At 63.9% G+C, this 55322-nt stretch carries 56 protein-coding genes and 2 tRNA genes (1 of these 58 running past the window's edge); 28 read left to right on the top strand and 30 right to left on the bottom strand.

All coding sequences use genetic code 11. The features are described from left to right. Positions 1-73: 73 nt before the first annotated feature. From PXK07_RS13965 to rimK, 3 genes are all read right to left on the bottom strand, one after another. Positions 74-355, bottom strand: coding sequence for an NfeD family protein (locus tag PXK07_RS13965; protein ID WP_274848949.1), 282 nt, complete (start codon positions 353-355; stop codon positions 74-76). Then, a complete protein-coding gene (locus tag PXK07_RS13970) occupies positions 355-1245 on the bottom strand; it encodes an SPFH domain-containing protein (protein WP_274848950.1) in 891 nt (296 codons plus the stop codon). Before PXK07_RS13970 ends, PXK07_RS13965 begins: the two co-directional genes overlap by 1 nt. Positions 1246-1325: 80 nt before the next feature. Then, on the bottom strand, positions 1326-2738 hold the full coding sequence (gene rimK, locus PXK07_RS13975; RefSeq protein ID WP_274848951.1) for a 30S ribosomal protein S6--L-glutamate ligase: 1413 nt from the start codon (positions 2736-2738) through the stop codon (positions 1326-1328). 70 nt (positions 2739-2808) lie between these two features. On the opposite strand from rimK, the gene tgt reads away from it, so the two are divergent. The 3 genes from tgt (at position 2809) to lon (ending at position 7461) form a co-directional block, all read left to right on the top strand. Continuing rightward, the gene (tgt, locus tag PXK07_RS13980; RefSeq protein WP_274848952.1) at positions 2809-3939 is read left to right on the top strand and encodes a tRNA guanosine(34) transglycosylase Tgt; all 1131 of its coding nucleotides are present in this window, start codon (positions 2809-2811) and stop codon (positions 3937-3939) included. An 89-nt stretch (positions 3940-4028) separates the two neighbouring features. Then, a complete protein-coding gene (locus PXK07_RS13985) occupies positions 4029-4622 on the top strand; it encodes a hypothetical protein (protein WP_274848953.1) in 594 nt (197 codons plus the stop codon). A 427-nt stretch (positions 4623-5049) separates the two neighbouring features. Next, positions 5050-7461, top strand: a complete 2412-nt coding sequence (lon, locus tag PXK07_RS13990; RefSeq protein ID WP_274848954.1) for an endopeptidase La — start codon at positions 5050-5052, stop codon at positions 7459-7461. 69 nt (positions 7462-7530) lie between these two features. Here the strand turns inward: lon and PXK07_RS13995 are convergent, their stop codons facing one another. Beyond that, a complete protein-coding gene (locus tag PXK07_RS13995; protein ID WP_274848955.1) occupies positions 7531-8070 on the bottom strand; it encodes a GNAT family N-acetyltransferase in 540 nt (179 codons plus the stop codon). A gap of 17 nt (positions 8071-8087) precedes the next feature. Then, positions 8088-8345: a YjhX family toxin gene (locus tag PXK07_RS14000; protein ID WP_274848956.1), complete on the bottom strand. Its 258-nt coding sequence runs from the start codon at positions 8343-8345 to the stop codon at positions 8088-8090. 344 nt (positions 8346-8689) lie between these two features. Between PXK07_RS14000 and PXK07_RS14005 the strand changes: the two genes are divergently transcribed. Then, positions 8690-8764 (top strand) — tRNA-Val (locus tag PXK07_RS14005). A gap of 208 nt (positions 8765-8972) precedes the next feature. Here the strand turns inward: PXK07_RS14005 and PXK07_RS14010 are convergent. Beyond that, positions 8973-9545: a thermonuclease family protein gene (locus PXK07_RS14010; protein ID WP_274848957.1), complete on the bottom strand. Its 573-nt coding sequence runs from the start codon at positions 9543-9545 to the stop codon at positions 8973-8975. Positions 9546-9662: 117 nt separating this feature from the next. Further along, the gene (locus PXK07_RS14015; protein WP_274848958.1) at positions 9663-9938 is read right to left on the bottom strand and encodes a DUF6455 family protein; all 276 of its coding nucleotides are present in this window, start codon (positions 9936-9938) and stop codon (positions 9663-9665) included. A gap of 785 nt (positions 9939-10723) precedes the next feature. On the opposite strand from PXK07_RS14015, the gene PXK07_RS14020 reads away from it, so the two are divergent. Genes PXK07_RS14020 through PXK07_RS14035 form a run of 4 tightly spaced genes read left to right on the top strand, consistent with a single transcriptional unit; the run spans position 10724 to position 15607 of the window. Beyond that, positions 10724-13522, top strand: a complete 2799-nt coding sequence (locus PXK07_RS14020; protein WP_274848959.1) for a [protein-PII] uridylyltransferase family protein — start codon at positions 10724-10726, stop codon at positions 13520-13522. Then, entirely contained in the window at positions 13506-13784 is a 279-nt protein-coding gene (locus PXK07_RS14025; RefSeq protein WP_274848960.1) for a hypothetical protein, read from the top strand. The genes PXK07_RS14020 and PXK07_RS14025 overlap by 17 nt, the downstream gene beginning before the upstream one ends. A gap of 52 nt (positions 13785-13836) precedes the next feature. Further along, positions 13837-15060: an RSP_2647 family RNA methyltransferase gene (locus PXK07_RS14030; protein ID WP_274848961.1), complete on the top strand. Its 1224-nt coding sequence runs from the start codon at positions 13837-13839 to the stop codon at positions 15058-15060. Positions 15061-15064: 4 nt separating this feature from the next. Beyond that, positions 15065-15607: an RSP_2648 family PIN domain-containing protein gene (locus PXK07_RS14035; protein ID WP_274848962.1), complete on the top strand. Its 543-nt coding sequence runs from the start codon at positions 15065-15067 to the stop codon at positions 15605-15607. 3 nt (positions 15608-15610) lie between these two features. Here the strand turns inward: PXK07_RS14035 and PXK07_RS14040 are convergent, their stop codons facing one another. The 7 genes from PXK07_RS14040 to PXK07_RS14070 all read right to left on the bottom strand — a co-directional run bounded on the left by PXK07_RS14040 (position 15611) and on the right by PXK07_RS14070 (position 21756). Beyond that, positions 15611-16603, bottom strand: a complete 993-nt coding sequence (locus tag PXK07_RS14040) for an LLM class flavin-dependent oxidoreductase (protein WP_274848963.1) — start codon at positions 16601-16603, stop codon at positions 15611-15613. Between the two features lie 87 nt (positions 16604-16690). Then, complete coding sequence (locus PXK07_RS14045; protein ID WP_274848964.1) at positions 16691-17377, bottom strand: M48 family metallopeptidase; 687 nt, start codon at positions 17375-17377, stop codon at positions 16691-16693. A gap of 80 nt (positions 17378-17457) precedes the next feature. Next, positions 17458-18642, bottom strand: a complete 1185-nt coding sequence (locus PXK07_RS14050; protein WP_274848965.1) for a vWA domain-containing protein — start codon at positions 18640-18642, stop codon at positions 17458-17460. Between the two features lie 20 nt (positions 18643-18662). Beyond that, on the bottom strand, positions 18663-18830 hold the full coding sequence (locus PXK07_RS14055; protein WP_274848966.1) for a hypothetical protein: 168 nt from the start codon (positions 18828-18830) through the stop codon (positions 18663-18665). Between the two features lie 66 nt (positions 18831-18896). Continuing rightward, positions 18897-20276, bottom strand: coding sequence for a DUF2927 domain-containing protein (locus PXK07_RS14060; protein WP_446728382.1), 1380 nt, complete (start codon positions 20274-20276; stop codon positions 18897-18899). A 1-nt stretch (position 20277) separates the two neighbouring features. Further along, entirely contained in the window at positions 20278-20733 is a 456-nt protein-coding gene (locus PXK07_RS14065) for a GNAT family N-acetyltransferase (protein WP_274848967.1), read from the bottom strand. Positions 20734-20916: 183 nt separating this feature from the next. Beyond that, positions 20917-21756 (bottom strand): AAA family ATPase, encoded by an 840-nt coding sequence (locus tag PXK07_RS14070; RefSeq protein ID WP_274848968.1) that lies wholly within the window; start codon positions 21754-21756, stop codon positions 20917-20919. Between the two features lie 208 nt (positions 21757-21964). Here PXK07_RS14070 and dksA point away from each other — a divergent pair, with 208 nt between their 5' ends. Together dksA and PXK07_RS14080 are read left to right on the top strand one after the other, a co-directional pair. Beyond that, positions 21965-22387: an RNA polymerase-binding protein DksA gene (gene dksA, locus PXK07_RS14075; RefSeq protein WP_274848969.1), complete on the top strand. Its 423-nt coding sequence runs from the start codon at positions 21965-21967 to the stop codon at positions 22385-22387. 92 nt (positions 22388-22479) lie between these two features. After that, positions 22480-23649 (top strand): FAD-dependent monooxygenase, encoded by a 1170-nt coding sequence (locus PXK07_RS14080; protein WP_274848970.1) that lies wholly within the window; start codon positions 22480-22482, stop codon positions 23647-23649. A gap of 7 nt (positions 23650-23656) precedes the next feature. Here PXK07_RS14080 and xth read toward each other — a convergent pair whose 3' ends face one another. Then, positions 23657-24463 (bottom strand): exodeoxyribonuclease III, encoded by an 807-nt coding sequence (xth, locus tag PXK07_RS14085; protein WP_274848971.1) that lies wholly within the window; start codon positions 24461-24463, stop codon positions 23657-23659. A gap of 378 nt (positions 24464-24841) precedes the next feature. Between xth and PXK07_RS14090 the strand changes: the two genes are divergently transcribed. The 3 genes from PXK07_RS14090 to PXK07_RS14100 all read left to right on the top strand — a co-directional run bounded on the left by PXK07_RS14090 (position 24842) and on the right by PXK07_RS14100 (position 27410). Beyond that, positions 24842-25189, top strand: a complete 348-nt coding sequence (locus tag PXK07_RS14090) for a DUF6749 family protein (RefSeq protein WP_274848972.1) — start codon at positions 24842-24844, stop codon at positions 25187-25189. A gap of 236 nt (positions 25190-25425) precedes the next feature. Next, the gene (locus tag PXK07_RS14095; RefSeq protein ID WP_274848973.1) at positions 25426-26445 is read left to right on the top strand and encodes a DUF6902 family protein; all 1020 of its coding nucleotides are present in this window, start codon (positions 25426-25428) and stop codon (positions 26443-26445) included. After that, complete coding sequence (locus PXK07_RS14100; protein WP_274848974.1) at positions 26442-27410, top strand: DMT family transporter; 969 nt, start codon at positions 26442-26444, stop codon at positions 27408-27410. The genes PXK07_RS14095 and PXK07_RS14100 overlap by 4 nt, the downstream gene beginning before the upstream one ends. Positions 27411-27471: 61 nt before the next feature. Here the strand turns inward: PXK07_RS14100 and PXK07_RS14105 are convergent, their stop codons facing one another. Further along, positions 27472-27795 carry a HesB/IscA family protein gene (locus PXK07_RS14105; protein WP_274848975.1) on the bottom strand — a complete coding sequence of 108 codons (324 nt, stop codon included), beginning with the start codon at positions 27793-27795 and terminating at the stop codon, positions 27472-27474. A 94-nt stretch (positions 27796-27889) separates the two neighbouring features. On the opposite strand from PXK07_RS14105, the gene PXK07_RS14110 reads away from it, so the two are divergent. The 7 genes from PXK07_RS14110 (at position 27890) to PXK07_RS14140 (ending at position 34986) form a co-directional block, all read left to right on the top strand. Beyond that, positions 27890-29044 (top strand): deoxyguanosinetriphosphate triphosphohydrolase, encoded by a 1155-nt coding sequence (locus PXK07_RS14110; RefSeq protein ID WP_274848976.1) that lies wholly within the window; start codon positions 27890-27892, stop codon positions 29042-29044. Between the two features lie 117 nt (positions 29045-29161). Next, positions 29162-30907, top strand: coding sequence for an arginine--tRNA ligase (argS, locus tag PXK07_RS14115; RefSeq protein WP_274848977.1), 1746 nt, complete (start codon positions 29162-29164; stop codon positions 30905-30907). A 93-nt stretch (positions 30908-31000) separates the two neighbouring features. Next, complete coding sequence (locus tag PXK07_RS14120) at positions 31001-32245, top strand: SPOR domain-containing protein (protein ID WP_274848978.1); 1245 nt, start codon at positions 31001-31003, stop codon at positions 32243-32245. Then, positions 32242-33252, top strand: a complete 1011-nt coding sequence (gene nagZ / locus PXK07_RS14125) for a beta-N-acetylhexosaminidase (RefSeq protein ID WP_274848979.1) — start codon at positions 32242-32244, stop codon at positions 33250-33252. Before PXK07_RS14120 ends, nagZ begins: the two co-directional genes overlap by 4 nt. Further along, complete coding sequence (locus tag PXK07_RS14130) at positions 33245-34042, top strand: segregation and condensation protein A (RefSeq protein ID WP_274848980.1); 798 nt, start codon at positions 33245-33247, stop codon at positions 34040-34042. Before nagZ ends, PXK07_RS14130 begins: the two co-directional genes overlap by 8 nt. Continuing rightward, entirely contained in the window at positions 34042-34722 is a 681-nt protein-coding gene (gene scpB / locus PXK07_RS14135) for an SMC-Scp complex subunit ScpB (protein ID WP_274848981.1), read from the top strand. The genes PXK07_RS14130 and scpB overlap by 1 nt, the downstream gene beginning before the upstream one ends. Before the next feature lie 63 nt (positions 34723-34785). Next, complete coding sequence (locus PXK07_RS14140) at positions 34786-34986, top strand: hypothetical protein (protein ID WP_274848982.1); 201 nt, start codon at positions 34786-34788, stop codon at positions 34984-34986. A gap of 13 nt (positions 34987-34999) precedes the next feature. Here PXK07_RS14140 and PXK07_RS14145 read toward each other — a convergent pair whose 3' ends face one another. The 8 genes from PXK07_RS14145 to PXK07_RS14180 all read right to left on the bottom strand — a co-directional run bounded on the left by PXK07_RS14145 (position 35000) and on the right by PXK07_RS14180 (position 41226). Continuing rightward, a complete protein-coding gene (locus PXK07_RS14145; RefSeq protein ID WP_274848983.1) occupies positions 35000-36079 on the bottom strand; it encodes a 2'-deoxycytidine 5'-triphosphate deaminase in 1080 nt (359 codons plus the stop codon). Positions 36080-36193: 114 nt separating this feature from the next. Next, positions 36194-36270 (bottom strand) — tRNA-Pro (locus PXK07_RS14150). A 71-nt stretch (positions 36271-36341) separates the two neighbouring features. Continuing rightward, entirely contained in the window at positions 36342-37640 is a 1299-nt protein-coding gene (locus PXK07_RS14155) for a MerR family transcriptional regulator (RefSeq protein ID WP_274848984.1), read from the bottom strand. Positions 37641-37684: 44 nt separating this feature from the next. After that, complete coding sequence (gene ihfA / locus PXK07_RS14160; RefSeq protein ID WP_274848985.1) at positions 37685-37987, bottom strand: integration host factor subunit alpha; 303 nt, start codon at positions 37985-37987, stop codon at positions 37685-37687. Between the two features lie 92 nt (positions 37988-38079). Beyond that, positions 38080-39051, bottom strand: a complete 972-nt coding sequence (locus PXK07_RS14165; RefSeq protein WP_274848986.1) for a beta-ketoacyl-ACP synthase III — start codon at positions 39049-39051, stop codon at positions 38080-38082. A 21-nt stretch (positions 39052-39072) separates the two neighbouring features. Continuing rightward, positions 39073-40179: a phosphate acyltransferase PlsX gene (plsX, locus tag PXK07_RS14170; RefSeq protein WP_274848987.1), complete on the bottom strand. Its 1107-nt coding sequence runs from the start codon at positions 40177-40179 to the stop codon at positions 39073-39075. A gap of 39 nt (positions 40180-40218) precedes the next feature. Further along, complete coding sequence (rpmF, locus tag PXK07_RS14175; RefSeq protein WP_274848988.1) at positions 40219-40425, bottom strand: 50S ribosomal protein L32; 207 nt, start codon at positions 40423-40425, stop codon at positions 40219-40221. Between the two features lie 264 nt (positions 40426-40689). Next, on the bottom strand, positions 40690-41226 hold the full coding sequence (locus PXK07_RS14180; RefSeq protein WP_274848989.1) for a YceD family protein: 537 nt from the start codon (positions 41224-41226) through the stop codon (positions 40690-40692). A gap of 155 nt (positions 41227-41381) precedes the next feature. On the opposite strand from PXK07_RS14180, the gene PXK07_RS14185 reads away from it, so the two are divergent. From PXK07_RS14185 to PXK07_RS14195, 3 genes are all read left to right on the top strand, one after another. Further along, complete coding sequence (locus tag PXK07_RS14185; RefSeq protein ID WP_274848990.1) at positions 41382-41852, top strand: outer membrane protein assembly factor BamE; 471 nt, start codon at positions 41382-41384, stop codon at positions 41850-41852. A gap of 181 nt (positions 41853-42033) precedes the next feature. Then, entirely contained in the window at positions 42034-42780 is a 747-nt protein-coding gene (locus PXK07_RS14190) for a GNAT family N-acetyltransferase (protein WP_274848991.1), read from the top strand. Between the two features lie 61 nt (positions 42781-42841). After that, the gene (locus tag PXK07_RS14195) at positions 42842-44653 is read left to right on the top strand and encodes an ABC-F family ATP-binding cassette domain-containing protein (protein ID WP_446728381.1); all 1812 of its coding nucleotides are present in this window, start codon (positions 42842-42844) and stop codon (positions 44651-44653) included. 156 nt (positions 44654-44809) lie between these two features. Here the strand turns inward: PXK07_RS14195 and PXK07_RS14200 are convergent, their stop codons facing one another. Both PXK07_RS14200 and PXK07_RS14205 read right to left on the bottom strand, forming a co-directional pair. Then, the gene (locus PXK07_RS14200; RefSeq protein WP_274848992.1) at positions 44810-45565 is read right to left on the bottom strand and encodes a 3-hydroxyacyl-CoA dehydrogenase; all 756 of its coding nucleotides are present in this window, start codon (positions 45563-45565) and stop codon (positions 44810-44812) included. Between the two features lie 80 nt (positions 45566-45645). Beyond that, the gene (locus PXK07_RS14205) at positions 45646-46560 is read right to left on the bottom strand and encodes a GNAT family N-acetyltransferase (protein ID WP_274848993.1); all 915 of its coding nucleotides are present in this window, start codon (positions 46558-46560) and stop codon (positions 45646-45648) included. 45 nt (positions 46561-46605) lie between these two features. Between PXK07_RS14205 and PXK07_RS14210 the strand changes: the two genes are divergently transcribed. Continuing rightward, positions 46606-46743: a hypothetical protein gene (locus PXK07_RS14210; RefSeq protein WP_274848994.1), complete on the top strand. Its 138-nt coding sequence runs from the start codon at positions 46606-46608 to the stop codon at positions 46741-46743. Positions 46744-47079: 336 nt separating this feature from the next. Here the strand turns inward: PXK07_RS14210 and tyrS are convergent, their stop codons facing one another. Beyond that, positions 47080-48333 carry a tyrosine--tRNA ligase gene (gene tyrS, locus PXK07_RS14215; RefSeq protein WP_274848995.1) on the bottom strand — a complete coding sequence of 418 codons (1254 nt, stop codon included), beginning with the start codon at positions 48331-48333 and terminating at the stop codon, positions 47080-47082. A 126-nt stretch (positions 48334-48459) separates the two neighbouring features. Here tyrS and PXK07_RS14220 point away from each other — a divergent pair, with 126 nt between their 5' ends. After that, positions 48460-49572, top strand: a complete 1113-nt coding sequence (locus tag PXK07_RS14220; protein WP_274849041.1) for an anhydro-N-acetylmuramic acid kinase — start codon at positions 48460-48462, stop codon at positions 49570-49572. A 109-nt stretch (positions 49573-49681) separates the two neighbouring features. Here PXK07_RS14220 and PXK07_RS14225 read toward each other — a convergent pair whose 3' ends face one another. Beyond that, positions 49682-50101, bottom strand: a complete 420-nt coding sequence (locus PXK07_RS14225) for a cupin domain-containing protein (protein WP_274849042.1) — start codon at positions 50099-50101, stop codon at positions 49682-49684. A 71-nt stretch (positions 50102-50172) separates the two neighbouring features. On the opposite strand from PXK07_RS14225, the gene PXK07_RS14230 reads away from it, so the two are divergent. Further along, positions 50173-51591: a protein adenylyltransferase SelO gene (locus PXK07_RS14230; RefSeq protein ID WP_274848996.1), complete on the top strand. Its 1419-nt coding sequence runs from the start codon at positions 50173-50175 to the stop codon at positions 51589-51591. A 187-nt stretch (positions 51592-51778) separates the two neighbouring features. Here the strand turns inward: PXK07_RS14230 and PXK07_RS14235 are convergent, their stop codons facing one another. After that, the gene (locus PXK07_RS14235) at positions 51779-52666 is read right to left on the bottom strand and encodes a DMT family transporter (protein ID WP_274848997.1); all 888 of its coding nucleotides are present in this window, start codon (positions 52664-52666) and stop codon (positions 51779-51781) included. Positions 52667-52798: 132 nt separating this feature from the next. On the opposite strand from PXK07_RS14235, the gene PXK07_RS14240 reads away from it, so the two are divergent. Next, on the top strand, positions 52799-53500 hold the full coding sequence (locus tag PXK07_RS14240; RefSeq protein WP_274848998.1) for an endonuclease/exonuclease/phosphatase family protein: 702 nt from the start codon (positions 52799-52801) through the stop codon (positions 53498-53500). Between the two features lie 69 nt (positions 53501-53569). Here PXK07_RS14240 and PXK07_RS14245 read toward each other — a convergent pair whose 3' ends face one another. Then, a complete protein-coding gene (locus PXK07_RS14245; protein ID WP_274848999.1) occupies positions 53570-54892 on the bottom strand; it encodes a DEAD/DEAH box helicase in 1323 nt (440 codons plus the stop codon). Positions 54893-55296: 404 nt separating this feature from the next. Here PXK07_RS14245 and PXK07_RS14250 point away from each other — a divergent pair, with 404 nt between their 5' ends. After that, positions 55297-55322, top strand: partial view of a Fur family transcriptional regulator gene (locus PXK07_RS14250; RefSeq protein WP_274849000.1) — the beginning only. 391 nt of this gene lie beyond the right edge of the window; the window shows 26 of its 417 coding nt (coding positions 1-26); it begins with the start codon at positions 55297-55299; the stop codon falls past the right edge of the window.

Below are 55322 nucleotides of genomic sequence, written 5' to 3' on the forward strand. Positions count from 1 at the left end.
AGATCAGACATGTTACCGCTCGATTTTCGAACCGTGAATCACGCCGCTGGACGGAAATCAATGGGTCCTGACCCTAGTCGTTGATATCCGTCTCGAAGGTCTTCACCTGGCCGCGGGGCAGGGCGAAGGCGCGGCGCAGGATGAGCCAGGCGACCAAGGATAGGGCGGCGAAGATGAAGATCAGCGCGGGCAGCCCGAAGGTGCCGCTGCCGAGGGCCAGCAAAAGCACCCCGACGCCGAGCGATCCGGCGGCAAAGCCGAGGAAGACGAAGCCCGGCGCCAGCACTTCAAGGATGCCAAGGGCAAGGGCCGCAGCGCACCAGACCCACCAGAGCGCCCAGAAGGGGACCGCCATCATTTGCCCCCTTTCAGCATCTTGAAGGCATCGCCAAAGGCCTCCAGCGCCTGTGCGGGCACCAGGATGGTCTGCTTGCCGTCGCTTGCACCAAGGGCGTTGAGCGCCTCCACCTGTTTTAGGGCGACCTGATATTGCGCGGCTTCAATGCCGTTCTGGGCAATCGCCTTGGCCACGACCTCGGTTGCATAGGCTTCGGCCTCGGCCTCGATCCGGCGGGCCTTGGCGGTTTGCTCGGCGGCGTAGAGCTCGGCATCGGCGGCCAGTTCCACGGCGCGTTTCTGCCCCTCTGCCTCGGTCACCTGGGCGCGGCGGGCGCGTTCGGCATTGAGCTGCTGCAGCATGGCATCGCGGGTCGCCTGGTCGAGGTTCACATCCAGGATCTCGGCGCGGGTCACCTCGATCCCCCAGTCGTCCACAGCACTTTCGACACTTTTCTGGATCTGGGCAATCAATTGCGCGCGGTTGGACTGGACCTCATCCAGGTCCATCTTGCCGATCTCGGCGCGCACGATGCCCGCCACGGTGGTGGCAATGGCGCCATCCACGTCGCGGATGCGGTAGACGGTCTTTTCCGGTTCCAGGATGCGGTAGAAGACCGAGGTATCGATCTGCACCAGCACGTTGTCCTTGGTGATGGCGTCCTGGGTGGCATTGGGCAGCTGGCGTTCCAGGATCGAGACCTTGTGGCGCACCACATCTAGGAAGGGGATGATAAAGTTGATGCCCGGCCCCAGCACGGCCTGCAGGCGGCCAAAGCGTTCGACCACGAATTTTTCGGACTGCGGCACGATCCGCACGCCCTTGAGGATCACGACGATCAGGAAGACCGCCCCGAGAATGTAAAGGAGGCTGCCGGACAGCAGGGAGATGATCTGGTCTTCGCTCATGGTCAAAATCCTGTTTGAAATCTTACCATAAGATCGGGGTCCGGGGGCGCCGGGTCAAGCCCCGCGCCCATGCTGCCCTGCTAGCCGCGGCTGGTGGCGGGCCTGCGCAGGCGCAAAGGGGCAGGGCGCACGTTGGTTTCGATCTCGTCATGGATCAGCGCGGCGATGTTCTTTTTCGACGTGCGTTCGATCCCTTCCAGACCGGGAGAGGAGTTGACCTCGAGCACCTTGGGTCCGGTTTCCGAGCGCAACAGATCCACGCCTGCGACGTTGAGGCCGAATGCCTTGGCGGCCTTCACGGCCGTTGCGCGCTCTTCCTTGCTGATGCGCACCGCGACCGCGCTGCCGCCCAGGTGCAGGTTAGAGCGGAAATCGCCCTCGGCGCCCGAGCGTTTCATCGCCGCAACCACCTTGGAGCCCACGACGAGGCAGCGGATATCCTCGCCACCTGCCTCTTTCACGAATTGCTGCACCAGGAAGTTGGCCTTGAGGCCGCGAAAGGCGGTGATCACGGATTCCGCCGCCTTCTTGGTCTCGGCCAGCACCACGCCCTTGCCCTGGGTGCTTTCCAGCAGTTTGACGATCAGCGGTGCGCCGCCGACGATGTCGATCAGGTTCTTGGTGTCCTTGGGCGAGGCAGCAAAGGCGGTGGCGGGCATGCCGATCTTCTGGCGCGCCAGCACCTGATGGGCGTGCAGCTTGTCGCGGCTGGCGGTGATGCCCGCGCTGCCATTGACGCAAAAGGTGCCAAGGGTTTCGAACTGGCGCAGCAGGGCGGTGCCATATTGGGTGATCGAGGCGCCGATGCGCGGGATCACCGCATCATAACGCGGCAGGCGCTTGCCGTCGTAATGCACCTCGGGGGCCAGGGCGTTGATGTCCATGTAGCAGCGGGTGGTGTCGATCACCTCCACCGTGTGGCCGCGTTTCTCGCCCTCTTCCACCAGGCGGCGGGTGGAGTAGTTGTCCTCGCGGCTGAGCACGGCAATGCGCAGCACCCGCTTGGGGGCGGTCTTGCGGATTTTCGTGGAGGCATAGACGGAGTAATCCAGTTCCGGCTGGCAGAAGCGTTCCGATGGGTTGACGGCGATCTGTTCCCCAAGCGCCTGCCGCCCCAGCAGCATGTGCGAAGCCATGCCGCGCCGGTCCGTCAGGGTGATCTCGATTGGCCAGCTTTGCCCTGCGACGGAGAGGTCGGTGGCAATGACATAGCGCATCTCGCTTTCGCCATTCGACGAGATCACCTCGCGCCGGTCGACGATCTGGGCCGAGCAGGGGATCAGAAGTCCCTCTTCGCCGGGGATGGGGTGCACGGTAAAGCGTACTTTCGGTGCCGCGGCCGGGCCGAAGGTCTCGATCTCGGTTGCATGAAGGGAGGATGTGCGTGCACCGGTATCCACCTTGGCTTTCATCGCAGGCAGCCCCAGGCCCGGCAGGCTCACCCATTCCTCCCACCCGAGGGTCAGTTTGGGGCTCGTGTCGTCTGTGGACATGAGGGGGTCTCCTTGGCATTAGGGGGAATCACCGGCATTCCCGGTGTCATGGTAACGGCAGGAATACGAGATGGCTGAGCTTTTCAACTTCGAACTGAAGGCAACCGACGGAAAGGCACGCACGGGGGTGATCAACACGCCGCGCGGCGAGATCCGCACCCCGGCCTTCATGCCCGTGGGCACCGCCGCAACCGTGAAGGCGATGATGCCCGAAAGCGTGCGCGAAACCGGCGCCGATATCCTGCTCGGCAATACCTACCACCTGATGTTGCGGCCCACCGCCGAACGCATCGACCGGCTGGGCGGTTTGCACAAGTTCATGAATTGGCACCGCCCCATCCTGACCGACAGCGGCGGGTTCCAGGTGATGTCGCTGGCGGGCTTGCGCAAGCTGACGGAAAAGGGCGTCACCTTCAAAAGCCATATCGATGGCTCCAAGCATGAGCTGACGCCGGAACGCTCGATGGAGATCCAGCGCCTTTTGGGCAGCGATATCGTCATGTGTTTCGATGAATGCCCGGCCCTGCCGGCAGACCGCGACCGCATCGCCGAAAGCATGCGCCTGTCGATGCGCTGGGCGGAACGCTCGAAAGAGGCCTTCGGCGATCGTCCCGGTCATGCGCTGTTCGGGATCATGCAGGGCGGGCTGGAGCAGGACCTGCGCGAAGAAAGCGCCGAGGCGCTGAAAGGGATCGGTTTCGACGGCTATGCGGTGGGCGGCCTTGCGGTGGGTGAGGGGCAGGAGGCGATGTTCGGCTGCCTTGATTACGCCCCGGACATGCTGCCGCAGGACAAGCCGCGCTACCTGATGGGGGTGGGCAAACCCAATGATATCGTCGGTGCCGTGGCGCGCGGGATCGACATGATGGACTGCGTGCTGCCGTCGCGCTCGGGGCGCACGGGCCAGGTCTTTACCCGCCGCGGCGTGGTCAATATCAAGAACGCCCGCCATGCCGATGACCCGCGCCCGCTGGATGAACAGTGCAGCTGCCCGGCCTGTTCGCATTATTCGCGCGCCTATCTGCACCATGTCTTCCGCGCCAACGAGATGATCTCGGGCATGCTCTTGACCTGGCACAATCTGCACTATTTCCAGGAGATCATGGCAGCTATGCGCGAGGCCATCGCGGCCGGTACGTTTGACGCCTGGCAGGCCGAGTTCCACGCGCAGCGGGCTGAAGGGGATATCGAACCGATCTGAAGGGGAAAACGCCTCTGGCCTTCTCCTTGAATGTAGGGGGAAATCCGGGCCTAGCTGTCTGAGTTGTTTGAGGTGCGAGGATAGCTGAAGTGAGAAAAGCTGTGGCGGCAGCCCTTTTGGTCCTGACCAGTCTGGCCGGGAATGCGCAGGCCAATGTGCTCAACGGGTGCGGCCTGAAGATCGACGCCTTTGGCCCTGACCTGTTCAAGACCTTCGAGGGGCGTTGGACCATGCGGTATGGCCCCGGCGAGATGAGCAGCAGAATCGGCAATCAGATCATGATGCTGCCACTGTCGCAGGGCGCGAGCCAGACGCTGGCGATCCTGTCCGAGGACGGGGCGCTCACGATGCATTTTGCCACGCTCGGCGAACACAGGCTCACGGTGCTGGAGGGCGGTGCGCGCCTGGCTGGCCTGCCCGCAGCGGTGGCGGGACGGGATGATCTGCCTCAGGGTGCGACCGTGTTGATTGACGAGGCGGCCTTGGGTCGGCCTCCGTCCTGCGTTCCTTCCGACATGCTTGCCGTCGGGTTCGACAGCGACGTGCCTTCCGCGACCGGTCAGCCGCAAAGCCAGCGGATGGAGCTCTATATCGTCGATGAAAGCCACATGAGCGGCATTCTGCATATCGAAGAAAGCGACGGCAATTTCTCGCACCGTTTGGTCACCTTTTCAAAAGGGTAGCGCTGGGCGGCGCCGGGGTGACGGGCCAGGCACCGGAGGGCGATCCGGTGCTTTTTTTCTTGGCGCGCGGTCGTTGTGTGACGGGCGTGTTCCGCTCCGGTACGGGGGGCAAATGGCCCGGTGAATGGATGGCTCGGTTAACGAATGGGTAACCATGTTGCACTAACCTGTTAACGAACCCCTCCGCCGATTGTTCAACCGTCGGCAGGCCAAGGTGCCCAATGGTCATGATTTGGTAGCCTTAAGTCCAAAAGCGCCCTTGTGGTCCCTTGCCGTGCCGGGCAAAGTGCACTCCAAACAATGAGGCACGCGTGCGCAACAGTGGTTGAAAAGACCCGGACGCCGACCCAAGTAACAGTTCCAAGAGGAGACGACGACGGCTGCCTATCCTGGGGCCTGGTCGTCTTGCCAAAGAAAAGGACCGAGTATGCAAGAGCCACTCAATTCTTCCTATCCCGTACTGCCGTTGCGCGACATCGTGGTATTCCCCCATATGATCGTGCCGCTGTTCGTGGGTCGGGAGAAATCGGTGCGTGCCTTGGAAGAGGTGATGGCCGATGACAAACAGATCCTGCTGTCCAGCCAGATCGATCCCTCCGAGGACGATCCGGAGGTGGAAGGCATCTACCGGGTTGGTGTTCTGGCCAATGTGCTGCAGCTGCTGAAACTGCCCGATGGCACCGTCAAGGTGCTGGTCGAAGGCCAGCAGCGGGTGAAGATCACCGATTTCCTGGAAAACGACAGCTATTTCGAAGCCCGGGCCGAGCTGATCAGCGAAATGCCGGGCGATGTCACCACCACAGAGGCGCTGCTGCGCACCGTGGGCGATGAATTCGAACGCTACGCCAAGGTGCGCAAGAACATCCCCGAAGAGGCGCTGAGCGCCGTGGGGGAGACCACCGAACCGGCCAAGCTGGCGGATCTGGTGGCCGGCCATCTGGGCATCGAGGTTGACCGCAAGCAGGAACTGCTTGAGACCCTGTCGGTCAGCGAGCGTCTGGAAAAGGTCTATGGCCTCATGCAGGGCGAAATGTCCGTCCTGCAGGTCGAGAAGAAGATCAAGACCCGCGTCAAATCGCAGATGGAGAAGACCCAGCGCGAATACTACCTGAATGAGCAGATGAAGGCCATTCAGAAGGAGCTGGGCGACGGCGAGGAAGGTTCGGGCGAAGTGGCCGAGCTGGAAGAGAAAATCGCCGAGACCAAGCTGTCGAAAGAGGCGCGCGAAAAGGCCGATGCCGAGCTGAAGAAGCTCAAGAACATGTCGCCCATGTCGGCCGAGGCCACCGTGGTGCGCAACTATCTCGACTGGATGCTGTCGATCCCGTGGGGCACCAAATCCCGCGTGAAGAAGGATCTGGCACGCGCGCAGGACATCCTCGACAAGGATCACTACGGGCTTGAGCAGGTCAAGGAACGCATCGTCGAATATCTGGCCGTGCAGCAGCGCTCGGCCAAGCTGAAGGGGCCGATCCTCTGCCTCGTCGGCCCTCCGGGGGTGGGTAAGACCAGCCTCGGCAAATCCGTGGCCAAGGCAACGGGTCGCGAATTCATCCGCATCAGCCTTGGCGGCGTACGTGATGAGAGCGAGATCCGCGGTCACCGCCGGACCTATATCGGCTCGATGCCGGGCAAGATCATCCAGGCGCTGAAAAAGGCCAAGACCACCAATCCGCTGATCCTGCTCGATGAAATCGACAAGATGGGCCAGGATTTCCGCGGCGATCCGGCCTCGGCGATGCTGGAAGTGCTCGATCCGGAACAGAACTCCACCTTCGTGGATCACTACTTGGAGGTCGAATACGACCTCTCGAACGTGATGTTCCTGACCACCTCGAACAGCTACAACATGCCGGGTCCGCTTCTGGACCGGATGGAGATCATTCCGCTGTCGGGTTACACCGAGGATGAAAAGCGCGAAATCGCCAAGCAGCACCTGGTGACCAAACAGGTGAAGAACCACGGCCTGAAGGCCAAGGAGTTCGAGCTGACCGATGAGGCGCTGACCGACATCATCCGCACCTACACCCGCGAGGCGGGCGTGCGGAACCTGGAGCGCGAAATCGCCAAGGTGGCGCGTAAATCGCTGACCAAGATCGTCAAGAAGGAAGCCGAGAGCGTCAAGGTCACCCATGACAATCTCGACGAATTCCTCGGCGTGCCGAAATACCGCTTTGGCCTGGCCGAGAAGGAAGATCAGGTCGGTGTCGTCACCGGGCTTGCCTATACCTCGGTTGGCGGTGAGCTCCTGTCCATCGAGGCGCTGCGCCTGCCGGGCAAGGGCCGCATGAAGACCACCGGCAAGCTGGGCGATGTTATGAAGGAGTCGATCGAGGCTGCCTCATCCTACGTGCGCTCGGTTGCGCCGCAGCTGGGCATCAAACCGCCCAAGTTCGACAAGTGGGATATCCACGTGCACGTGCCCGAAGGTGCGACGCCCAAGGACGGTCCTTCGGCTGGTCTCGCGATGGTGACTTCCATCGTGTCGGTGCTGACCGGGATCCCGGTGCGCAAGGACATCGCCATGACCGGCGAGGTCACCCTGCGCGGCAATGCGCTGGCCATCGGCGGGCTCAAGGAGAAACTGCTTGCGGCGCTGCGCGGCGGCATCAAGACTGTCCTCATCCCCGAGGAGAACGCCAAGGATCTGCCGGACATTCCCGACAACGTGAAGGAAGGTCTGGAGATCATCACGGTGAGCCATGTCTCCGAAGTGCTGAAACACGCGCTGGTTTCGGCTCCCGAGCCGATCGAATGGGATGAGGAGGCCGAAGAGGCCGCCGCCGCCCAGGCCGCGCTGGAGGCGAAATCTGCAGCCGCTGCGCCGACCGCGCATTAAGCACGGGGCGTTTGGAAACAGAGACGGGCGGTCCTGATCGGGCCGCCCTTTTTCTTTTGGCTTGGATGCCTACCACAAATCCGGGTTTTGGAAGGCTGACACACAGCTGGCAGGGCCGATCAGCGGCTCTAGCGAAGGTGCGCGCAGCGATTGCCCCAACCAGCCATGCGGGTAGGACAGGGGCAGGGGGGCTGCGGCGTCACGTTCTGTGATCTGTTTGAAGCCGACCTTGGAGTAGAAGTTGATATCGCCATAGGTCAGCACCACATCGACACCCCGGTCTTTCAGCTGGTTCAGCCCGTGCCGCAGCAGGTCTTGCCCGATCCCCTTGCCCTGATGCTCTGTCGTCACCGCCACAGGAGACAGCAGGAACACGCAGCGATCGTCATTTGCATAGGTCATGCGGGTAAACAGGATGCAGGCAGTGACCGCGCCCTGATCCACGGCCGAGAAGGCATAAAGATCCTCCTCGGCCGTGGTGGCAAAGATCTCCGTCACCAGGTTTGCGATCAACTGTCCTTCCTCTGCGCCTTCGGACTGGCTAAAGGAGGCGTTGAACAGCGCGGTGATATCGGCCTTCTGCCCTTCAAACTGGGATGACATTTCCATGGTCCGATCCTTTCGTATCATCGTTGGTTCAGTTGCGCGCGCACGGCCTTGATGCCGAGGCGTGAGGCGCGATAGGGCTGCCCGTTGCGCGACTGGATGAACCGCCGCTTCTTGAGGCGCTGGAAGACGTCCAGGCTGCAGTCCGACAGGACATGACCCTGGCGCGTATAGCAGATGATGCTGCCGATCTTGCCGTTTGCGCCGCGTTCATAGTGGATCGCCCCACCCAGGGCGAGTTCGTGCAACACGCGTTGCTCGTATTTTGAGATGTTCAATGGAAGTCTCGATTTTATGAGAGTGCAAAACCAAGGGCCACTCAGCCAATGCCTTGAGTGTCCTTGCTGAGTTCTGCGTTCCAGGAGCATTGCGCCGGGAACGGGCTTATGCCCGGGTCTCTTTCATAAAATCTCCGATTCATGCGGCGTCAGCCACATGTCTTTTGTCTCAGATAGGGATTGAACGCCCCGCTGACAAGCCCAGTTCCGGCACGGAACGGGAAGGGACCCAAGCAGGCACTGCAGCGAAGGATCTCGAAAGCCACGAAAATGCGGTGCGATGCGAATTTTCTTCGGATGACCTCTTGCAGAGCCACAGCGCGGACGGTAATACCCCGTCTCACGGGTGATTAGCTCAGTGGTAGAGCGCTTCGTTCACATCGAAGATGTCAGGAGTTCAAATCTCTTATCACCCACCATTCCCCCCATCATCGTTGCTTTGGGTCAAGGCTTTGGCCGGACGCGGCCTTTGGTGATTTCTGGCCATTGTAGAAGAAACGTCGATCCTGCGTCCGATGGGCAGGTTGCAGCTCCGCATGTCTGAACGCTGTAGGGGCTCCTTGGGGGAGCCCCATCTGTTGCAGGTCATTGAAGGGGAGCGGGGCAGCTCCGCTAGGTTCTGGGCACTCAGTCCCGCTCGTCCTGCAGATCCCAGGGGGTTGGCGTTTCGGCCTGCCAAATGCCGCGGGCATTGGCCTGCGCGGCAGAGGCTTCGGGCAGATAGCGCCCCTGATTGTGATGCGGCCAGGCCAGGCCTTCTTCGACCAGCAGGGCGCCTAGATCGACGCCATCGGCATCGCAGGTGGCCAGATGGCGGCCGTAGACATCCTGTTCCGTGCTGAAGCACTGAACCTGGTCCGCCTGATCCACGATGGTGCGTACCCGCTGGCGGGCCACTGCGGCGCAATCCCAATAGCTGCCGTCCGGTGTGTTGCAGCGCTGGGTGGTGAGCGGCGCATCGATGTCGGCAAGGCGGATATTGAGATCCCCCATGGCCAGGGAATCACCATCGATGACCCGGAAATCGCGACCGGGCGCGGCGACAAAGGGCGTCAGCTGACCGGCCAGCTTCTCAATGCTGTGCAGTTGCAGGAAGATCTTTGCCGAGATGGGGTCGCCAGGCTGCAGGTCTGCCGACATGGCGGCGCTGGCTGCAAAGGTAAATGCAATGCGTGCTAGGACGTTTTTCATCTTCATCATGACAATGTCTCGGATCGGAAGTGGTTTCGCTACGATCGGACAATGACAGTAAAGAGCACAAAATTTGGTTAACGGGGGCGAGGGTTTTTCCCAAGCAGACCTCCCTCACCGGAGCTGTCAGGACTTGAGGCGCTTCAGGATATCAAGATTCGGACAGAACGGGGGCGGATCGCGCCGACCTTCTTCGGACTGGCGCCAGTTCTGGCATTTCAGGGCGCAATCCGATGAATTGCAGGTGTGTACCATACGTGCGTAATCGACGGCGGTGATTTTTCCCTGTTTCATGGCCGATCCCAGATCGATCCCGCTGGCCCGGGCAGTGGAGGAGAGCAAGCCGATGGATTTGCTCAAATACCCAGGCTTGGGTCTGATTTTGGTAGCGGTCTTTGTCACGCCGGGCTCCGATCCGTAGGGCCACCTGGATCCGGCAGGCCGCGACAAGGGCAGCGCAGGTCAACAGGTGGAAGAACTAGCATTGTAATAGGTACATGAGCGTTCGCTCGTGCCGTGGTCCACATTCTGCGGACCGATGTGCTGTTCGATTTCATCCTCTCACCGGCCCGCTTAGATGGGTTGAGAATGACGGCGCCTTTGTGGCGGTCATGGGGCGCATCGCGAAAATCGCGTGAAAAACGCCTACAACTTATGATAACATGTCCCTATTCGGCGCTCAAGCAAGGCGGCAGGTGACGCACAACCGTTCGGGCGGGTGAGGGTTCGGGCGGGTGAGGGTCGGGATGGCGGAGCACGGGATCCTGGTGAGAGGCAAGCGCCTCCACTAGGTCAGGAGATATGACATCAGCAGATAGGACGTCACCAGATTAGGACGTCACCAGATGCAGGGGCATGCGATCCCCGGATTCTGGGGTGTGGCCATGCTCATCTTCAGCACAAAGGAACGTATTACTCGTCACGGTACTGAAACACCCGAAAGCCTGACACCTTGGGAAACCCACAAAGACCTGGGCCTTTGCGAAAAAAAACGGAACTTGTTATCGAAACACCCTGACGAAGAGTGGAACACAGCCACGCGTCGCTGATAGCCGGCCCTTGCTCTCTATGGCTATGGAGGTATTCCTGACCCATGCAATGGATTGGATTGAAAAGCAGAATGGGCAATTTGGCTTGCTGCCAAAAGGCGCATTGACGAGGGCTGCGGGGCGGAACACAGTCGCGCCATGACACAGCTCTTTCAGATCACCCGCCTTCCGCGCCCCTTTGATGCTGCCCTTGGCGAGGAGATCCGCGCCCATGTTCCGGAGCTTGGCGGTGACATGGCGCTGCTGGTGGCCGGGGCGGGGGGATCCAGCCCCTATCTGAACGGCTTGATTGCACGCGAGGCCGCCTGGTTGCCCGAGGCGTTGGCAGATCCGGAGGCTGCGGTGGATCGGGTGTTTGCGACCTGCCGCGCCCTGCCGCCGGACCAGTTGAAACCGGGGCTGCGTCAGGCCAAGCGGCGCATTGCGCTGTTGACGGCGCTTTGCGATCTGGGCGGGGTCTGGCCGCTGGAGCGGGTCACCGGGGTACTCACGGATTTCGGCGCGCTCTGTGCCGATGTGGCGATCAAATCCGAAATCGCCGCGCTGATCCGGCGCAAGAAACTGCCGGGGCTCACCGAGGATGACGTGGAGACGGCAGGCGGCCTTGCCATTCTCGCCATGGGCAAGATGGGCGCGCATGAACTGAACTACTCCTCTGACATCGATCTCATCTGTCTTTTCGATGAAACCCGCTTTGATCCGGATGACTTCTACGAGGCGCGTCAGGGCATGGTGCGCGCCACCCGCAACATGTGTGCGCTGCTGAGTGACAAGACCGGCGATGGCTATGTCTTCCGCACCGATCTGCGCCTGCGCCCGGATCCTTCGGTCACCCCCGTGGCGCTCGCGATGGAGGCGGCCGAGCGCTACTATGAAAGCCTGGGTCGCACCTGGGAGCGCGCCGCCTACATCAAGGCCCGCGCCTGCGCCGGGGATATCGCGGCGGGGGAGCGGTTCCTCACCTCCTTGCGGCCCTTCATCTGGCGGCGCCACCTTGATTTTGCCGCCATCCAGGACGCCCACGACATGCGCCTGCGCATCCGGGAGAACAAGGGCACCGGCGGTGCCATCACCGTGCCCGGTCACGACATGAAACTGGGGCGCGGCGGCATTCGCGAGATCGAGTTCTTCACCCAGACCCGGCAGTTGATCGCGGGCGGGCGCGACGAAAGCCTGCGCCTGCGCGGCACCGTGGAAGGGCTGGCAGCCCTGGCGGGCAAGGGCTGGATCCCGGACGATCTGGCTGCGAACCTCTCGGATCACTATCGCTTTCATCGCGAGGTGGAACACCGCATCCAGATGGTCCATGACGCCCAGACCCACCGGATGCCCAAGTCCGAGGATGGCATCGCTCGCGTTGCCTGCCTGATGGGACGCGATCCGAAGGACCTGCAGGACGAGATCCGCGCCCGCCTCACCGAGGTGCATGCCCAGACCGAGGATTTCTTTGCCCCTGACGCCGCGCCAGCGGTAACGCCCGCGGTGCCAGAGGGGCTGGACCAGGGCATCATCGCCCGCTGGCGCACCTATCCGGCGCTGCGCTCGGCGCGCGGCGCGCAGATCTTCGAACGGCTGAAACCGGAGCTGCTGTCGCGGCTGGCCCGCACCGCCAAACCGGGAGAGGCGCTGCTTGCGCTGGACGGGTTCCTGTCGGGGCTGCCTGCAGGGGTGCAGCTGTTCTCGCTTTTCGAAGCCAACCCGCAGTTGATGGACCTGCTGGTGGATATCGTCGGCACCTCGGCGGAGCTGGCGACCTTCCTGTCGCGCAATTCGGGTGTCTTCGACGCGGTGATTGGCGGCTCGTTCTTTGATCCCTGGCCGGGTCGGGAGCCCCTCACGCAGCAGCTTGTGGCCTTGCTGAAGGCGGAGGGCGACTATGAGGCGCAGCTGGATGCCGCCCGGCGCTGGTGCAAGGAATGGCATTTCCGCATCGGTGTCCACCATCTGCGCGGGCTGATCGATGCAGAGGCCGCGGGCATCCAATATGCCGAACTGGCCGAGGCGGTGATCGCCGCGCTGGTGCCCTGCGTGGAAACACAGTTTGCGGCGAAACACGGGGCCGCACCGGGGCGCGGGGCGGCGGTGGTTGCCATGGGCTCGCTTGGGGCCGGGCGGATCAATGCGCAATCGGATCTGGATGTGATCGTGATCTATGATCCGCAAGAGGTCGAAGCCTCGGAGGGCAAGCGCCCGCTGGCAACACGCCCCTATTTCGCACGGCTGACGCAGGCTCTGATCACCGCGCTGACCGCGCCGATGGCGCAGGGGCGGCTTTACGAGGTGGACATGCGGCTGCGCCCGTCGGGCAGCCAGGGGCCAGTGGCCACGAGTATGGCCAGCTTTGCCCACTACCAGCAGAACGAAGCCTGGGTCTGGGAGCATCTGGCGCTGACCCGGGCCCGCACCATCGCCGGGCCGCAGGATCTGCGTGCGGATATCGAAGGCATTCGCAGCCTGGTTCTGTCTTCTCCCCGCGGCTTGCGTGACATCCTGGGCGAGGTCGCCACCATGCGCGGGCGCATCGCCGCCGCCAAGGCGCCCGCCGGGATCTGGGATGCCAAGACCGGGCCGGGGCGGATGATGGATATCGAACTGGTGGCCCAGGCCGGGGCGCTGGTGTCCGGTTCGGGCGCGCGGGATGTGGCGGCTGGCTTGCAGGGGGCTGTCGCCTGCGGCTGGCTGAAGGTCGCAGAAGGCGAAAACCTTGAGGCGGCCTATCGTCTATACTGGTCGGTGCAGGTCGCGGCGCGGCTGTTGTCAGGCAAGGGGCTGGATGCGGCAACCCTGGGCGAGGGGGGCGCGCAGTTCCTCTGCCGCAGCACCGGTTTCGACTCGCTTGCAGCGCTGGAGGCGCGGTTGCAGCAGAGCTATGCAGGCTGTGCCGCGATCATAGACGAGGCTTTGAAACGGGAAGGGGCAGATGCCGGCACCGAATGAGCAGAACCCGATCGACCCGAAGGGGCTAATCCGCGAGGCCTTTCGCATCGAAGGCATCGACGCCAGCCAATGCCGCAGCATCTTCCTGGATTGGGCCTTGAGCCTGCCTGCAGATCAGGACAGCCGCGATGCCATCAGCGCCCTCCTGGAACGTTACGCGGACCAGCCGCAGGATCACCCCATGCGGGCCGTCCTGAGCGAAGGCCTGGCAGAGCTGGCGCGCCCGCGCAGGCGCGGCGGCTGGCGCAGTCGGGCGCGCTGAGCTGGTGCACGGGCTCTCTTCCCCTTGCGGCCCCTTGGGTCTATGAGGGGGCATGACAGATACAGCCTCCGCCCCCTCGGCGCCCCAGCGCGCCCGCATCAAACTGAAGCCCAAGGCGAACGCCCGCGCGATCCGCCATGGTTTCCCTTGGGTCTATGCCAACGAGCTGGTTACCGACCGACGCACGCGCAAGCTGGCGCCGGGTACTCTGGCGGTGCTGGAGGATGAGGCGATGCGCCCCCTGGGGCTGGTCGCGGTCAACCCTGAAAGCAAGATCATCGCCCGGATGCTGGACCGCGACCCCGAAGCGGTGATCGATCAGGCCTGGTTCGCGGCGCGGCTGCAGCGGGCACAGGAGATGCGCGCCCAGCTATATGAGGCTCCCTTCTACCGGCTGGTTCATGCCGAGGCGGACGGGCTGCCCGGCGTGGTGATCGACCGATTTGGCGGCTCTTGCGTGGTGCAGCCCAACGCCGCCTGGGCCGAGGCTCATCTGGAAGCGCTGACCGCAGCCCTGGCCGAGGTGACTGGCGCCGAAGTGATCCTGAAGAACGCCTCGGGCCGCACCCGGGGTCTTGAAGGGTTGGACGATCAGAACGCCACCCTTCTGGGCGACGCGCCCACCGCGCCGGTCCCGGTCGTCATGAACGGGGCCACCTATATGGCGGATCTGACGGGCGGGCAGAAAACCGGCCTGTTCTTCGATCAGCGCGAAAACCACGGTTTTGCTGCGCGTCTGGTGGCACCGGGGGCCAAGGTGCTGGATGTGTTTTCCCACGTGGGCGGTTTTGGTCTGGCCATGCTGGCGGCTGGCGCGTCAGAGGCCACCTGCGTCGATGGGTCGGCCGCGGCCTTGGATCTGGCCGGGCAGGGCGCCGCTGCGGCGGGCTGGCAGGATCGGTTCACCGCGCGGCAGGGCGATGCCTTTGACGTGCTGACGGCCCTTGGCGCGGAAGGCGCGCAATTCGATGTGGTGATCTGCGATCCGCCCGCCTTTGCGCCCTCGAAAAACGCTTTGGAAGCGGGTCTGCGCGCCTATGAACGTGTGGCCAAGCTCGCCGCGCCCCTGGTGGCGCCGGGCGGTTATCTGGGCTTGTGCTCCTGTTCCCATGCGGCGGATCTGACGCGGTTCCGCAATGCTTCGGCGCGCGGGATCGGTAAGGCGGGGCGGCGCGGGCAGCTCATTCACACCGGATACGCAGGCCCCGACCATCCGCAGATGCCGCAGCTTGCGGAAAGCGGATACTTGAAGGCCGTGTTCTTCCGGCTGGGCTAAGAGCGTGAAACTGCTCCTTGATACCTGCGTTTTATATCCCACTGTGATGCGGGAGATGCTCTTGGGCGCGGCGCGGCTGGGGCTATATACGCCGCTCTGGTCCGAGCGTATCCTGGAGGAATGGCGCCGTGCGGCGCTGAAGCTTGGGCCCGAAGGCGCGGCGCAGGCGCAGGCCGAAGTCGCGATGCTGCAGGCGGGTTGGCCCGGCGCCGTGGTGCCGCCCGCCCCGGCGGTAGAGGCGCGGCTCTGGCTGCCGGACGCGGCGGATCTGCATGTGCTGGCGGCGGCCATTTCAGGCCATGCCGATGGCATCGTCACCATGAATGCCAAGGATTTCCCCCGCCATACCCTGGCGGAAGAGGGGCTGAAACGCATCGGCCCGGATGAGCTGCTTTACGATCTGTGGCTCCAGGAACAGGCGGGGATGGAGGCCGTGGGCGCAGCGGTTCTGGCCGAGGCCAACCGCCTGTCGGGCGGCGGCTGGCAGATGCGCCCCCTCTTGAAGAAGGCGCGCCTGCCTCGTCTGGCCAAGGCGCTGGCGGGCTGAGCCTCAGAGATCCTTCAGGATACCGGCGGCGATCTCGAAAGACCGCATACGTGCCTTGTGGTCGTGGATCTGCCCGGTCAGGATCACCTCGTCGGGCTGATGTTTGCCGATGATCTCCGACAGCTGGCTGCGCACCGTGTCGGGGCTGCCGACTGCGGTGATGCGCAGGGCCTCGTTGACGCCTGCCAGCACATGCGGCTGCAGGTGGTCGTTGATGTCATCCACCGGCGGGGGCAGCTTGCCGGGGCGCCCCAGCCGCAGCCGGGCAAAGGCCTGCTGCATGGTCGTGCGCAGGCGTACCCCTTCGGCGTCCGTGTCTGCGGCAAAGACATTGATCGCCATCATCGCATGGGGTTTGTCCAGAAACACCGAGGGCTGGAAGCTGCGGCGATAGACCTCCAGCGCCTCCTCCAGCGCTTGCGGTGCAAAATGAGAGGCAAAGGCGTAAGGCAGCCCCAGATGCGCGGCCAACTGCGCGCCATAGAGGCTGGAACCGAGGATCCAGACCGGCACATTGGTGCCTTGCCCCGGAAAGGCGCGCACCGGGGCCTGCGGATCCTCGGGCGCCATGAATCCGATCAGGTCGATCACGTCCTGCGGGAAGCTGTCGCCGCTGGCCGCCGCCCCCATGCCGCGGCGCAGGGCGCGGGCGGTCTGCATATCGGTACCCGGCGCGCGCCCGAGCCCCAGATCGATGCGGTCACCATAAAGGGAGGCCAGCGTGCCAAAGGCCTCTGCCACCATATAGGGCGCGTGATTGGGCAGCATGATGCCACCTGCACCGATGCGCATTGTGCTGGTCTGGCTGGCGATATGGCCGATCAGCACGGCGGTGGCCGCACTTGCGATGCCGGGCATGTTGTGATGCTCGGCCAGCCAGTAGCGATGAAATCCAAGCGCCTCGGCATGGCGCGCCAGCTCTGTGCTGTTCTTCAGCGCCTGGGCAATGTCGGAGCCTTCGGGGACGGGAGCCAGATCGAGCAGGGAGTAGCGCATGGGGGTGCCTCGGTCGCGATGTCTTTGCCTAGATGTGGACCTTCCTGTCACGGCAAGCAAGATGCCCGCGAGCGGCGTGACCCGGCGTTACACCTTGGCCCAGTCGGCCTCCAGCCGTTCGATGGCGGCGATGCGCTGCTCTGTCTTGGGGTGGCTCATCAGCCAGGCGGGGGCCATGCCCGCGCGCGCCTGGGTCAGTTCCTCAAGCTTGCGGAACAGGCTTTTCTGCGGCTCCACCCCGATGCCTGCCTTCATCAACAGTGCGGCGGCATATTCATCCGCCTCATATTCATCGCCGCGCGACAGGCGGGCGGCCAGCAGATTGGCCAAGAGACCCGCGATCCAGGGGCCGACCAGGGGGATATAGCGGCCCAGGATCATCATCAGCGCCGTGCGCAGGGCGTTCTGGCCGGAAAAATCGATGATCCGTTTCTTCGAATGCCCCAGCGCCACATGGCCCAACTCATGAGCAATCACCGAAGAGAGTTCCGCATCGCTCACCTCACCGGCCTCGTACTTGCGGTAAAACCCGCGGGTGATGAAGATGCGCCCATCGGGGGCGGCAAGCCCGTTCACCGGGTCCACCTCGTAGATGAAGACGGGGATATCCGCCACCTCCAGTGCGGCCGCCATGCGGTCGGTCAGCTTTTTCAGGCGCGGATCAGCCAGGCGGGTCGATTTGGCGTCCAGCTCGCGGTGGGTCCGCCAGACGGAAATCCGGTAGGAGACAAGGCCATAGATCACGGCCAGCAGGATCGGGGTCAGACGCAGCATGGCATAGATATGGGGTGCAGGCGGCCTGTGCTCAAGCGGATTGTTGCCCCCAAGGTCCAAGAGGCGCTTGAAGTGACGGATCAGCGGGTCAGCTCGCGCATGCCCTTTTCCAGCCCATGCAGGGTCATCGGCACCATGTTGTTTTCGAAGATCTCGCGGATCATGCCGATGGAATGGGTGTGATCCCAGTATTTCTCGGGCACCGGGTTGATCCAGAGGTTCGACGCCCATTGCTCGCGGGCGCGCTGCAGCCAGACCTGACCGGCCTCCTGGTTCCAATGCTCGTTGGCGCCGCCGGGATAGGCGATCTCATAGGGCGACATAGAGGCATCGCCCACGAAGATGCATTTGTAGTCGGGGCCATAGGTGCGCAGCACCTCATGGGTGGGCGTTTGCGCATCCCAGCGGCGGCGGTTGTCGCGCCACACGCCTTCGTAGAGGCAGTTGTGGAAGTAGAAGTATTCCAGGTGTTTGAACTCGCTTCGCGCGGCCGAGAACAGCTCTTCCACCACCTTGATATGAGGATCCATCGAGCCGCCCACATCCAGGAACAGCAGCACCTTCACGGCATTGTGGCGCTCGGGGCGGGTCTTAACGTCCAGGTAGCCGTGTTCGGCGGTGGCGCGGATGGTGTGGTCGAGATCCAGCTCTTCCTGCGCGCCCTCGCGCACCCAGCGGCGCAGGCGTTTCAGGGCGACCTTGATGTTGCGGGTGCCCAGCTCCACATCGCCATCCAGATTGCGGAACTCCCGCTTGTCCCAGACCTTGACCGCACGGCCATGGCGGCCCTCTTTCTGGCCGATGCGCACGCCCTCGGGATTGTAGCCATAGGCGCCAAAGGGAGAGGTGCCGGCGGTACCGATCCACTTGTTGCCGCCCTGGTGACGCCCTTCCTGTTCCTTCAGGCGTTCCTGCAGGGCCTCCATCAGCTTCTCAAAGCCGCCCATCGCCTCGATCTCGGCGCGCTCTTCCTCGGAAAGATGCTTTTCCGCCATCTTGCGCAGCCATTCCTCTGGGATGTCCACGGCTTCCAGGACGGCAGAGGCGGGCAGTGCCTCCAGCCCTTCGAATGTGGCGGCGAAGGCGCGGTCGAACTTGTCGATATTGCGCTCGTCCTTCACCATGGCGGCGCGGGCCAGATAGTAGAAGGCGTCGATGTCGTAGGTCGCCAATCCCCGTTTCATCCCCTCCAGAAAGGTCAGATACTCCCGCAGGGACACGGGAACGGAGGCCTTTCGCAGGTTCTCGAAAAAGGGCTGGAACATCGGCTGTCTATCCTTGCGTCTTACACCGCCATCCGGTGAATGATCAGGGTGGCGAGCATCCCGACAATACCAAAGGCGATGGCATAGACAGCGCCATATTGCAGCATGTCGGCCAGATTGCCGTTACGTTTCCGCGCTGTCAGGACGCCCAAAGTGGCCCCCAGCAGCAAAGCAGCGATTACGATCATATGTCTTCCGCCTGTTTCATCCTGTTACCTGCGCGGTTCGGGCCGGGCCAATCGGTCCCGATGCGATCAGTTGGTTCGGGGCCTGAGGCCCGCCACTTCCTGCAGTTTGGCGCGCACCGCCCAATCCGGGCCAAACCCGTATCGCGCCCAGCCAAGGCTGTCCAGCCTGACCGCGGCGGCGGCGTCGAATTGCCCCGCAAGGTCTAGCGCTTCGGCCTGCATCATCAAGGCGGTGGCCAAAAGAGCCGCGTTTTCGTGGCGGGCGGCGATCTGGGGCACGGGGTCCAGCTGTGCCAGCGCCCTGTCCGGCTGACCTTGGGCAATGGCCTGGGCGGCCATGCGGGGGCGCAGGCGGGCCTGGTGCAGCTCGGTTCCGGGCTGGGTGCGCAGGATTTCCATCGCGGCCAGGAACATCTCTTGCGCGGCGTTCGGGTTTTCGGCCTGGATCAGGCGCCCCAGCACATAAAGCGCCTGCGCGTGCCGGTGGTCGCGCAAGCCATTGTCGCGGGCGATCCGCAGGGCGGTCCGTGCCGCGTTCTGGCGTTGCGGCAGGCGGGTATCGGGGCCAAGGGCCGTTTCGATCGCATCGATCCAGGCGCGCGGCGTGCGCTGCAACGGGCGGGGCGCGATGCGCTGTCCCGCCGGGTTGAGCCGGGCCAGAAGGGCGGGCAGGCGGGCGGCGACCTCGGCACGGCTGAGCCCGGTGTGCAGCTCCGGCGCATAGGTCGCACGCAGGATCAGCATGTCAAAGCCGGTCAGAACGGTATGCACATTGTCGTCGTTGAAGACCGAATCCGGCAACCGGTAGAGATCGTTCAAGGGGCCGATGGCCTGGGCCAGTTCCTCGTGCAGGCAGTCGCGGGCCTCTTGCGGGCTGACATCGTTGGGCAGGAAAATGGCAAGCTGTTCGCGGCTGCGCAGCTGGCTCCAATCGGTGTCGGGGCTGCGCCGCTTGCGGCGGAACTCGGCCAGGGACGACACGTTCGGCACCACGAAACAGGCGGCCTTGGGCAGGGCCTTGCGGATCGCCTTGCGCGATACCGTCTCAACGGTGATATGCGCAGGCCCGCCGGTGACCTCGGCAATGTCCACCCCCGCCTCATCGCGCAGCCTGTGCAGCAGCCGGTTCAGATCCTGGCGAAAGCCCGGTTTCGCGGTGCCCGTCAGCCGCAGGGTGACCGGCTCTTCAAAGCGGGTAAAGACGGGCAGGGTGCCGCCGCCTTCGAGATTGAAGTGAAGGTCCAGGAAATCCCGCGCGATATCGCTGTTGGCCCGGATCGGTGGCTGGGGGTGAGAGCTGCCAAAGGCCTTCGCCGGGGGCAGGGTGCTGTCCGCGATGGCGGCGCGGCTGGGCTGATCGACATCAACGCCAGCGCTGCAGCCGGTGAGGGCCGCCACGCCAAAGGCCAGCAGGGCGCGTCGAAGAAGGGGCGCGAGGGAGGTCAAATCAACCTCGCTGATAGCGCAGGAAGGGGGTCAGCTTGCCGATGCGGTCATAGAGGCGCCGCGCGGTTTCATTGCTGTCCTGGGTCAGCCAGTAGACATTGGCGGCCTTGCGCGCGTCTGCGGCTTGGTAGACCGCCTCGATCAGCGCCCGTCCCACGCCGGTGCCACGGCTTTCCGGATCGGCATAAAGGTCCTGCAGGTAGCAGACCTCATTGATGTTCCAGGCGTGCGGGTGAAAGACATAATGCGTTAGCCCCACCAGCCGGTCTCCCGCGTCAGCGACAAAGCAGGAGAAAGAGGCCGGATCATCGCTCAGCAAGCGGGAAAACAGCGTCTGATAAACCTCTTCGGGAGCGGAGGTGTTGTAGAAGTCCAGATAGGCCGTCCAAAGACGGCGCCATTCGGCTTCATCCGAGGGCTGCAGCGGGCGAATGGTGGGAGCGGGTGAGGTGGTCACGCCTGTGGTCCTTGAACTATGGGGTTGTCTGAAACGGCGGGATGCCTGTTACGGCAGTATGGTCATGGGGCTGCGGCTTTGTGAAGTGGCGGCCGGTGACGAGACCAGATTGGTGGCAATAAAGTAAAACGCCCGCTGTGGCAGCGGGCGCATCGGGCCGGATCGACTGGGCTGCCCTGTGGGTCAGCGCCGTCCCCGCGCCATGAAGGCGAGCCGTTCGAACAGGTGCACGTCCTGTTCGTTCTTCAGTAGCGCGCCGTGCAGCTTCGGCAGGGCATCGGCGCCATCGCGGGCCAGATCCTCGGGGGTGAGGTCTTCTGCGAGCAGCAGCTTCAGCCAGTCGATCACCTCGGAGGTGGAGGGTTTCTTCTTCAGCCCGGCAGTATCGCGGATCTCGTAAAACTGGGTCAGCGCCGTGGTCAACAGGCTTTCCTTGATGCCGGGGTGATGCACCTCGACGATCTTCCTCATGGTCTCGGCATCGGGGAACTGGATGTAGTGGAAGAAACAGCGACGCAGAAAGGCGTCCGGCAGTTCCTTTTCGTTGTTGGAGGTGATGATCATGATCGGGCGCTGCTTGGCGCGGATCGTCTCGCCGGTCTCGTAGACGTGGAACTCCATCTTGTCGAGCTCCTGCAACAGGTCATTGGGGAACTCGATATCGGCCTTGTCGATCTCGTCGATCAAGAGCACGACCTTTTCATCGGCCTCGAAGGCCTCCCAAAGCTTGCCCTTCTTTATGTAGTTGCGCACGTCATGCACGCGCTCGTCGCCCAGCTGGCTGTCGCGCAACCGGCTGACCGCATCGTATTCGTAAAGACCCTGCTGGGCGCGGGTGGTGGATTTCACGTTCCACTCGATGATCCGCAGGCCAAGGGCATCGGCCACCTGTTTGGCCAGTTCGGTCTTGCCGGTGCCGGGCTCTCCCTTGACCAGTAGCGGGCGCTCCAGCGTCACGGCGGCATTCACGGCCACCTTCAGATCATCCGTTGCAACATAGTCCTTGGTGCCCTGAAACTGCATGTCCGTCCTGCATCCCTTGTTGTTTCCATTGCGCATAGGCCAGCACAAGCCATCGGTGCGGCGCGATTAGAGCGCTTTTAACCCGCCGCGTTTACTATTGTGTAGTGACAATCTGTGTCGCAGGGGATAAACGCTGCGGCATCGGGAGCCGCAGTGCTTGGAACAAATTGAAGAGACCAGCATTATGGGCCAGACCGAAGGAGCCGAAATGAAGCAAGAAATGTTTCTGCCGGAAGACTATCGTCCGGCCGAAGACGAGCCTTTCATGAATGATAGGCACGCCGAGTATTTCCGTCGCAAGCTGTTGAATTGGAAGCAGGAACTCCTGGCGGAGAGCCGCGACACCATCGAAGGTTTGCAGGACAACACCCGAAACATTCCCGATGTTGCCGACCGCGCCAGCGAGGAAACGGATCGCGCGCTTGAGCTGCGCACCCGTGATCGCCAGCGCAAACTGGTCGCCAAGATCGACGCCGCCATCCGCCGCATCGACGAGGGCGAATATGGTTACTGCGAAGTCACCGGAGAGCCGATTTCGCTGAAACGCCTGGATGCGCGCCCGATCGCCACCATGAGCCTTGAGGCGCAAGAGCGTCACGAGCGCCGCGAAAAGGTCCACCGCGACGACTAACTGCGCGGGAAAGCCAGAAATATGAACGTCGGGGCCTGCGGCTCCGGCGTTTTTCGTTTATGGCAGAGACAAGCGGAGATTCTGCAGGTCCCATGGAACTGAAAGACACGAAAATCACCATCATCGGCGCCGGGATTGGCGGGCTAGCGGCAGCCATCGCGCTGCGCCGCCAGGGCGCGCGGGTGACGGTGCTGGAGCAGGCCGAGGCGATCTCGGAAGTGGGGGCGGGGCTGCAGATCACACCGAATGGGCTGGCGGTGCTGAAGGCGCTGGACCTGGCCCAGGATCTGGCCTGGTGTTCGCAGCGCGCGCGCGCCGTGGTTCTGCGCAGCCATGCCCGCAGTGCGGAAGTGCTGCGCCTCGATCTGGAGCAATATGCCTCCGACCTGCGCTATTACTTCGTGCATCGCTCGGACCTGATCGGCATCCTGGCCGCAGCTGCCCGCCGCGACGGGGTGCAGGTGCGCCTGCTGCAGAAGGTCGAGCAGGTGGAGCCGGGCGCGCAGCCCAGGGTGCTGCTTGCCAACGGGGCCCATTGTGGCAGCGATCTGGTGGTGGGGGCGGATGGCCTGCACTCGCGCCTGCGTGCCGCGCTCAATGGTGCGGCCAAGCCGTTTTTCACCGGCCAGGTGGCCTGGCGCGCCATTGTGCCCAATACAGTGGGGCTGGGGCCGGAGGCGCAGGTCTTCATGGGGCCGGGGCGGCACCTGGTGGCCTATCCGCTTCGGGATGGTTCCGTGGTGAATCTGGTGGCCGCGCAGGAGCGCAAGGCATGGGCCGAAGAAGGCTGGAATTTCAAGGATGACCCGCAGAACCTGCGCCGCGCCTTTGCCGGATTCGGCGGTATCGCGGGAGAGCTGTTGCGCGCTGTCGATGACGTTGCGCTCTGGGGATTGTTCCGTCACGAGGTGGCGGAGTCCTGGCATGGTGAAGGTCTGGCCCTGCTGGGGGATGCGGCCCATCCCACATTGCCCTTCATGGCGCAGGGGGCGAATCTGGCGCTGGAGGATGCCTGGAGCCTGTCCGCGTGCTTGAGCCAGGCGCCGGATATGCCATCGGGGCTTGCACTATACCAGGCCCGCCGTCGCGACCGCGCGGCGAAGGTGGTTGCCGCTGCCAATGGCAATGCCTGGAAATATCACCTGCGCCCGCCCTTCAACTGGCCCGCGCATCAGATCCTGAAACTGGGCGGCCGCCTTTTGCCGCAGATGATGGTGGGGCAGTTCGACTGGATCTACCGCCACGATGTGACCGCCCTCTAAGGCGCGCTCAAAGATCCAGTTCGACCCAGACCGGCACGTGGTCCGAGGGTTTTTCACGCCCGCGCACATCCTTGTCGATCTGACAGTCCAGCAGAAGATCCGCCGCCTGCGGGGTCAGCAGGAAATGATCGATGCGGATGCCGTCGTCGCGGTTCCAGGCGCCTGCCTGGTAGTCCCAGAAGGAATAGTGTCCCGGCCCCGGGTGGCGGGCGCGGAAGGCTTCGGTGAAGCCGAGGTTCACGATGCGCTGAAAGGCGGCGCGGCTTTCGGGGCGGTGCAGGGCGTCGTCGATCCAGGCCTCGGGGCGCTTGGCGTCTTCGGGCTGGGGGATGATGTTGTAGTCGCCCGCCATCAGGGCAGGCATCTCATCGGCCATCAGGTCCCTGGCGCGGTCGCGCAGCCGCTCCATCCAGGCCAGCTTGTAGGCGTATTTGCCGCCCGCGACCGGGGTGCCATCGGCCTGCAGTTCCACCGGGTTGCCATTGGGCAGGTAGAGCCCGCAGATGCGGATGGCCTGCTTGCCGACCACGGTGGCCTCGATCCAGCGGGCCTGTTCGTCGCTGTCATCGCCGGGCAGGCCGCGGCGCACATCCTCCAGCGGCAGTTTCGACATGATCGCCACCCCGTTGAAGCTTTTCTGGCCGTGGGTTTCCACGTTGTAGCCACGCTCTTCGAAGATCTCGCGCGGGAAGGCCTCGTCCACCGATTTGATCTCCTGCAGAACCGCCACGTCCGGTTGCGCTTCATCCAGCCAGTCGGGCAGCGCCTTGGCGCGGGCCTTGATGCCATTGATGTTGAAGGTGGCGATTTTCATGTCCGGTCTCCAGAAAGGCGCGGCTGCGGGCGTTTTGCGTTGCGATTTCTATCGCCCAAACGCCCCGGCAGAGCAAGAGCGCGCCCCGAAAGGCGAATCGTTTCTGTCGAGGTGTTCGGGCATGCCAGGGATCGTTTTGCGACTTCGTTGGTGTCTACCTTGAGTTGATGCCTGGGGTTGTGCAATACTGCCCGTGTGGACAAGGTTGGGCATAAGGTGTGCGTCAATTTAAATGATTGATAACTAGTAATAATTTGTGGATTAAAGTTCAAGTTGCGACCGCAGAAAAAGCAACCGTAAATTGCAGTTTTCTGTTTTTGGGCGACGTCCTCCGTGCCAGCGTTTCAGGGCAATCACGCTTTAACGTTGGAGGTTTCCATGACTGCATTGCTCAAGAAAAAACACATTCACACCACCGCTCAGACCGCGCCGGACAGCCTGTTTGGCGGCCATGGAGCCGAGATGTTCTCCTCGGGCTCGGCCCCCACGACCGACCTGCTCAGCGGTGGTGGCGCCGAGATGTTCTCTTCGGGGTCCGCGCCGTGCAGCGCCGACAGCCTGACCGGAGAAGCGGTGTCGCTGTTTTCCTCCGGCTCCGCTCCGGTTGCCGATGCCAGCCAGTCCTCGGGCGTTCTGACCGGTCTGTTCTCGTCCGGTTCGGCGCCGCGGGCAGAGGCCAGCCGCACCCGGGGCGAGGCCACCGGCCTGTTTTCTTCGGGCAGCTAAGGGCGCGGCTGAACGGCGCGCGTCCCGGTGAGGGGCGCGCCATGACAGATAGGGGCAGCTCCGGATCCCTCCGGGGGTGCCCCCAAGTTCCCGGATCCGTCGGGGGCACGCATGGCAGCATAGGGCTGGCGCAGGCCAGGGGGGTGTCGACAATGACGCGAGGTTCAACCGCACAGGTTCTGTCCTTTCCGGGCAATCGCATCCGGACTGCGCCAGGGGGTGCCGGGGGGCGGGCGGTGCTTTGCAGGAGTTTTGCCGAGCAGCGACACGATCCGGAGAGCGTCTTCTGGTTGAAGGAAAACGCCGAACTGCTGAACATCCTGGAGTGCACCGGGGCCGATGTGCCTACGGCTGCGCTGGCGCCCTTTCAGGCGTTTTACGACACGGTCGAACGGCGCCTTGGTTTCTTTCGTCCCTATTACCGTTTCATCCTGTCGATCTGCCTCGATCTGGAGGATCTCGGCTTGGCGCGGCACAACAAGGGCGCGGCGCTGGCCCGATGGGTGGGGGCGCAGGGGCTGACCCAGGCGGAGCTGTCGGATCTGCAACGGGCCGAGGCGCGCCGTCTTTTGGCGCGCCGGGACGTGCGGCTGGATATGCCGGGGCTGGACGAGCGCCTGCACGCCTTTGCCGAAGGCTCGGCGGCCTTTGCCCTGCCGAACAAGAAGATCGGCTACGAGTTGACCCATCTTGTCTTCTACCTGTCGGAATACGGGCGGTGCGATCCGGGCCTGTCGCGGGCGGCTATGAAGAGCCTTGAATACCTGGGGCTGGTTTCGTTTCTCGATCAGGATGCGGATCTGCTGGCAGAGGTGGCCATCGCGCTGGCTTACGCAGGTGCCGAGGTGCCGCAGGTCTGGCAGGACTGGCTGCAGCAGCAGGTGGCCGGGTTCGAGGTGGTGGAGAACGGGTTTGGCGGCCAGCCGGATGACTATCACACCTATTTCGTTTGCAACTGGTGGCAGGGCGTTGCGGGCGGGCAGCCCTTTCGGCGGGGCTTGCCGCAGGGGGGCACCCTGCTGCGGCGACCGGGCGGAGCGGGGGTGCTGCGCAGCCTTTCCCGTGCGCTTTATGAGGCAGAGCCGCGCGGCTATGGCGATTGGGAGGTGGCGCGGCGGGATCTGGCGGCCTGGCTCGATCCGGGCCAGATCGAGGTGATGGAGAGGGCCGAGGCCAGTTCCCAGGCCTTTGGTGAGTTCTTCGCGCTGTTTGCCCGCAGCGGTGAGGCAGGCAGCCTGCGGGCGGGCTGCGCATGAAGCGGGCGTTCCCGGCCTTGGGCTCCCAAACCTTGGGGACCCCGGCGCTGAGCGGCGCCCTTTTGGTGGTCGTCTACACCGGCTTCATCGCTTCGGCGGATGGGATCACCAAACTCCTGGCCGGAGGCTATGCGCCCGCGCAGCTATACGCCCTGTCCGGGGCAGTGGTTGCGGGCCTGTGCACCTTGGCTTGCCTCGTTGCACGCGACCGCAGCGCGCCCGCGCGGGCCGCGATCACGGCGGGGCTGCGCACCCGGTGCATCCGGGCCATGGGCGTGCGGTCGGGCGCCACGGTGCTGGCGGCCTTGTGTTTCTTCTATGCCTTCCGGCTGCTCCCCTTTGCCGAGGTCTTCATCTTCATCGGCCTGATGCCGCTTCTGGCAGGGCTGATGTCCGCCCCGATCCTGGGGGAGCGGGTGCGCCCGGTGGCCTGGGGCGCGCTTGCGGTTGGATCTGTCGGGGTGATCTGCGTCTTTCCCGGTGGGATTTCGGCCTTGTCTGGCGGGCACGGCGTGGCGCTGGCGGGCTCGGTGCTGGGAACCCTGTCGATCACCCTGTCGCGCTACATCGGGCGGTATGAGCAGAATGTGCTGGCGCAGGTCTTCTACCCCAACCTGGCGCTCTGCCTGACCATGCTGCCGGTCTTGCCCTTCGTCTGGCAACCGATGCCTTTTGCCGATGTTGCCTGGGCGCTGATCTATGCGGGGTTTCTGTTTGGCGCCCGTTGGCTCTTGGTGGCGGCGCTGCGGTTGCTGCCCGCATTTGCGGTCACGCCGCTGATGAACCTGCAATTCGTCTGGATGGTGGTGATTGGCGGCCTGGCCTTTGGCGAAGCGGTGCGCCCCGATACTTGGGCCGGGGCAGCGGCGATCATGATCTCGGGGCTTTATCTGGTGTGGGACCAGATGGGCGTGGGGCGCAGCAGCCTTCTGGCACGCTTGCGCCTGCCCCAGACCGACCCTTGAGCCGCATCTGCGCCCCGATCACCACAGGCGCTGCCAGGTCAGGCTTGTATGGAGGCCAGGCTTACATGGAAAAGGAGGTGCCGCAGCCGCAGCTGGAGGTGGCATTGGGGTTCTCGATGGTGAACCGCGCGCCGATCAGCTCTTCGGTGAAGTCGATGACGGCGTTTTCCAGGAAGGGCAGGGAGACCGCATCGACCACCACCTTTTCGCCGCCGCCTTCCAGCACCAGATCATCGGACTTGGGCGTGTCCAGGGCGATTTCATACTGAAAGCCCGAGCATCCGCCGCCCTCGACGGCAACGCGCAGGGCCTGTCCCTGATCAGCGGCGCCAATCTCGGCAAGGCGGGCAAAGGCGCGATCGGTTACCTTTGGGGGCAATTGCATATAAATCTCTCCCAAATCGAGGTTGCAGCATGCTAGGATACATATAGAAACGCGCACAGCGGGCGGCAAGATTTGCAAAGGATAAAGATCAGAAATGTATGCGCCTTTTGCCACCATGCCAGACAAGAGCCGCGGGCGGCTGGTTGCCGAGGAGGAAAGCTACTTCCGCTCTCCCTTCCAGCGTGACCGGGATCGCATCATCCATGCCAGCGCCTTTCGCAGGCTCAAGCACAAGACCCAGGTCTTTGTCGAGCATGAGGGTGACAATTACCGCACCCGGCTGACCCATTCGATCGAGGTGGCCCAGGTGGCGCGCACCATTGCGGGCGCGCTGGGGCTCAATCAGGAGCTGACCGAGGCGGTCGCCCTGGCCCATGATCTGGGTCACACCCCGTTCGGCCACACCGGAGAGGACGCGCTGCATGCCCTGATGGGGCCTTATGGCGGCTTTGACCACAATGCCCAGGCCATCCGCATCGTCACCAACCTGGAACGGCACTATGCCAATTTCGACGGGCTGAACCTCACCTGGGAGACGCTGGAAGCCATCGCCAAGCACAACGGGCCGGTCACCGGCGCGCTGCCCTGGGCGCTGGCGGAGTTCAACGCCACCATGGACCTGGAGCTGCACAGCCATGCCAGCGCCGAGGCGCAGGTGGCGGCCCTGGCCGATGACATTGCCTATAACAACCACGATCTGCACGACGGATTGCGCGCGGGCCTGTTCTCGGACGCGGAAGTCGCCCGCTTGCCCATCGTCAGCTCTGCCTATCGCGATGTGGATCTGCGCTATCCGGGGCTGGAGAAGAACCGTCGCCGCCACGAGGCCCTGCGCCGCGTCTTTGGGGTGATGGTGCAGGATGTGATCGAAACCTCGCAGGACCGCCTTCAGGAATCCGGCGTGCAAAGCGTCGAGGAGGTGCGGGCGCTGGGGGCGCCGGTGGTGCGCTTCTCAGATGGGCTGTGGCTGGATCTGAAGGATATCCGCGCCTTCCTGTTCGAACGCATGTATCGCGCTCCCAAGGTGATGGAAAAGCGTGCCGAAGTCTCCAAGGTGGTCGAGGCGCTGTTTCCCTATTTCCTGGCCAACCCGCTGCAGATGCCGGAACGCTGGCATCCCGAAATCCGCATGGCGCAGAACAAGACGGCGCTGGCGCGACTGGTGTCCGATTACATCGCGGGCATGACGGATCGGTTTGCCCTGCAGCTGCACGAAAGACTGATTGCGGGCAAACCCGCCTCTGGCTGATCGGCGGTCATCCGTGGTGCGGGTTTCCAGGCCCAGAGGGCCCACCGGGCGCGTGATCCGGTTGACCGGGGGCGCGGGCGTGGGTATCCGCTAGGACAAACCTATAGGACGCCCGATATGAACCTCTTTACCGATATCCGCTCGCTCGTGATCGACAGCCTGACAGCGCTCACCGCCGCAGGCACTCTGCCCGAGGGGCTTTCCTTTGACCATGTGGCGGTAGAGCCGCCCCGCGATGCGGCCCATGGGGATATGGCGACCAATGCCGCCATGGTACTGGCAAAGCCCGCCAAGGCAAAGCCCCGCGACATCGCCGAGGCGCTGGCCGCCCAGCTGGCAACGGATCCGCGCATCACCTCGGCCGAGGTCGCCGGTCCCGGTTTCCTGAACCTGCGCCTCGCCGAAGGGGTTTGGCAGGGCGTGCTGGCATCGGTGCTGAAGGATGGCATTGCCTACGGGCGCTCGGATCTGGGTGCGGGCAAGCGGGTCAATGTGGAATATGTCTCGGCCAACCCGACCGGCCCCTTGCATGTGGGTCATACCCGCGGCGCGGTCTTTGGCGATGCGCTGGCGTCACTGCTGGCCTATGCAGGCTATGATGTCACCCGCGAATACTACATTAACGATGGCGGCGGGCAGGTCGATGTCCTAGCCCGTTCTGTCTACCTGCGCTACCTCGAGGCGCACGGGCAGGAGGTCGCCTTTGAAGACGGCACATACCCCGGTGACTACCTGATCGAGGTGGGCGAGGCGCTGAAGGCCAAGGTGGGCGATGCCTATGTCGGCAACGGCGAAGAGGTCTGGCTGGAAGAGGTGCGCAACTTTGCCACCGATGCGATGATGGACCTGATCCGCGCGGATCTGAACCTGCTCGGCATCAAGATGGATGTCTTCTTCTCGGAGAAATCCCTCTATGGCACCGGCCGGATCGAAGCGGCACTTGAAAGCCTCGATGCCAAGGGGCTGATCTATCAGGGCGTGCTGGAGCCGCCCAAGGGCAAGAAGCCCGATGACTGGGAGCCGCGCGAGCAGACCCTGTTCAAATCCACCGAACACGGCGATGACGTGGATCGCCCGGTGAAGAAATCCGACGGTGCCTGGACCTATTTCGCCCCCGATATCGCCTATCACTATGACAAGGTGACCCGTGGCTTCGATATGCTGATCGATATCTTCGGCGCCGACCATGGTGGCTATGTCAAACGCATGAAGGCCGCCGTTTCGGCCCTGTCCGATGGCAAGGTGCCGCTGGATATCAAACTGTGCCAGCTGGTGAAGCTGTTCAAGGACGGCCAGGAGTTCAAGATGTCCAAGCGGGCAGGGACCTTTGTCACCCTGCGCGACGTGGTCGAGGCGGTGGGCCCCGATGTCACCCGTTTCATGTTGCTCACCCGCAAGAACGACCAGGGCTTTGATTTCGATCTCGACAAGGCGCTGGAGCAGTCCAAGGATAACCCCGTCTTCTACGTGCAATATGCCAATGCCCGGATCTGCTCGACCCTGCGCAAGGCGGCAGAGGCGGGGATTGCCACCGATGATGAGACACTGAAGGGTGCGGATCTGTCTTTGCTGGCCGCCCCGGCGCAGCAGGCGGTGGCCCGCAAGCTGGCGGAATGGCCGCGTCTGGTGGAGATCGCCGCGCGCAGCAACGAGCCGCATCGCATCGCCTTCTACCTCTATGATCTGGCCTCGGATCTGCACGGATTGTACCACCTCGGCAAAAGTGACAAAAGTTTACGATTTGTTAATGAGAGCAGCCAATCGGCAACACATGCCAATTTGGCGCTGGCACGGGCCGTTTCCATTGTCATTTCCGCAGGTCTTGGTATTCTTGGCGTAACCCCGGCGGAAGAGATGCGATAAAAATACGCACAGACCGCCGGAACGAGGCAGTTCAAGAGACCCTGACACGCAGCGCCATCCCGGCCCTGCGTGAGATGGGCAGTGAGGCGGATCATGGCGTATTTTACGCAGGCGGGCGCGCGCCCTGCCTATGACCACGGTGGAGTCGCACAAGCTGACCCCGCAGGCGGTGCACAGTATCAGCAGCAGCACTTCGCACAGCCCGAGCCGCCCATCGCGGCTCCGGCCCAGCAGCCCTTTGGCCAGCCACAGCCCGCATTCGCGGCCCCGGAAGCGCCGCATGCCTATGGCGGCTTCGATCCGGCCCAGGCCGGGGCCTATGGGGAAGACGATTACGGATATGATGGCATCGACGAGGATGCCGTTGCAGGGCAGGGCGGCTTTGGCCGCATCGCCGGGATCCTGGGCGGTATCGCCTCGCTGGCGCTGGTGGTTGGCATCGGTGTCTGGGGCTACAAGCTGGTGATGCGTGATGTGAGCGGCGTGCCGGTGGTGCGGGCCGTCGAAGGCCCGATGCGTATCCAGCCGGAAAACCCCGGCGGACGTCAGGCGGATCATCAGGGGCTGGCGGTCAATGCGGTGGCAGCCACCGGCGTCGCCGAGGATCCCGCGGATCGCCTGGTGCTGGCGCCCGAGCCGATCGAACTGACTGAGGATGACCGTCCGATGTCGGAACTGGCGCAACTGGCCGAACAGGACCGCGCCGATCAGGCCGGACCTTCCGGTTCTGCCGTGTCCGAGGAAACCCTAGCCGCCTATCAAGGCGGTGACATCAATGCGCTGGTGGCCGAGCTGACCGAGGGCGTTGCGCCGCTTGGATCGGCTCCGGAGGTCGGATCTGCCCCCGCAGAGCGCGTTGAAACAGCCCTCTCTGCCCCGGCGATCATCCAGCCCGAACCGCTGAAACCGGTGGAGATCGCCGCCATCGCGGCGGCACCGCAACCCTCTGCCGCGCTTCTGAAGGCGCCGGGGGTGAAGATCTCCCTGCGCCCGCATCTGCGTCCGGCGCGGTTTGCCCCGGCCACGGCCCCTGCGGCCACGGATTCGGGCTCGGTTGCCCTGGAAGTCTCTGCCGACAGCCTGCCTGCAGGCACCCGTCTGGCCCAGCTTGGCGCCTATGAAAGCGCCGAAGTCGCCCGCGCCGAATGGGACCGCATCTATGGCCAGTTCGAAGACTACCTTGCCGACAAGAAACGCGTGATCCAGCGCGCCGAAAGCGGTGGCCGTACCTTCTACCGCCTGCGCGCCATGGGCTTTGACGGGCTGTCGGATGCGCGTCGCTTCTGCTCGGCGCTGGTGGCGGGCAATGCCGATTGCATCCCCGTGACCACGCGATGAGCGGCGGTTTCGGCGCCACCATCCTGGATGCCACGGGCCTGCGCCTGAGCCCGGATGAAAAGGCGCTGTTTCGCGACGCGGACCCGTTTGGGTTCATTCTGTTTGCCCGCAATATCGACACGCCCGATCAGATCCGCGCGCTCTGCGATGACATGCGTGAGGCGGTGGGCCGCGACTGCCTGATCACCATCGACCAGGAAGGCGGCCGTGTGCAGCGTCTGCGCGCCCCCCTGGGCCGCGAATGGATGCCGCCGCTGGACCATGCCGTGCAGGCAGGCAAGGAGGCCCCCCGCGCCATGTATCTGCGCTACCGCCTGATTGCCCAGGAGCTGCGCGCCCTTGGCATCGACAGCAACTGCGCGCCGCTTGCCGATATTGCCGGGGCCGATACGCACCCCTTCCTGAAGAACCGCTGCTACGGCGAAACGGCTGCCGATGTGGCTGAGCTGTCCCGCGCGGTCGCTGCGGGGCATCTGGACGGTGGCGTGGTGCCGGTGCTGAAACATATTCCCGGCCATGGTCGCGCGGTGGCGGACAGCCATCACGACCTGCCCCATGTGGCAACCTCCTTTGAGGAGCTGGAGCAAACCGATTTCGCCCCGTTCCAGGCCTTGAACGACCTGCCCATGGCCATGACCGCCCATATCGTGTTCGAGGCGCTGGATCAGCGCCCGGCGACCCTGTCCCAGCCGGTGATGAACATGATCCGCCAGCAGATCGGCTTTGACGGGCTGATCATGACCGATGACATCTCGATGAAGGCGCTGAAAGGCGCGCCGCAGGATATCGCGCGCCAGTCCCGGGCTGCGGGCTGCGATATCGTGCTTCTGTGCAATGCGGATCTGCCCACCCGCACCGCCGTGGCCGAAGCTGCCGGACGCCTGGACGAGACGGGCCAAATGCGTGCGTTGAAGGCGGTTGAGGCGCGCAAAACGCCTGCGCCGCTTGACATAGAGGCCGCCGAGTCCGAACTTGCTGCCCTGATGGGCGGAAAGGTTTATGTCTGAAGATACCCTGTTCCCGGAAGAGGCTCAGCCCTCGGTCGAAGACCGTCTGGCGGCTGAGGCGCTGATCGTCGATGTCGACGGCTATGAGGGGCCGCTCGACCTCTTGCTGATGCTGTCGCGCACCCAGAAGGTGGATCTGCGGCGGATCTCGGTTCTGGAACTGGCCCGGCAATATCTGAGTTTCGTGGAGCGCGCCAAGGAGCTGCGCATCGAACTGGCTGCCGACTACCTGGTGATGGCGGCCTGGCTTGCCTTCCTGAAGTCGCGCCTGCTGCTGCCGCCCGACCCGGAAGAAGAAGGGCCCTCGGGCGAAGAACTGGCGGCACACCTGGCCTTCCAGCTGGAGCGGCTGCAGGCGATGCGCGATGCGGCGGCGCGGTTGATGGGGCGCGATCAGCTGGGGCGCGACTTCTTTGCCCGCGGTCAAAGCGAAACCGTGGAGCGGATCCGCACCGTCACCTATAGCGCCAACCTGCTTGACCTGATGCAGGGCTATGCCCGCATCCGCACCCGCGACGATTTCCGCCCCTTCGTGATGGACCGCGATTCGGTCTTCACCATGGAAGAGGCGCTGGAACGGATGCGCGGGCTGATTGGATTTACCGGCAGCTGGACCGATATGCTGAGCTACCTGCCGGAGGGTTGGCACAGCGATCCGGTGAAGCGGCGCTCGGCCACGGCGGCGACCTTTGCCGCCTCACTGCAACTGGTGAAGGAAGGCCAGGTGGAACTGCGCCAGAGCGAAACATTTGCGCCGATCCAGCTGCGCCATCTGAATGGGGACACCTGATGGAAGATTTCAGCAATCCTGAAAGCGAAGGCAGGCCAGAAGGCTCGGACAGCCTGTTCGAGGCCCCGCCCATGGCCGAACAGGAACGCATGGTCGAAGCGGTGCTGTTTGCCAGCACGGAACCGGTGACGATCCGCGATCTGGAAGCGCGCATGCCGCATGGCTGCAACCCGGGCGAGGCGCTGGAATACCTGCGCAAACGCTACGAGGGACGCGGCGTGCGGGTGGTGCGCGTGGGCGAGGCCTGGGCGATCCGCACCGCGCCCGACCTCGGCTTCCTGATGCAGAAGGAGGTCGTCGAGACCCGCAAGCTGAGCCGTGCCGCGATCGAGACCCTTGCCATCATCGCCTATCACCAGCCGGTGACCCGTGCCGAGATCGAAGAGATCCGCGGTGTCTCGGTGTCGCGCGGCACCATCGATCAGCTTCTGGAGATGGAGTGGATCCGGCTGGGGCGCCGACGGATGACGCCGGGGCGCCCGGTGACATTTGTGGTGACGCCGGTGTTCCTGGATCACTTTGGTCTGGAAAGCGCGCGCGATCTGCCGGGCCTGAAGGAACTGCGCGCCGCGGGTCTGCTCGAAAGCCGCCCGCCGCCGGGCAGCTTCCCGCTGGGCCAGGGGAGCGACGATTCGGATGACGACGATACTGGCGAGCAGCCGGAGCTGTTCGAAAGCTGAGCGCGCCCAGAAATCGTCTCATTCCTGGGCTAGCCTGGGATTGGACAGAAGCGGAGCCAAGTGATGAATGTCGAATCCATCTTCAACATGATCCTGCGCCGCCTGGTGGGGCGGGCAGTCAACAAGGGCGTGGATGCCGGGATCAATGCGATGGCCGGGCGGGGCAGGGGGCGCCAGGCAGCCGCTGAGACCGAAGAGCAGGAACGGGTCCGCGCCATACGGCAGGAACGCCGCGCCAGACGCGCACAGCGGGACAATCGCTGACGGTTGCCCGGTTCTACTGCGGGCTTTTGAAATGCTTGGACAGTTTCAGCCCCTGTCCCTGGTAGTTGGAGGCAATGCCCGCGCCATATAGCTGCTCTGGTACCTCGGCCATCCGCTCATAGACCAGCCTGCCGACGACCTGCCCGTGTTCCAGCACGAAGGGCGCCTCGTGGCAGCGCACCTCCAGCACGCCGCGCGATCCGGCGCCACCCGCTGAGGCATGGCCGAACCCGGGATCGAAAAAGCCCGCGTAATGCACCCGGAACTCCCCGACCATCGCCAGATAGGGCGCCATTTCGGCGGCATAGGCGGGCGGGATATGCACCGCCTCGCGGCTGACCAGGATGTAGAAGGCGCCGGGGTCCAGGATGATGCGGCCCTTGGTGGTGTGCACTTCCTCCCAATAGTCCTGCGCTTCATAGGCGCCGATGCGATCCAGATCGATCACCCCGGTATGGGGCTTGGCGCGGTAGCCCACCAGATCGCTGCCGGGCAGTTGCAGGTCGACGGAAAAACCAAGCCCGTCCTCGATCACCGCCTCGCCATCCACCAGCGGGCTTTGGGCGTGCAGCGCGGCGAGTTCCTGATCGCTCAGCACCGCCTGACCGGTGCGGAACCGGATCTGATTGAGCCGCATCCCCGGACGCACCAGGACCGAGAAGGAGCGCGGGCAGATCTCGGCATAAAGCGGGCCGGTGTAGCCGGGTTTGATGCGGTCGAATTCCTCGCCGCCGTCGGTAATGGTGCGGGTCAGCAGGTCAAGCCGCCCGGTGGAGCTTTTGGCATTGGCCACAGCCGAGATATCCTGCGGCAGCGCCAGGCCTTCCATCAGCGGCAGCACATAGACGCAGCCCTTTTCCAACACCGCGCCACCGGTCAGATCGATCCGGTGCATTTCGAATTCCGACAGGCGATCCGCCACCGTATTTCCGTGGCCCGACAGGAAGGAGGCGCGCACGCGGTAGGCCACATGACCCAAGCGCAGATCCAGGCTGGCGGGCTGGATCTGCCCGGCAACCAGCGGTTCGGCCAGGGTGATCTCGCCCTGGCTCAGCATGGTTTCCAGTCTCTGGCTGGGCAATACGCCTGTCATATTCGCTCTCCCTCTGGCCGGGTTCCGCTCTGTGTGAATTGATACGCCACAGCCGTAACCCCCGGTTACAGATACACAAAACGCCTGGGTGCGCAAACACCCAGGCGTTTTATATGGTCGGGCTAGCAGGACTCGAACCTGCGACCTTCCGTCCCCCAGACGGACGCGCTACCAGGCTGCGCCATAGCCCGCTGAGGCGCTTTCTACCGGTTTTGGCGGCGGGGGCAAGAGGCATTGCCAAGTTTTTCCGCGCTTTGGAAAATTAATGTGCGTCCAGCCAGGCGTGCAGCTCCTCTGCGCAGGCGGCAACTTCGGCACGGGCCTCTGGTGCAATCTCGGTTGCTTGCGACAGGAGCGTGAGAATTCCGGGGCGCAGGCTGACCTGAGCGGCGAGATCTTCATCGGCAACGGAAATGATTCGCGGCTTGCTGTCCGTGGCGGGATCACTTGAGCCCGTGTCATCCAATGCCTCGACCGGGGGGGCGTCTTCGGGTGCCGGTTCAATTGCGGCGGAGAAGGCGCCCGGATCGTCAGCCGCCGGTGCTGCCGCTTCGGCCTCTGGTGCGGCGGTTGCGTCGGCATCCATGGCTCTTTGCCAGGCGAGATCCGCATCGGCTTCCAATACCGGTTCAGCTGCAGGCTCACTGTCGGCTGTCAGTTCGGGGGGGGACGCAAGATCCGCATCCATCGGCGCGGGGCTGTCATCCGCGAGGGGCTCCGCAGTTTGTGAGAGGTCCGGTGTGGTGTCCACATCGGGGGCGGGTGCTTCCTCAAGCGAGGCTTCGGGAGCGGGCAGGTCTTCCGCGTCGGGCACAGCAAGCGGGTCCGGCGCCGTGTCCGCTTCCGGGGCACCCAGATCCATCATGATCTGTTCTGGCTCGGCTGCGGCTGCTTGCCCCTCCGATGCAGGGTCCGGTGTCTGATCCGGGGCGTCGCTCTCCGCGCTTTCCAGGGCGCTATCGACACCCGGTTCCGTGATCTCAGGCGCTGTCAGATCTGCATCCGAAGCGCCGGTGTCTGGCGCGGGTGCAGGTTCCTGCGCGGCGGCCGAGGGATCGCTCTCCAACTCATCTTGATGGAAGAAGGCCTGGTTTTCAGAGGGCGCATCCATCTGCCCTTCCAAGGGTGGTGTCTCGTCGGCGGGAGGCTGGGCGGCGGACTGGGATGCGTCGGCTGCGCTCTCTTCGGAGGTGGCCTGAGGGGCCGCGCCAGAAGCGGCATCTGCGCCCGATTGGTCCTGGTGGCCGCCATCGCCACTGATGGAGGGATCGCCGGGAGCCGCAGACTCAAGGCTATGCGACATCTCCGAGACATGGCCAATCCCGAGATCGCGCAGGATCGCCTGCACTTCCTTGATGGACATGCCATCGTCATGCAGCAGTTTACGGATGCCCCCCAAAAGCAGCATGTCCGCGGGCCTGTAGTACCTGCGCCCGCCCGCCCGTTTCACGGGTTTGACCTGGGTGAACTTGCTTTCCCAGAAGCGCAGCACATGCGCCTGCACCTCCAGCCATTCCGCAACTTCACTGATGGTGCGGAAGGCGTCTGGTGATTTGGACATGGGTATTCGTTCCGTTGGTTGCGACCGCGCGGATCAAGCTGCCGTCAGCTGCGGTTGCCGTCGGCGACGCGGTCTTTCATCAGATGGGAGGGCCGGAAGGTCAGCACGCGACGCGGCTGGATCGGGACCTCTTCACCGGTTTTGGGATTTCGGCCGACACGGGCCGATTTATCCCGCACGCTGAAGGTGCCGAAGGACGAGATTTTCACCTGCTCCCCCCGGACCAGGGCGTCGGACATGTGCTGCAGCATGCTTTCGACCAGCTGGGCGCTTTCGTTGCGTGAGAGGCCGACTTCGCGGAAAACTGCCTCGCTCAGGTCCATTCGCGTCAGAGTTTTTTCACTCATACCAATCCCCGTTGTTTACTCAAGCATAGGGTGTGGTGAATTTCACTGTCAATATCAATGAATTGCGAGGCAGGAGTTTGTACGCAGTCGTGCTACCACCGCAGCACGACCGCACCCCAGGCCAATCCGCCGCCAATGGCCTCGGTCACGATCAGATCGCCGGGCTTGATCTGGCCGCGCTCTTTGCCCACCGACAGCGCCAGCGGGATGGAGGCGGCGGAGGTGTTGCCATGATCCTGAACGGTCACCACAACGTTCTCCATGCTCAGCCCCATCTTCTTTGCGGTGCCCTGGATGATGCGGATATTGGCCTGGTGAGGCACGATCCAATCGACCTCATCGGCGCCAAGCCCGGCCCGCTCCAGCGCGGTATTTGCGGTTTTTGCCAGCTTTTCCACCGCATGGCGGAAGACCTGATTGCCCTGCATGCGCAAATGGCCGGTGTTCTGCGTCGAGACGCCACCATCCACATAGAGCAGATCCTTGTAACGCCCGTCCGAATTGAGATCGGTCGCCAGAATGCCGCGGTCCTGGTTGGTGCCTGCGCCCTCCTGTCCCTCAAGGATCAGCGCGCCCGCACCATCGCCGAACAGCACGCAGGTCGACCGGTCGGTCCAGTCCATGATCCTCGAGAAGGTCTCGGCACCGATCACCAGCACCCGGTTGGCCTGGCCGGAGGCGATCAGCGCATTGGCATTGCACAGGGCATAGACAAAGCCCGCGCAGACCGCCTGCACGTCAAAGGCAAAGCCGCGCGTCATCTCCAGCTGCGCCTGTACCATGGTGGCGGCAGACGGAAAGGTCAGATCGGCGGTAGAGGTGGCCACCACGATGGCGTCGATATCGTCGGCCTCAAGCCCAGCATCGGCCAGCGCTGCCCGGGCTGCGGCGGTCGCCATGGTGGATGTGGTTTCACCCTCTTCGGCAAAATGGCGCCGCTCAATGCCCGACCGCGCCCGGATCCACTCGTCCGAGGTATCGAGCGTCTTTTCGAATTCCGCGTTTTCTACCACCCGTTTGGGAAGGTAATGTCCTGTGCCTACTACTACTGCACGTCGCGTCATTCGTTGCCTGCCTTTATGGGGTTAGTCTGTGGGAGGGCGGGTGTCGCCCGAAGTTGGCGCATCCTGAGCAAGCTCGACGGCGGATGCAACCCGTGCGGCCAGCTTGTCGGCAAAGCCCTGCTCGGCCAGGCGGAAGGCCAGTTTGACAGCGGCGGACACGCCGGTCGCATCGGCGCCGCCATGGGATTTCACCACGGTGCCATTGAGGCCCAGGAACACGCCGCCATTGGCGCGGCGCGGATCAAGCCGCTTTGCCAGTCGCGACAGGGAGCTATAGGCCAGCAGCGCCGCCAGTTTCGACAGGAAAGAGTATTCGAACGCCTCCTTCACCGCCGAACGCAGGAGGCTTGCGGTGCCTTCGCCGGTCTTGATCGCCACATTGCCGGTGAAACCATCGGTGACGATCACATCGGCTACGCTTCCGGGGATGTCGCTGCCCTCGACGAAACCGACAAAATCGTAATCGGCAACCTCGGCATTTTCCGCGATCAGCGCATAGGCTTCTTTCAGCTCGGCGCGGCCCTTGTGCTCTTCGGTGCCCACATTGAGCAGACCGACGCGCGGGCGGGCGATATCCATCGAGTTGCGCGTGTAGGAGGTGCCCATGAGCGCATATTGCAACAGATCCTCGGCATCGGCGCGAATGTCGGCGCCGACGTCCAGCATCACGTTGAACCCCTGCGGGTTGCGCGAGGGCCAGAGAATCGCAATCGCCGGACGGTTGACGCCGGGGATCTTGCGCAGGCGCAGCATGCTGAGCGCCATCAGCGCCCCGGTGTTGCCACAGGAGACAACGCCCGCCGCCTCGCCGTTCTTGACGGCATCCAGGGCAGACCACATCGAGGTGCCCTTGCCGTTGCGCATCACCTGGCTGGGCTTGTCACCCATGGTGACGACCTTCTCCGCATGACGAATAACGACGCGATCCGTCAGGATGCGTCGTTTGGCGACCAGGGGCGCCAGCTCGTCTTCGGGGCCGTGCAGAAGAAATGCGATTCGCGTGTTCTTCTCGGCGGATTTTGCGATACCGGCCACCACAGCGGCAGGGCCGGCATCTCCGCCCATGGCATCGACAGAAATCACGATTCGGCCAGTCTGTGCCTCAGTTCGATCGGGTGTTCCCGTCATGAGCCTGCCTGCCTGGCGCTACGTGATTGAAAGGAGGGCTTAAGCCGCGTCCTCATCCATGTCGATTTCGTCGTTTGCCGCGATGATTTCCTTGTCATCGTAGTGGCCGCAGGAGGGGCACACGTGATGCGGACGGCGCAGTTCGCCGCAGCTGGAGCATTCATTCGGGTTTGCAGCAACCAGGGCATCGTGCGCACGACGGTTGTTGCGGCGCGATTTGGATACTTTGTTCTGTTGGACGGCCATGTCTCAACCTTTGTCTGCTTGGCGCCTTGGGGCCTTCCCCGCCGCGCGATTTCATTGTCTGTCGTGATCGGTGTGACGTGCGTGTAGGCCGCAGCCTGTCCGATGTCCAACCAAAAATTCCGATGAGCGCGCGAAAATACTGCGAATCCTTTTCGACGCAAGCGGTTTTTTAAGCCAGGACGCGGATCTGTACCAGCCGGAAAAACGGGCGGCGGGTGTTTTTTGCGCCAGTGATTTATTCGCCAGTGGTTTTCCGCCGGGCGTCTAGTCGTCTGTCTTCAGCTGATCCTTGAGCGCGGCCAGCGCCGCAAAGGGTTTGGTGTCCTCATCGCGCATCGGCGCGACGCCCGGTGCGGTGAAGACGGCTTCGCCCAGGGCTTCCCCGTCCTTGCGCGGGTAGGCGGGGATCGCCAGGCTCAAGGCTTCGACCATGACCGCGAAGGGATCGATATGGCTGCCCAGGGCTTCGCTGGTCTCATCCTCGGGCATTTCCGCCTCTTCCTCGCCGGGGTCTTCAAAGCCTGCAAGGTAACGCCGCTCGACCTTCTGATCTATGCGGGTGGTGACCGGCTCCAGCGTTACCACGCAATCCTGCACCACCGTGGCGCCCAGGGTGGCTTGCAGGCTCCAGTCCCGTTTGCCGCTGGCGCGGATCTCTCCGGCAAAGCGCAGCTTGCGCAGGGCGTTGAGGCCCAGCTCCTGCGCCAGGGCGGTGAGGGTCTCGCCTTCGGGGCGAATTTCAAAAACTGTCGGGGCGTTTTGCGGCAGATCGGCCACGCGCAAAGCTGTGCTGTCAGCCATATTGGCAACTTTCGTTTCTTGAACCAGAAGCGCGCATTAGGTAATCGGGATGGGCGGCGCAATCAAGCCGTGGCGATCGGGCCTTCGTACGGGATACGTACAGTCGGGGCCGGATGGCCGTCAGGCCGGAGACCGGCACAGGATCAGGGGGCATCATGGGTGCACAGTCATTTCAGCTGAAAACAGCCATGCGGCGCGCGCTGCTGCTTCTGGCCGCCGGATCCGTGGCGGCCTGTGCGGCGAGCTATCGCAAACACGGCTATGTGCCCTCGGATGAGCAGCTGGCAGAGGTGGTCGTCGGGGTGGATACCCGCGATTCCGTTGCCGAAACCATCGGCGTTCCGGGTTCCTCGGGGGTTCTGAACGACAGCGGCTATTATTATATCTCGACCCGCATGCGGCATTTCGGAGCGGCGGCGCCCAAGCCGGTTTCGCGTGATCTGGTTGCCGTCAACTTCGACAAGAACGGTGTCGTCAGCGGTGTGCAGCGGTTCGGACTGGAAGATGGACGGGTGATTCCCCTGCAGCGTCGGGTGACCTCCTCCAGCGTTCAGGACAAGACATTCCTGCGGCAGCTGCTTGGCAACCTCGGCAACTTCGGGCCCGGGGCACTTCTGGACGAGTAGGGGCGCCTGACTCTGTGGTCGGCCTGTCCTATTCGCCTGTTCTGTCCAATTCCTGTGGCCTGTGGTTTCTCCCGAAGTCTGTCGCCTTGCTGTGATCAGCCTGTGTTTTGCTGCGCCGTGGTGCCTGCCACAGCGGAACAGCTGCCGGTGTCGGCGGTGTCTGCTTCATTGAGGGTCCGGAATGGCTGAAGGCGACACACTCCTGAGCAAGGGACGCTACCGGGCACGCCTGGCGGCGGATGCGGCGGACCTTCGGGCGGCGCAGACCCTGCGTGGGCTGTGTTTCGGTACAAAGGGGCCGGATTCTGACTCCTATGACGACATCTGCCGACATGTACTGGTGGAGGATCAGCAAAGCGGCGCGCTGCTGTGCTGTTTCCGGATGATCCTGCTGTCGGGCGGCTCTGAGATCGATCAGAGCTATTCGGCACAGTTTTACGATCTGGAGCGGCTGCGTGCATTTGAGGGTGCCATTGCCGAGGTCGGCCGCTTCTGTATCGGGCCCACGGCAAAGGATGCCGATATCCTGCGCCTTGCCTGGGGCGCGATCACGGCACTGGTGGAGGCGGGCGATGTGCGCCTGCTGTTTGGCTGCAGCTCCTTTGCGGGCACACAGGTGGCGCCCTATCTAGACAGCCTGGCACTGCTGCGGCAGCGCCATCTTGCGCCCGAGCAATGGCGCCCGGCTGCCAAGGCGGCCGAGGTCCTGCGCTTCTCGGATCTGCCAGATCACCCCCCTGACCAGAAGGACGCCCTGCGCCAGATGCCACCGCTCTTGCGCACCTACCTCCTGATGGGGGGCTGGGTCAGCGATCACGCGGTGGTGGATCGGGATCTCAATACGCTGCATGTCTTCACCGGCGTTGCCATCGATGCCATCCCGGAGGCGCGCAAACGGCTGTTGCGAGCGGTGGCCGCACCGGCCTGACGGGTGGCCTCTGCGCACCTGCGGCGTTGACGGCGCGCGCGGGCCGGTTTAGCTGGCGTCTATGGCACGAATTCCTCTTTTGCAGATGTCCGGCATATCGCTCACCTTCGGGGGCGATCCGGTGTTTTCCGATCTCGATCTCGTGGTGCAGCCCGGCGACCGGGTGGCGCTCGTGGGGCGCAACGGTTCCGGCAAGTCCACCCTGATGAAGGTGATGGCCGGCCTGGTGGAACCCGACCGGGGCAGCATCGTGGTGCCGCCCGGCAAGACGGTTGGCTATATGGAGCAGGACCCGCAGATGACGGGCTTTGCGACCTTGGGCGATTTCGCCGCCAGCGCGCTGGAACCCGGCGAGATGTACCGGGTGGAGCGCGCGGGTGAGGGGCTGAAATTCGATCCCGCCCGCCCGGTAGAGACCGCTTCGGGGGGCGAACGCCGCCGTGCGGCCCTGGCGAAGCTGATGGCCGAGGCGCCGGATCTGATGCTGCTGGACGAGCCGACGAACCATCTGGATATCGAGGCGATCACCTGGCTTGAAAATGAGCTGAAATCCACCCGCGCCGCCTATGTGCTGATCTCCCACGACCGCGCCTTCCTGCGCGCCCTGACCCGCGCCACGCTCTGGGTGGACCGAGGGCAGGTGCGGCGGCAGGAAAAGGGCTTTGACGCCTTTGAAGCCTGGCGCGACAAAATCTGGGAAGAGGAAGACCAGCAGCGCCACAAGCTGAACCGCCTGATCAAATCCGAAAGCCGCTGGGCGGTCGAAGGCATCTCGGCCCGGCGCAAGCGCAACATGGGCCGGGTGCGCGCCCTGCAGGATCTGAAGGCCGAGCGTGCCGCCCAGATCAAACGCCAGGGCGCTGCCGAACTGGCGCTGGAGGCTGGCCCCAAATCGGGCCGCAAGGTGATCGAGGCTGAGGGGTTAGCCAAGGCCTATGACGGTAAGACCATCGTTTCCCATTTCTCGCTGAAGGTGCAGCGCGGCGAACGCGTCGCCTTTGTCGGCCCCAATGGCGCGGGCAAGACGACGCTCTTGAAGATGCTGCTGGGGATGGAGCAGCCCGATGCCGGCAAGGTGACGCTGGGCACCAATCTCGAGATCGCCTTTTTCGACCAGACCCGCGATCAGCTGGATACCGAAGCCTCGCTCTGGGAGAACCTCACCACCGATCCTGCCTTGGGGATTTCCGGCAAGGCGGATCAGGTCATGGTGCGCGGCCAGCCGAAACACGTGGTGGGATACCTCAAGGAATTCCTGTTCGACGAACGCCAGGCCCGCGCGCCGGTGCGCTCGCTTTCGGGGGGGGAGAAGGCGCGGCTCTTGCTGGCCCGTCTGATGGCGCGGCAAAGCAACCTGTTGGTGCTGGACGAGCCGACCAACGATCTGGATGTGGAAACGCTGGACCTGCTGCAAGAACTGCTGGATGCCTATGACGGCACGGTCTTGCTGGTGAGCCACGACCGGGATTTTCTGGATCGCGTTGCCACCACCACCATCGCCATGGAAGGGGATGGCCGCGCCACGGCCTATGCCGGGGGATGGAGCGATTACCTGTCCCAGCGTGCCCCAAGCGAGCCCGAGGAAAAGGCAGAAAAGCCAAAGGCCTCAAAGCCGAAGCCAAAGCAGGAGGCGCAGCCGAAAGAGGGGCTTAGCTTCAAGGAGAAACACCGGCTGGAGGCGCTGCCCGGCGAGATCGAACGCCTGGAGCAAGAAATCGCCAAGCTGGAACAGCTGATGGCCGATCCGGAGCTTTTCACCCGCGAGCCGGTGAAGTTCAAGAAGGCCAGCGAAGCCCTTGTAGAACGGCAGGAAAAACTGGCGGCCGCCGAAGAGGAGTGGCTGGAGCTGGAGGAAAAATCCGAAGGCGCATAACGGGCTGTGTTTCGCGCGCGAAACATTGAATAAAATCAGCTTTATAAGGTTAATACTTCATTCACCTTCCTGCGGTGAATAAGGAGACGCAAAAAGGGGCGCCCGGTGAGGGCGCCCCTTTAAGATTGCGAGTTAACAATTTGTTAATGATGGGGTTTATCGCATCCGCAGGGCGCCATCGATACGGATCACCTCCCCATTGAGGTAGCCCATCTCGACGATGAACCCGGCCAGGCGACCGTATTCCGACGGATCGCCCAGGCGGGCCGGGTTCGGCACATCGGCGGCCAGTTGCTGCTGTACCTCTTCGGGCAGGCCGGCCAGCATCGGGGTCATGAAGATGCCCGGTGCGATGGTCATCACGCGAATGCCGGTCGAGGCCAGATCGCGCGCCATCGGCAGGCACATGCCCACGACGCCGCCCTTGGAGGCGGAATAGGCCACCTGGCCCTTCTGCCCGTCAAAGGCCGCGATCGATGCGGTGTTGATGATCACGCCGCGCGCGCCATCGGGTTCGGGCTCGTTCTTGGCGATCTCGACGGCGGCGAGGCGCGCCACGTTGAAGGTGCCCACCAGGTTGATGTCGATGGTGCGCTTGTAGGCATCAAGCGGGTGCGCGCCCTCCTTGCCGACGGTCTTGATCCCGTAGGCGATGCCGGCACAGTTCACGCAGGCGGAAATTCGGCCCATCTGCTCGGCCGCATAGGTGATGGCCGCGGCGACAGAGTCCTCGTCCGTTACGTCGGTTTCGACGAAATAGCCGCCAATTTCGGCCGCGACCTTGGCGCCGCGCTCGGCGTCGCGGTCCAGGATGGTGACCTTGGCGCCGTTTGCCGCGAAATGGCGGGCGGTTGCCTCACCAAGACCGGATGCGCCGCCGGTGATCACCGCGCATGTCTGATCGAGTTTCATGAAAGGGGTCCTCCCGGTATCTGAACATGTGTTCAAATAAACACGGGGGGCGGGCGCTGTCCAGCGTTCCTACGCGTCCATCATGCGCCCATCATGCGCCTGTCGAGTCGCGCCAGCGGCGCCAGCAGCCGACCCATCGGTGGCCAGAAGAGCCAGGTGCCGCCCAGGCGATGCAGCTGGGCACCGGTGCCCAGTTTGAAGCGGGCCAGACCCGGCGCGTCCTCGGTATTGATCACGCCCAGATCGAGGCTCTTGCACCCTTGTGCCGAGAGCCAGCTCATCGCTTCCCACAGCAAGAGGTTATGGGCCGACAGCGCCTTGCCGCGTCGGGTGGTTTGGGCGATGTGATAGCTGGCCTCACGCCCGTGGCGCAGCACCAGGATGGCGGCCACGGGGTCTTTGCCCTCAAAGGCCTGAAACAGCTTTGCCATGCCCTTGTTGGCCTGCCCATAGGCGAGGGTCAGGGCCAGCGGCCAGCTGCGGTAGCCACGTTTGGATTGCTGGGCCTGGTCTGCGGCAAAGAGCCAGTGATTTGCATCGAACGGCATGGTCTGCCGGGTCAGGCGTAGGCCCTGGCTTTCGCCGTGTTTCAAGCGGTTGCGCCATTTCTGATGCAGGGCGGCGCGGCGCCGCTCGGGGCTGCTGGACAGGTCCAGCCGGGCGATACTGGCCGGTCCCATCAAGGGCAGGGCGCCATGCTGGGCCAGTTCGGGCGTGGGGGCTTCGGGGGATAGGATCACCGGTGTGCGGCGCAGGCCCTCTTCCTGCAGGATCTCGAGTAGGCGCAGGGGCTTTTCAAACCGGGCGCGGTTCACCATGGCGACATCCAGGCGACCCCAGAGCCGTTGCCGCAACACGACCGTATTGTTCATCCGTTCCAGGACCAGCGGATCCTGTCCCGTCGCCCTCAGAGCGCGTAGGAATTCCTCGGATTGGGCCAGGCTGCCCTGAGTGTCGGGGCGGGTCGCAGAGACCGGCGGAATGAAATCGAACATATATCCATTTACGGAACGGAAACCTAATTCAGGGTTAATGGGGGCATGAAAAAGCCGATACATATCATGGGCCACAGTGCCCCCAGTCCTCGGATCAGCAAGAGTGCTGCGGTTCTATTCGCCACCCTGCTGTCGATCCCGGTGTTCTTCCTGCTGACCTTGGCGGACCTGCTGGTCTTCTAGATCGATAGCCCCGCTTCTGTGGTCGGCCGGGGGGCTCCCGCGCCCGCAGGTGCTGACGGCTGCCGCCGTCAACGCCTTTGTGCGGCCTTGGGCCCGGCGCGGCTGCGCCGCGCGGCGGAGCCCTAAAACTGCCGGAGGCCCTTCAACGACCTGCCGTTTGCTGCCGGGCGCACCCACGCCGCGCAAAAGCGCGGCGCCAGGCCCAACGGGAGCGGTTGCATCTTTGATGCAGCGGCGACGGGCGGGAGGACGACGCTGGCCTTCAAAGCGCGTGTCATGGCAAAGAAAAAGGGGCAGATGTTGCCCCTTTGAGTGTTTCGGAGTATTGCGCAGCCGCTAATCGACCAGTTGCACCAATGCGTGGCGCTTCTTGCCGGCACTCAGCTTGATGGGAGCGGCGAGGGCGCCCGCGTCGATCATCAGGCCCGCGTCTGTCAGTGGCGCGTCGTCGATCCGCGCGCCATTCTCGGAGATCAGCCGCTTGGCCTCCTTGCCGGATTTCGCAAGGCCGGACTTCACGATCAACTGCACGATCGAAATACCACCCTCTAGGTCCGCAGGCGTCAGGTTCAGCGTCGGCAGGTCGTCGCCCACGCCGCCTTTCTCAAAGACCTCGCGCGCGGTGGCCTCGGCGGCCTCGGCGGCCTCGGCGCCATGCAGCAGGGTGGTCACCTCATTGGCGAGGATCACCTTTGCCGCATTGATCTCGGACCCTGCCAGCGCGCCCAGACGGTCGCATTCCTCCACCGGCAGCTCGGTGTAGAGCTTCAGGAACCTGCCCACATCCGCATCCGTGGTGTTGCGCCAGAACTGCCAGAACTCATAAGGGGAGAGCATATCCGGGTTCAGCCAGACCGCACCGTTCTGCGACTTGCCCATCTTCTTGCCATCCGAAGTGGTCAAGAGCGGCGAGGTCAGCCCGTAGATCTCGTGATCCAGCACCCGGCGCGTCAGGTCGATGCCGTTGACGATATTGCCCCATTGGTCCGAGCCGCCCATCTGAAGGATGCAGCCATAGCGGCGGTTCAGCTCCAGAAAGTCATAGGCCTGCAGGATCATGTAATTGAATTCGAGGAAGCTGAGCGATTGCTCCCGGTCCAGCCGCGATTTCACGCTTTCAAAGGACAGCATCCGGTTGACCGAGAAATGCCGCCCGATGTCGCGCAGGAATTCCAGGTAGTTGAGCCCGCTCAGCCATTCGTCGTTGTTGATCATCATCGCGCCACTGGGGCCGTCGTTGTAATCGACATAGGCCGAGAAGACCTTCTTGATGCCCGCGATATTGTCGTCGATCTGTTCAGGCGTCAGCAGTGGGCGTTCATCGGCGCGAAACGACGGGTCGCCCACCTTGGTGGTGCCGCCGCCCATCAGGGTGATCGGCTTGTGGCCGGTCTTCTGCAGCCAGCGCAGCATCATGATCTGGATCAGCGAGCCGACGTGCAGCGATTTCGCGGTGGCGTCAAAGCCGATATAGCCGGACTGGCCCGGGGTCATCAGCGCCTCGTCCAGACCCTGATAGTCCGTACAGTCGGCGAGAAACCCGCGCTCCATCATCACGGTGATGAAATCCGATTTTGGATGGTAGGTCATGGCATGCCTCGGCTTGTCTATTGCGATCTGCTGTATAAAACGCAAAGGGAGCACATGGAACCTGCTTTTGCGCAGAATTTCATGGCCCCTTCGGGCTGGCTGCAGGGGCGGATAAAAGAGCGGATGATGACACGAGCGATTTCGAAAACCGGTCGCGTGACCGCATTGGGCGCCATGAGCGGCACCTCGCTGGACGGGGTGGATGCGGCGCTGGTGGACACCGACGGGGAGCGGATCTTTGCCTTTGGCGACAGCCGCTATCGCGCCTATAGCGCGGCAGAGAGGGCGGTGCTGCGGGCGGGTCTCGGCAAATGGTCGGGGTCAGAGGTGGAGGAGGCCGCCGCCCTGACGGATCGCGTCCATGCCGAAGTGCTGGCGGAGTTCCCGCAGGCGCAGATCGTCGGCTTTCACGGCCAGACCCTGGCTCATGCGCCGCGCCGTCAGGGCACGCTGCAGGTGGGCGATGGCGCGGCCCTGGCCGAGGCGCTGGGAAAACCCGTGGTCTGGGATTTCCGGTCCGACGATGTGGCCCTGGGCGGCGAAGGCGCGCCGCTGGCGCCGTTTTTCCACTTTGCCTGCGCCAAATTCATCGGCGCGACGGCTCCCCTTTGCTTTCTGAACCTCGGCGGGGTCGGCAACCTCACCTACGTGGATCCGCGTTTCGATCGCCCGGAAGAGCCCGGTGCGCTTCTGGCCTTTGACACCGGGCCCGCAAATGCGCCGCTCAACGATTTGCTGCAAGCGCGCCTGGGGCTGCCCTATGACAAGGATGGCGCGATTGCCCGCAGGGGTGAGGTGGAAGAGGGCGCGCTGGAGCTGTTCCTGGCCGAGCCCTTCTTTGCGAAGATGCCCCCCAAGTCGCTGGACCGGAACGATTTTGCCCAGATGGTCACGCTGGTGGGCGAGTTGAGCGATGCAGACGCCGCCGCGACGCTGACAGCGATGTGTGCCGCTGCCGTGGCTCAAGGCGTGGAGCATTGCCCCGAGCTGCCCGAGGTGGTGCTGGTCACGGGGGGCGGGCGGCACAATCCGGTGCTGATGGAGATGCTGCGGGTCTCGCTCGACTGTCCGGTGAAGCCGGTCGAGGAGGTTGGCCTTGATGGCGACATGCTGGAGGCCCAGGCCTTTGCCCATCTGGCGGTGCGCGTTGCGCGGGGCATGCCGACTTCCTGTCCCGGCACCACGGGGGTGAGCGCCTGCGTCGGCGGCGGTGTGGTCAGCGTTCCGGGTGAGGGCTGACACAGAGGTGTATTAAGTGACTTGCCCGGACGAGAGGGCCGGGCAGCGCCCGCCCCTTCCCACGGGAGGGCGCAGGCGGCTCCTGCCAGGCTCCGCCGCTGCCCTCAGGTTACCCGCGCGGAATATCAAACCCCGGCTCTGCCAGCTCGAAGCCCTCGAACTGGAACCCGGGCGACACGGTGCAGCTGACCAGCGTATAGTCGCCGGTCGTGCGCGCAGCCTGCCAGTGGCCTGTAGGCACGATCAGCTGCGGCGCGCCCTTGGTCAGATCCGGGGTCAGCAGGTGATCTGCCGCAGGGCCTTCATCTGTTGATGCAAGCGACAGCACCAGCGGTGCGCCCGCGTGATAAAGCCAGATCTCGGCCGCATCGACCCGGTGCCAATGACTGGCCTCTCCGGCTTTCAGAAGGAAATAGATGCAGGTGCCGCTGGGGCGGCCCTCGTTTTCGGCCACCCAGGTCTGCCGATACCAGCCGCCCTCGGGGTGAGGCTCCAGTCTGAGGTGCTTGATGATCTCATCTGCCGTCATGGGCATCTCTTTCCTCCTGCATTGCGCCGGTTTGATCTGGCAATCCGCTAATGGCCGCATATGTTTGGGCCATGACATTGCACATCCCCTTTGACAACACATACGCGGGCCTTGGCTCGGGGTTCTACAGCAAACAGGCGCCAGAGCCGGTTTCAAGCCCGCGCATGCTCGCCTTCAATCGCGATCTGGCGCAGGTCCTGGGCATCACGCCGGGGGACTTGCCGGAAATGGCGCAGGTCTTTGGTGGCAACCGGGTGCCGGAGGGCGCCGATCCGCTGGCGCAGCTATACGCCGGACACCAGTTTGGCACATTCAACCCGCAGCTGGGCGATGGGCGCGCGGTGCTTTTGGGGGAGGTGATCGGCACGGACGGAATCCGCCGGGATATCCAGCTCAAAGGATCGGGGCGCACGCCCTATTCGCGCCGCGGGGATGGGCGGGCCTGGATGGGGCCTGTGTTGCGGGAATATGTGGTCTCAGAGGCGATGCATGCCCTTGGCATTCCCACCACACGGGCGCTGGCGGCGGTGGAAACCGGCGATTCCGTCTGGCGCGAGGCGGCCATGCCCGGTGCGGTGCTGACGCGGGTGGCCGCCAGTCACCTGAGGGTGGGGACCTTTCAGATCTTTGCCGCCCGCCGAGAGACCGCGGCGCTGAAGCGGCTCACCCAATATGCGATTGATCGCCATTACCCGGGGGCCAAGGGGCCGATGGGCCTGTTGCGCGCGGTGCGCGATGCCCAGGCGCGGCTGGTGGCGCAGTGGATGTCGGTGGGCTTCATCCACGGGGTGATGAACACCGACAATTGCACCATTTCGGGCGAAACGATCGATTATGGCCCTTGCGCCTTCATGGACGTTTACAATCCCTCGCAGGTCTTCAGCTCCATCGACCGGATGGGGCGCTATGCCTATGACAACCAGCCGGGAATCGTGGTCTGGAACCTGGCGCAGCTCGCCACGGCCCTGATCCAACAGATGGACGATCCGCAGGAGGGCGTCGAGGAGGCAACCGAGATCGTCCATGCCATGCCTCGGGCGATCGAGCAGGAATGGCTCAGCCGCTTTGCCGCGAAGATCGGGATCACGACGCCCAAGGAGGGCGATATGGCGCTGATCGAGGATCTGCTGGATCGCATGGCCGCGGGGCAGGCGGATTTCACCAATACGTTCCGCGCTCTGGCCGGGGAGGCCGCGCGGGGTCAATTCCTGGATCCTGGGGCCTTTGACAGCTGGGCAACGACGTGGCGGCAGCGGATTGCCTCAGAGGAAGACCCGGAAGGCCTGATGCGGCAGGTCAATCCGGCCTTCATTCCGCGCAACCATCGCATGGAAGAGATGATTGCGGCGGCGGTCAGCGGCGACATGGCACCTTTCGAGCGGCTGATGGACGTTCTTGTGCATCCCTATGAGGATCAGCCGGAGCATAGGGATCTGCAAAACCCACCACGCCCCGAAGAGGTGGTTCCGGCAACGTTCTGCGGTACCTGAAGGGATCAATCAAACCGATCGCCCGGGGGCTCTCCCGCGCGGGATCGACCTCCTGTCGGAGGTGCTCTCCCCCTTGGGCCCGGCGCCGTGCTCTGGCACGGCGTGCGCCCCTTCGGGGCGCCGGGCCCAACGGGAGCGGTTGCATCCTTGATGCAGCTGCGCCGGGCGGGAGAACCCCCGTCGCCTTTCAGGAGCGGTTGATCAGGAACACACCGGCCGCCACCAGCGCCAGTGCGAGCCAGACCTCGTAGGTGAGGGTCTCGCCCAGGATCAGCCAGCCCATCAGCACCGCCAGCACGGGGGACAGGAAACTGAAGGAGGCGACCGATCCCGCCTTGTAGATGGTGAACAGCCAGAACCACAGAAGATAGCCAAGGCTGGCAATGGCCACGGCCTGAAACAGCACACCGGCGATATGCATCATGTCGGGCGCGCGCATTAGCGGGCCGAACAGCGGCGCCAGCGCCAGAAGCACGACCGCCGAGACCGCCAGTTGATAGATCAGCTGCATCACCGGCGGCACCCGCGACAGGGGCGTGACGCGCAGGCAAAAGGCGATCCCGGCCCAGCACAGGGTCGCAATCAACGCCAGGGCATCGCCCAGCACCGATGCTCCGCTGGCATCCCGATCCAGCACCGCCAACACCACCCCGCCCATGGCCAGTGCCAGGCCGGTGACGCGCAGGCGGCTCAGCCGCTCTCCGGGCAGCCACAGATGCGCGGCCAGCGCCAGCCAGACCGGCATCGAGTTGAAGATGATGGTGACGCGCGACACCGACGAGACATCCAGCGCCCAGAACAGGCAGAGGAATTCGATGCTGAACAACAGCCCCGCCACGATCCCCCAGGCATGGATCCCCGGAGACAGGCCCGCCTCGGGGCGCAAGCGGGATCTGCGCAGCCAGACCCAGAGCAGGATCACCGCCAGTGCAACAAGCGAGCGCATGCCGGCCTGAAACACCGGGCCAAAACCGCCATTGGTGAGTTTTATCACCACCTGATTGAAGCCCAGAAGGGCGGCAAAGCCGGTGAGCGCAACCGCGCCTGCGGCATCCATGGATCTCTTTTCTGTCATGCCCGCATCAGCCGCTTGGCACGAGGGCGTGTCAAGCATGACGCGCCGTGCCGCACCAATGCGAGACATGCTGCGATCTTGCCTTGCGCCCTGCATCGGGGCGTTGAAAACTGGATCGGGAAAGGAGCGCCCATGCTTGAGCCCACGCTGCGCCTGGCGAGCTACAATATCCAGAAATGTGTCGGCCTGGACCTGCGGCGGCAGCCCCGGCGCATTCTCAATGTGCTGGAGGATATCGGCGCCCGCATCGTGCTGTTGCAGGAGGCCGACAAGCGCCTGCCGCCCCGCCCGGCAGCCCTGCCGCATTTCGTGTTGGAGGAGGCGGGCTGGCGGGATGTGGATCTGGGCGGGGCGGGCTCGCTTGGCTGGCACGGCAATGCGGTGATCTGGAAAGGGCAGGGCATCTCTCTACTGGGCAAGGGCCATATCGATCTGCCGGGGCTGGAGCCGCGCGGCGCGGTCTGGGCCGCTTTTGACACGCCGATCGGCCCCCTGCGTGTGGTGGGCGCCCATCTGGGGCTGACGGGCCGGGCGCGGCGGGCGCAGGTGCTGCATCTGGCGCAGCACAGCGAGGCATGGACTGATATGCCGATGGTCTGGGGTGGGGATTTCAACGATTGGTCGCGCGGCTCGGTCTTGGACCGGCTGGCCCCGATGATGCGCTTTCTGCCGCCCCTGCCGAGCTTTCCGGCGCTCAGGCCCTTGGGCGCCCTGGACCGGATTGCCCATAGCGAGGGGCTGGAGGCCGTGCGCACCGGGGTGCACAAGGCGCAGCCTGCGCATATCGCCTCGGACCATTTGCCGGTCTGGGCCGATTTGAGGCGAGTAGGTTAGTTATCTGATCTAAAATGGAAAAGCCGCTGCGCGGGGCGCAGCGGCTTTCATGAGGACTGGGGTGTCCGATCAGCTCGAGCGGCGGCGCTGTCCGCCACCCTGATGTCCGCCCTGGCCACCACCCTGGCCACCACCCTGGCCCTTGCCACGACCTCCGCCGCCGCCCCGGCGCCGCCGGTTGCCACCGGGGCGTCCGCCTGGTTTGCCACCGCCGCCGGGACCGCCACGACGGCCCTTGGGAGCGTCGGGGTCGGGCAGCACTTCCCAGGGGCGGCCAGAGGCCACCGGGATGGTGATCTTCATGGTCTTCTGGATCGCCTTCAGCTCTTCCATTTCATCGGGGGCACAAAAGGCCACCGCCTGACCATCTTTGCCCGCCCGCGCGGTGCGGCCGATCCGGTGCACATAGGCATCCGGCACATTGGGCAGTTCGTAGTTGTAGACGTATTTCACGTCCGGGATATCCAGGCCGCGCGCCGCCACATCGGTGGCGACCAGCACCTTCACATCACCGGATTTGAAGGCGGCAAGCGCACGTTCGCGCTGCCCCTGGCTCTTGTTGCCATGGATCGCGGCGGCGGCAAAACCGGCCTTTTCCAGCACCCGCATCAGCTTTTCCATGCCGTATTTCGTGCGGCCAAAGACCAGCGTGCGCTCGTCCTTGTGTTCGGCCAGCAGCTCCTTCAGCAGGTTCAGCTTTTCCGCCTTGGCGATGAAATGCACCGATTGCGTCACCTTGGCGGCGGGTTTGCCCGGAGGGGTCACCTCGATGCGCACAGGGCGCTTGAGGTAGGAGTTGGCGATCTCGTTCATCTGCTTCGGCATGGTGGCCGAGAACAGCATGGTCTGGCGCTCTTCGGGCAGAAGGGTCGAGATCTTGCGCAGGGCATGGATAAAGCCAAGGTCCAGCATCTGGTCGGCCTCGTCCAGCACCAGGAAATCGCAGGAGCCAAGGTCCAGCGCGTCGCGGTCCAGGATATCAAGCAGGCGGCCGGGGGTGGCCACCAGGATATCGGTGCCGCGGGCGATGCGCTGGATCTGCGGGTTGATCGACACGCCGCCGACCACCAGGCCCACCTTCATCGGGGTGCCCTCGGTCAGGTCCTTCAAGGTGGCGGCGATCTGGTTGGCCAGCTCGCGCGTGGGCGCCAGTACAAGGCCGCGCACGGTCTTGGCGGCGGGTTTGCGGCCATAGTCCTGCATGCGGGTGACCAGCGGAATGCCGAAAGCGGCGGTCTTGCCGGTGCCGGTCTGCGCCAGGCCCAGCACGTCTTCGCCATTGAGCGCATGGGGAATGGCGCGCGCCTGGATCGGGGTCGGATCCTTCAGACCCATTGCATCGAGGCGGGAAAGAAGCTGGTCGGGCAGCCCCATGGTGGAGAATTCAGTCAATTGTCGTCCTTTCGCGGCCCCTGCGACATGCAAAGAGCCGGTGCCGCGCCCCCGGATACGGTCCGGGCGCGGAAATGGTGGGGCAGGGACCTCGGGCGGGGGCTGGCCGGATGCCAGGCCGCTGGCCTCTGCAAACGCCCCACGCGTGATTTTGGGAACTCGGGGCATATCACTAGACGCCGGGATCATTCGCAGCTCAGGTGCGACCGGGCCGTCTCTGCTCACGCGGCAGGGAGGGATGCCTTGAGAGCCACATGGGACCGCGGGCGGGAAATGTCAATGGCACGAGCGGGCACGAGAGGGCGCGTTGCAGGGAAGTTGCAGGGAAAAGGCGGGCGAATTGTCGGTTTTCGCGCCTGGGTTCCTTCGTTAAACAGGGGAGCCAGAAACTGGAGAGGACCGCGATGCCAGAATCGATTATCGCCCGCTG

Source organism: Phaeobacter sp. QD34_24 (assembly GCF_028890115.1).
GTDB lineage: Bacteria > Pseudomonadota > Alphaproteobacteria > Rhodobacterales > Rhodobacteraceae > Phycobacter.

What these genes read in the sequence shown, in the direction of transcription:
- PXK07_RS14165 (WP_274848986.1), bottom strand. Translation starts at nt 39,051, where the DNA reads ATGACGCGACGTGCAGTAGTAGTAGGCACAGGACATTACCTTCCCAAA.
- PXK07_RS14130 (WP_274848980.1), top strand. Translation starts at nt 33,245, where the DNA reads ATGTCTGAAGATACCCTGTTCCCGGAAGAGGCTCAGCCCTCGGTCGAA.
- PXK07_RS14120 (WP_274848978.1), top strand. Translation starts at nt 31,001, where the DNA reads ATGGCGTATTTTACGCAGGCGGGCGCGCGCCCTGCCTATGACCACGGT.
- PXK07_RS14205 (WP_274848993.1), bottom strand. Translation starts at nt 46,560, where the DNA reads ATGTTCGATTTCATTCCGCCGGTCTCTGCGACCCGCCCCGACACTCAG.
- PXK07_RS14230 (WP_274848996.1), top strand. Translation starts at nt 50,173, where the DNA reads ATGACATTGCACATCCCCTTTGACAACACATACGCGGGCCTTGGCTCG.
- PXK07_RS14045 (WP_274848964.1), bottom strand. Translation starts at nt 17,377, where the DNA reads ATGCTGCGTCTGACCCCGATCCTGCTGGCCGTGATCTATGGCCTTGTC.
- PXK07_RS14195 (WP_446728381.1), top strand. Translation starts at nt 42,842, where the DNA reads ATGGCACGAATTCCTCTTTTGCAGATGTCCGGCATATCGCTCACCTTC.
- PXK07_RS14225 (WP_274849042.1), bottom strand. Translation starts at nt 50,101, where the DNA reads ATGACGGCAGATGAGATCATCAAGCACCTCAGACTGGAGCCTCACCCC.
- PXK07_RS14080 (WP_274848970.1), top strand. Translation starts at nt 22,480, where the DNA reads ATGGAACTGAAAGACACGAAAATCACCATCATCGGCGCCGGGATTGGC.
- PXK07_RS14155 (WP_274848984.1), bottom strand. Translation starts at nt 37,640, where the DNA reads ATGTCCAAATCACCAGACGCCTTCCGCACCATCAGTGAAGTTGCGGAA.
- PXK07_RS14210 (WP_274848994.1), top strand. Translation starts at nt 46,606, where the DNA reads ATGAAAAAGCCGATACATATCATGGGCCACAGTGCCCCCAGTCCTCGG.
- ihfA (WP_274848985.1), bottom strand. Translation starts at nt 37,987, where the DNA reads ATGAGTGAAAAAACTCTGACGCGAATGGACCTGAGCGAGGCAGTTTTC.
- PXK07_RS14180 (WP_274848989.1), bottom strand. Translation starts at nt 41,226, where the DNA reads ATGGCTGACAGCACAGCTTTGCGCGTGGCCGATCTGCCGCAAAACGCC.
- PXK07_RS14100 (WP_274848974.1), top strand. Translation starts at nt 26,442, where the DNA reads ATGAAGCGGGCGTTCCCGGCCTTGGGCTCCCAAACCTTGGGGACCCCG.
- PXK07_RS14105 (WP_274848975.1), bottom strand. Translation starts at nt 27,795, where the DNA reads ATGCAATTGCCCCCAAAGGTAACCGATCGCGCCTTTGCCCGCCTTGCC.
- PXK07_RS14240 (WP_274848998.1), top strand. Translation starts at nt 52,799, where the DNA reads ATGCTTGAGCCCACGCTGCGCCTGGCGAGCTACAATATCCAGAAATGT.
- PXK07_RS14070 (WP_274848968.1), bottom strand. Translation starts at nt 21,756, where the DNA reads ATGCAGTTTCAGGGCACCAAGGACTATGTTGCAACGGATGATCTGAAG.
- PXK07_RS14020 (WP_274848959.1), top strand. Translation starts at nt 10,724, where the DNA reads ATGACACAGCTCTTTCAGATCACCCGCCTTCCGCGCCCCTTTGATGCT.
- PXK07_RS14140 (WP_274848982.1), top strand. Translation starts at nt 34,786, where the DNA reads ATGAATGTCGAATCCATCTTCAACATGATCCTGCGCCGCCTGGTGGGG.
- tyrS (WP_274848995.1), bottom strand. Translation starts at nt 48,333, where the DNA reads ATGACCTACCATCCAAAATCGGATTTCATCACCGTGATGATGGAGCGC.
- PXK07_RS14190 (WP_274848991.1), top strand. Translation starts at nt 42,034, where the DNA reads ATGGCTGAAGGCGACACACTCCTGAGCAAGGGACGCTACCGGGCACGC.
- xth (WP_274848971.1), bottom strand. Translation starts at nt 24,463, where the DNA reads ATGAAAATCGCCACCTTCAACATCAATGGCATCAAGGCCCGCGCCAAG.
- PXK07_RS14220 (WP_274849041.1), top strand. Translation starts at nt 48,460, where the DNA reads ATGACACGAGCGATTTCGAAAACCGGTCGCGTGACCGCATTGGGCGCC.
- PXK07_RS14200 (WP_274848992.1), bottom strand. Translation starts at nt 45,565, where the DNA reads ATGAAACTCGATCAGACATGCGCGGTGATCACCGGCGGCGCATCCGGT.
- PXK07_RS14010 (WP_274848957.1), bottom strand. Translation starts at nt 9,545, where the DNA reads ATGATGAAGATGAAAAACGTCCTAGCACGCATTGCATTTACCTTTGCA.
- PXK07_RS14185 (WP_274848990.1), top strand. Translation starts at nt 41,382, where the DNA reads ATGGGTGCACAGTCATTTCAGCTGAAAACAGCCATGCGGCGCGCGCTG.
- PXK07_RS14040 (WP_274848963.1), bottom strand. Translation starts at nt 16,603, where the DNA reads ATGCGCTACTCCCTGCTCGATCTGGCTCCCGTCCCCGAAGGCTCCGAC.
- PXK07_RS14025 (WP_274848960.1), top strand. Translation starts at nt 13,506, where the DNA reads ATGCCGGCACCGAATGAGCAGAACCCGATCGACCCGAAGGGGCTAATC.
- PXK07_RS14235 (WP_274848997.1), bottom strand. Translation starts at nt 52,666, where the DNA reads ATGACAGAAAAGAGATCCATGGATGCCGCAGGCGCGGTTGCGCTCACC.
- lon (WP_274848954.1), top strand. Translation starts at nt 5,050, where the DNA reads ATGCAAGAGCCACTCAATTCTTCCTATCCCGTACTGCCGTTGCGCGAC.
- scpB (WP_274848981.1), top strand. Translation starts at nt 34,042, where the DNA reads ATGGAAGATTTCAGCAATCCTGAAAGCGAAGGCAGGCCAGAAGGCTCG.
- nagZ (WP_274848979.1), top strand. Translation starts at nt 32,242, where the DNA reads ATGAGCGGCGGTTTCGGCGCCACCATCCTGGATGCCACGGGCCTGCGC.
- PXK07_RS13970 (WP_274848950.1), bottom strand. Translation starts at nt 1,245, where the DNA reads ATGAGCGAAGACCAGATCATCTCCCTGCTGTCCGGCAGCCTCCTTTAC.
- PXK07_RS14090 (WP_274848972.1), top strand. Translation starts at nt 24,842, where the DNA reads ATGACTGCATTGCTCAAGAAAAAACACATTCACACCACCGCTCAGACC.
- dksA (WP_274848969.1), top strand. Translation starts at nt 21,965, where the DNA reads ATGAAGCAAGAAATGTTTCTGCCGGAAGACTATCGTCCGGCCGAAGAC.
- PXK07_RS14030 (WP_274848961.1), top strand. Translation starts at nt 13,837, where the DNA reads ATGACAGATACAGCCTCCGCCCCCTCGGCGCCCCAGCGCGCCCGCATC.
- PXK07_RS14055 (WP_274848966.1), bottom strand. Translation starts at nt 18,830, where the DNA reads ATGATCGTAATCGCTGCTTTGCTGCTGGGGGCCACTTTGGGCGTCCTG.
- PXK07_RS14110 (WP_274848976.1), top strand. Translation starts at nt 27,890, where the DNA reads ATGTATGCGCCTTTTGCCACCATGCCAGACAAGAGCCGCGGGCGGCTG.
- PXK07_RS13995 (WP_274848955.1), bottom strand. Translation starts at nt 8,070, where the DNA reads ATGGAAATGTCATCCCAGTTTGAAGGGCAGAAGGCCGATATCACCGCG.
- argS (WP_274848977.1), top strand. Translation starts at nt 29,162, where the DNA reads ATGAACCTCTTTACCGATATCCGCTCGCTCGTGATCGACAGCCTGACA.
- PXK07_RS14050 (WP_274848965.1), bottom strand. Translation starts at nt 18,642, where the DNA reads ATGTTCCAGCCCTTTTTCGAGAACCTGCGAAAGGCCTCCGTTCCCGTG.
- PXK07_RS14145 (WP_274848983.1), bottom strand. Translation starts at nt 36,079, where the DNA reads ATGACAGGCGTATTGCCCAGCCAGAGACTGGAAACCATGCTGAGCCAG.
- rimK (WP_274848951.1), bottom strand. Translation starts at nt 2,738, where the DNA reads ATGTCCACAGACGACACGAGCCCCAAACTGACCCTCGGGTGGGAGGAA.
- rpmF (WP_274848988.1), bottom strand. Translation starts at nt 40,425, where the DNA reads ATGGCCGTCCAACAGAACAAAGTATCCAAATCGCGCCGCAACAACCGT.
- tgt (WP_274848952.1), top strand. Translation starts at nt 2,809, where the DNA reads ATGGCTGAGCTTTTCAACTTCGAACTGAAGGCAACCGACGGAAAGGCA.
- PXK07_RS13965 (WP_274848949.1), bottom strand. Translation starts at nt 355, where the DNA reads ATGGCGGTCCCCTTCTGGGCGCTCTGGTGGGTCTGGTGCGCTGCGGCC.
- plsX (WP_274848987.1), bottom strand. Translation starts at nt 40,179, where the DNA reads ATGACGGGAACACCCGATCGAACTGAGGCACAGACTGGCCGAATCGTG.